Origin of the sequence: Streptosporangium sp. NBC_01755 (assembly GCF_035917995.1) — a bacterium.
Taxonomy (GTDB): domain Bacteria; phylum Actinomycetota; class Actinomycetes; order Streptosporangiales; family Streptosporangiaceae; genus Streptosporangium.
In genome coordinates this window covers 1,485,899-1,542,669 of sequence record NZ_CP109131.1, presented here as the reverse complement: position 1 = coordinate 1,542,669, position 56,771 = coordinate 1,485,899, and the positions used below count along the sequence as shown (strand labels likewise).

At 70.8% G+C, this 56,771-nt stretch carries 50 protein-coding genes, 1 tRNA gene and 2 pseudogenes (2 of these 53 running past the window's edge); 28 read left to right on the top strand and 25 right to left on the bottom strand.

Going from position 1 to position 56,771, the window contains the following annotated elements:
* Positions 1-681, bottom strand: partial view of a quinone oxidoreductase family protein gene (locus tag OG884_RS06890; protein ID WP_326643290.1) — the 5' portion only. Its footprint begins 108 nt before the window's first position; the window shows 681 of its 789 coding nt (coding positions 1-681); its start codon is at positions 679-681; its stop codon lies off the left edge, out of view.
* Between the two features lie 52 nt (positions 682-733).
* Between OG884_RS06890 and OG884_RS06885 the strand changes: the two genes are divergently transcribed.
* Positions 734-1,213: a hypothetical protein gene (locus tag OG884_RS06885; RefSeq protein ID WP_326643288.1), complete on the top strand. Its 480-nt coding sequence runs from the start codon at positions 734-736 to the stop codon at positions 1,211-1,213.
* A gap of 19 nt (positions 1,214-1,232) precedes the next feature.
* Here the strand turns inward: OG884_RS06885 and OG884_RS06880 are convergent, their stop codons facing one another.
* A complete protein-coding gene (locus OG884_RS06880; RefSeq protein WP_326643287.1) occupies positions 1,233-3,197 on the bottom strand; it encodes an HsdM family class I SAM-dependent methyltransferase in 1,965 nt (654 codons plus the stop codon).
* A gap of 155 nt (positions 3,198-3,352) precedes the next feature.
* On the opposite strand from OG884_RS06880, the gene OG884_RS06875 reads away from it, so the two are divergent.
* On the top strand, positions 3,353-3,574 hold the full coding sequence (locus tag OG884_RS06875) for a hypothetical protein (protein ID WP_326643285.1): 222 nt from the start codon (positions 3,353-3,355) through the stop codon (positions 3,572-3,574).
* A 147-nt stretch (positions 3,575-3,721) separates the two neighbouring features.
* Entirely contained in the window at positions 3,722-5,962 is a 2,241-nt protein-coding gene (locus OG884_RS06870) for a family 2 encapsulin nanocompartment cargo protein terpene cyclase (protein WP_326643283.1), read from the top strand.
* On the opposite strand, the gene OG884_RS06865 is transcribed toward OG884_RS06870, so the two are convergent.
* Complete coding sequence (locus OG884_RS06865) at positions 5,857-6,561, bottom strand: CbtA family protein (RefSeq protein ID WP_326643281.1); 705 nt, start codon at positions 6,559-6,561, stop codon at positions 5,857-5,859. The genes OG884_RS06870 and OG884_RS06865 overlap by 106 nt on opposite strands.
* Before the next feature lie 19 nt (positions 6,562-6,580).
* On the bottom strand, positions 6,581-6,706 hold the full coding sequence (locus OG884_RS06860) for a CbtB domain-containing protein (protein WP_326643279.1): 126 nt from the start codon (positions 6,704-6,706) through the stop codon (positions 6,581-6,583).
* On the opposite strand from OG884_RS06860, the gene OG884_RS06855 reads away from it, so the two are divergent.
* Together OG884_RS06855 and OG884_RS06850 are read left to right on the top strand one after the other, a co-directional pair.
* Positions 6,665-7,594 carry a transposase gene (locus OG884_RS06855; RefSeq protein ID WP_326646869.1) on the top strand — a complete coding sequence of 310 codons (930 nt, stop codon included), beginning with the start codon at positions 6,665-6,667 and terminating at the stop codon, positions 7,592-7,594. The two genes, OG884_RS06860 and OG884_RS06855, sit on opposite strands and share 42 nt — an antisense overlap.
* 98 nt (positions 7,595-7,692) lie before the next feature.
* Positions 7,693-8,265 (top strand): histidine phosphatase family protein, encoded by a 573-nt coding sequence (locus tag OG884_RS06850; protein ID WP_326643276.1) that lies wholly within the window; start codon positions 7,693-7,695, stop codon positions 8,263-8,265.
* A gap of 126 nt (positions 8,266-8,391) precedes the next feature.
* Here OG884_RS06850 and OG884_RS06845 read toward each other — a convergent pair whose 3' ends face one another.
* A complete protein-coding gene (locus OG884_RS06845) occupies positions 8,392-8,781 on the bottom strand; it encodes an acyl carrier protein (protein ID WP_326643274.1) in 390 nt (129 codons plus the stop codon).
* 318 nt (positions 8,782-9,099) lie between these two features.
* On the opposite strand from OG884_RS06845, the gene OG884_RS06840 reads away from it, so the two are divergent.
* The gene (locus tag OG884_RS06840; RefSeq protein ID WP_326643272.1) at positions 9,100-9,774 is read left to right on the top strand and encodes a YoaK family protein; all 675 of its coding nucleotides are present in this window, start codon (positions 9,100-9,102) and stop codon (positions 9,772-9,774) included.
* Between the two features lie 80 nt (positions 9,775-9,854).
* Here the strand turns inward: OG884_RS06840 and OG884_RS06835 are convergent, their stop codons facing one another.
* The 6 genes from OG884_RS06835 to OG884_RS06810 all read right to left on the bottom strand — a co-directional run bounded on the left by OG884_RS06835 (position 9,855) and on the right by OG884_RS06810 (position 18,899).
* On the bottom strand, positions 9,855-10,622 hold the full coding sequence (locus OG884_RS06835) for a phytanoyl-CoA dioxygenase (RefSeq protein ID WP_326643270.1): 768 nt from the start codon (positions 10,620-10,622) through the stop codon (positions 9,855-9,857).
* 204 nt (positions 10,623-10,826) lie between these two features.
* On the bottom strand, positions 10,827-13,217 hold the full coding sequence (locus OG884_RS06830) for an excinuclease ABC subunit UvrA (RefSeq protein ID WP_326643269.1): 2,391 nt from the start codon (positions 13,215-13,217) through the stop codon (positions 10,827-10,829).
* Between the two features lie 493 nt (positions 13,218-13,710).
* Positions 13,711-15,879 (bottom strand): RNA polymerase recycling motor ATPase HelR, encoded by a 2,169-nt coding sequence (helR, locus tag OG884_RS06825; protein ID WP_326643266.1) that lies wholly within the window; start codon positions 15,877-15,879, stop codon positions 13,711-13,713.
* A gap of 189 nt (positions 15,880-16,068) precedes the next feature.
* Complete coding sequence (locus OG884_RS06820) at positions 16,069-17,304, bottom strand: glycosyltransferase (protein ID WP_326643265.1); 1,236 nt, start codon at positions 17,302-17,304, stop codon at positions 16,069-16,071.
* 303 nt (positions 17,305-17,607) lie between these two features.
* Positions 17,608-18,195 (bottom strand): hypothetical protein, encoded by a 588-nt coding sequence (locus OG884_RS06815; protein WP_326643264.1) that lies wholly within the window; start codon positions 18,193-18,195, stop codon positions 17,608-17,610.
* A 122-nt stretch (positions 18,196-18,317) separates the two neighbouring features.
* Positions 18,318-18,899 (bottom strand): papain-like cysteine protease family protein, encoded by a 582-nt coding sequence (locus OG884_RS06810; RefSeq protein ID WP_326643262.1) that lies wholly within the window; start codon positions 18,897-18,899, stop codon positions 18,318-18,320.
* Positions 18,900-19,075: 176 nt separating this feature from the next.
* On the opposite strand from OG884_RS06810, the gene OG884_RS06805 reads away from it, so the two are divergent.
* Together OG884_RS06805 and OG884_RS06800 are read left to right on the top strand one after the other, a co-directional pair.
* A complete protein-coding gene (locus tag OG884_RS06805) occupies positions 19,076-19,702 on the top strand; it encodes a hypothetical protein (protein ID WP_326643260.1) in 627 nt (208 codons plus the stop codon).
* Between the two features lie 125 nt (positions 19,703-19,827).
* Positions 19,828-20,067: pseudogene (locus OG884_RS06800) on the top strand (tyrosine-type recombinase/integrase); the annotation flags it as partial.
* Between the two features lie 55 nt (positions 20,068-20,122).
* Here OG884_RS06800 and OG884_RS06795 read toward each other — a convergent pair.
* A tRNA-Arg gene (locus tag OG884_RS06795) sits at positions 20,123-20,196 on the bottom strand.
* A gap of 349 nt (positions 20,197-20,545) precedes the next feature.
* On the opposite strand from OG884_RS06795, the gene OG884_RS06790 reads away from it, so the two are divergent.
* The 4 genes from OG884_RS06790 to OG884_RS06775 all read left to right on the top strand — a co-directional run bounded on the left by OG884_RS06790 (position 20,546) and on the right by OG884_RS06775 (position 24,283).
* Positions 20,546-21,346, top strand: a complete 801-nt coding sequence (locus OG884_RS06790; protein WP_326643258.1) for a phosphotransferase enzyme family protein — start codon at positions 20,546-20,548, stop codon at positions 21,344-21,346.
* 55 nt (positions 21,347-21,401) lie between these two features.
* Positions 21,402-22,319: a cobalamin biosynthesis protein gene (locus OG884_RS06785; protein WP_442811644.1), complete on the top strand. Its 918-nt coding sequence runs from the start codon at positions 21,402-21,404 to the stop codon at positions 22,317-22,319.
* A complete protein-coding gene (locus OG884_RS06780; protein WP_326643254.1) occupies positions 22,316-23,845 on the top strand; it encodes a cobyric acid synthase in 1,530 nt (509 codons plus the stop codon). Before OG884_RS06785 ends, OG884_RS06780 begins: the two co-directional genes overlap by 4 nt.
* A gap of 234 nt (positions 23,846-24,079) precedes the next feature.
* A complete protein-coding gene (locus OG884_RS06775) occupies positions 24,080-24,283 on the top strand; it encodes an SHOCT domain-containing protein (protein WP_326643252.1) in 204 nt (67 codons plus the stop codon).
* Between the two features lie 39 nt (positions 24,284-24,322).
* Here the strand turns inward: OG884_RS06775 and OG884_RS06770 are convergent, their stop codons facing one another.
* Positions 24,323-25,357: a 1-acyl-sn-glycerol-3-phosphate acyltransferase gene (locus OG884_RS06770; protein ID WP_326643250.1), complete on the bottom strand. Its 1,035-nt coding sequence runs from the start codon at positions 25,355-25,357 to the stop codon at positions 24,323-24,325.
* A gap of 21 nt (positions 25,358-25,378) precedes the next feature.
* Positions 25,379-26,212, bottom strand: a complete 834-nt coding sequence (locus tag OG884_RS06765; protein WP_326643248.1) for a patatin-like phospholipase family protein — start codon at positions 26,210-26,212, stop codon at positions 25,379-25,381.
* A gap of 347 nt (positions 26,213-26,559) precedes the next feature.
* Here OG884_RS06765 and OG884_RS06760 point away from each other — a divergent pair, with 347 nt between their 5' ends.
* Genes OG884_RS06760 through OG884_RS06750 form a run of 3 tightly spaced genes read left to right on the top strand, consistent with a single transcriptional unit; the run spans position 26,560 to position 29,277 of the window.
* A complete protein-coding gene (locus OG884_RS06760; protein ID WP_326643246.1) occupies positions 26,560-27,480 on the top strand; it encodes an ABC transporter ATP-binding protein in 921 nt (306 codons plus the stop codon).
* A complete protein-coding gene (locus OG884_RS06755) occupies positions 27,449-28,252 on the top strand; it encodes an ABC transporter permease (RefSeq protein WP_326643244.1) in 804 nt (267 codons plus the stop codon). The genes OG884_RS06760 and OG884_RS06755 overlap by 32 nt, the downstream gene beginning before the upstream one ends.
* Positions 28,252-29,277, top strand: a complete 1,026-nt coding sequence (locus OG884_RS06750; protein ID WP_326643242.1) for a PucR family transcriptional regulator — start codon at positions 28,252-28,254, stop codon at positions 29,275-29,277. The genes OG884_RS06755 and OG884_RS06750 overlap by 1 nt, the downstream gene beginning before the upstream one ends.
* Positions 29,278-29,410: 133 nt before the next feature.
* Here the strand turns inward: OG884_RS06750 and OG884_RS06745 are convergent, their stop codons facing one another.
* The 7 genes from OG884_RS06745 to OG884_RS06715 are packed head-to-tail and all read right to left on the bottom strand — an operon-like array spanning position 29,411 to position 37,127.
* Positions 29,411-30,373 (bottom strand): quinone oxidoreductase family protein, encoded by a 963-nt coding sequence (locus OG884_RS06745; protein WP_326643240.1) that lies wholly within the window; start codon positions 30,371-30,373, stop codon positions 29,411-29,413.
* 59 nt (positions 30,374-30,432) lie between these two features.
* Positions 30,433-32,277 carry a serine/threonine-protein kinase gene (locus OG884_RS06740; protein ID WP_326643238.1) on the bottom strand — a complete coding sequence of 615 codons (1,845 nt, stop codon included), beginning with the start codon at positions 32,275-32,277 and terminating at the stop codon, positions 30,433-30,435.
* Positions 32,278-32,314: 37 nt separating this feature from the next.
* The gene (locus OG884_RS06735) at positions 32,315-33,220 is read right to left on the bottom strand and encodes an HAD family hydrolase (protein ID WP_326643236.1); all 906 of its coding nucleotides are present in this window, start codon (positions 33,218-33,220) and stop codon (positions 32,315-32,317) included.
* Entirely contained in the window at positions 33,210-34,367 is a 1,158-nt protein-coding gene (locus OG884_RS06730) for an ABC transporter ATP-binding protein (protein WP_326643234.1), read from the bottom strand. The genes OG884_RS06735 and OG884_RS06730 overlap by 11 nt, the downstream gene beginning before the upstream one ends.
* Entirely contained in the window at positions 34,364-35,224 is an 861-nt protein-coding gene (locus OG884_RS06725) for an ABC transporter permease (protein ID WP_326643232.1), read from the bottom strand. Before OG884_RS06725 ends, OG884_RS06730 begins: the two co-directional genes overlap by 4 nt.
* The gene (locus tag OG884_RS06720; RefSeq protein WP_326643230.1) at positions 35,212-36,090 is read right to left on the bottom strand and encodes an ABC transporter permease; all 879 of its coding nucleotides are present in this window, start codon (positions 36,088-36,090) and stop codon (positions 35,212-35,214) included. Before OG884_RS06720 ends, OG884_RS06725 begins: the two co-directional genes overlap by 13 nt.
* Positions 36,087-37,127 carry an ABC transporter substrate-binding protein gene (locus OG884_RS06715; RefSeq protein ID WP_326643228.1) on the bottom strand — a complete coding sequence of 347 codons (1,041 nt, stop codon included), beginning with the start codon at positions 37,125-37,127 and terminating at the stop codon, positions 36,087-36,089. Before OG884_RS06715 ends, OG884_RS06720 begins: the two co-directional genes overlap by 4 nt.
* A 594-nt stretch (positions 37,128-37,721) precedes the next feature.
* Between OG884_RS06715 and OG884_RS06710 the strand changes: the two genes are divergently transcribed.
* Positions 37,722-38,477, top strand: coding sequence for a GntR family transcriptional regulator (locus OG884_RS06710; protein WP_326643226.1), 756 nt, complete (start codon positions 37,722-37,724; stop codon positions 38,475-38,477).
* Between the two features lie 6 nt (positions 38,478-38,483).
* Complete coding sequence (locus tag OG884_RS06705; RefSeq protein WP_326646868.1) at positions 38,484-38,816, top strand: DUF6504 family protein; 333 nt, start codon at positions 38,484-38,486, stop codon at positions 38,814-38,816.
* 126 nt (positions 38,817-38,942) lie between these two features.
* Here OG884_RS06705 and OG884_RS06700 read toward each other — a convergent pair.
* Both OG884_RS06700 and OG884_RS06695 read right to left on the bottom strand, forming a co-directional pair.
* Positions 38,943-39,524 (bottom strand): annotated as a pseudogene (locus OG884_RS06700) (DUF4328 domain-containing protein); the annotation flags it as partial.
* Positions 39,525-39,688: 164 nt separating this feature from the next.
* Positions 39,689-40,339 carry a response regulator transcription factor gene (locus tag OG884_RS06695; RefSeq protein WP_326643224.1) on the bottom strand — a complete coding sequence of 217 codons (651 nt, stop codon included), beginning with the start codon at positions 40,337-40,339 and terminating at the stop codon, positions 39,689-39,691.
* 234 nt (positions 40,340-40,573) lie between these two features.
* Here OG884_RS06695 and OG884_RS06690 point away from each other — a divergent pair, with 234 nt between their 5' ends.
* Positions 40,574-41,140, top strand: coding sequence for an RNA polymerase sigma factor (locus OG884_RS06690; RefSeq protein WP_326643222.1), 567 nt, complete (start codon positions 40,574-40,576; stop codon positions 41,138-41,140).
* Positions 41,127-42,245, top strand: coding sequence for a hypothetical protein (locus tag OG884_RS06685; RefSeq protein WP_326643219.1), 1,119 nt, complete (start codon positions 41,127-41,129; stop codon positions 42,243-42,245). Before OG884_RS06690 ends, OG884_RS06685 begins: the two co-directional genes overlap by 14 nt.
* Before the next feature lie 82 nt (positions 42,246-42,327).
* Here OG884_RS06685 and OG884_RS06680 read toward each other — a convergent pair whose 3' ends face one another.
* Complete coding sequence (locus tag OG884_RS06680) at positions 42,328-43,050, bottom strand: LLM class flavin-dependent oxidoreductase (RefSeq protein ID WP_326643217.1); 723 nt, start codon at positions 43,048-43,050, stop codon at positions 42,328-42,330.
* Positions 43,051-43,159: 109 nt separating this feature from the next.
* Between OG884_RS06680 and OG884_RS06675 the strand changes: the two genes are divergently transcribed.
* Positions 43,160-44,650 carry a sulfatase family protein gene (locus OG884_RS06675; protein WP_326643215.1) on the top strand — a complete coding sequence of 497 codons (1,491 nt, stop codon included), beginning with the start codon at positions 43,160-43,162 and terminating at the stop codon, positions 44,648-44,650.
* Here OG884_RS06675 and OG884_RS06670 read toward each other — a convergent pair.
* Positions 44,582-45,334, bottom strand: coding sequence for a FadR/GntR family transcriptional regulator (locus OG884_RS06670; RefSeq protein ID WP_326643213.1), 753 nt, complete (start codon positions 45,332-45,334; stop codon positions 44,582-44,584). The two genes, OG884_RS06675 and OG884_RS06670, sit on opposite strands and share 69 nt — an antisense overlap.
* Before the next feature lie 74 nt (positions 45,335-45,408).
* On the opposite strand from OG884_RS06670, the gene OG884_RS06665 reads away from it, so the two are divergent.
* From OG884_RS06665 to OG884_RS06630, 8 genes are all read left to right on the top strand, one after another.
* Positions 45,409-46,269, top strand: coding sequence for a (Fe-S)-binding protein (locus tag OG884_RS06665; protein WP_326643211.1), 861 nt, complete (start codon positions 45,409-45,411; stop codon positions 46,267-46,269).
* Complete coding sequence (locus tag OG884_RS06660; RefSeq protein ID WP_326643209.1) at positions 46,266-47,678, top strand: lactate utilization protein B; 1,413 nt, start codon at positions 46,266-46,268, stop codon at positions 47,676-47,678. Before OG884_RS06665 ends, OG884_RS06660 begins: the two co-directional genes overlap by 4 nt.
* A complete protein-coding gene (locus OG884_RS06655) occupies positions 47,675-48,295 on the top strand; it encodes a LutC/YkgG family protein (RefSeq protein WP_326643207.1) in 621 nt (206 codons plus the stop codon). Before OG884_RS06660 ends, OG884_RS06655 begins: the two co-directional genes overlap by 4 nt.
* Before the next feature lie 367 nt (positions 48,296-48,662).
* Positions 48,663-49,574: a sirohydrochlorin chelatase gene (locus tag OG884_RS06650; protein ID WP_326643205.1), complete on the top strand. Its 912-nt coding sequence runs from the start codon at positions 48,663-48,665 to the stop codon at positions 49,572-49,574.
* 68 nt (positions 49,575-49,642) lie between these two features.
* Positions 49,643-50,725 carry a nicotinate-nucleotide--dimethylbenzimidazole phosphoribosyltransferase gene (cobT, locus tag OG884_RS06645; protein WP_326643203.1) on the top strand — a complete coding sequence of 361 codons (1,083 nt, stop codon included), beginning with the start codon at positions 49,643-49,645 and terminating at the stop codon, positions 50,723-50,725.
* A gap of 155 nt (positions 50,726-50,880) precedes the next feature.
* The gene (gene cobA / locus OG884_RS06640) at positions 50,881-52,113 is read left to right on the top strand and encodes a uroporphyrinogen-III C-methyltransferase (protein ID WP_326643201.1); all 1,233 of its coding nucleotides are present in this window, start codon (positions 50,881-50,883) and stop codon (positions 52,111-52,113) included.
* A gap of 1,121 nt (positions 52,114-53,234) precedes the next feature.
* The gene (locus OG884_RS06635) at positions 53,235-55,508 is read left to right on the top strand and encodes a dynamin family protein (protein ID WP_326643199.1); all 2,274 of its coding nucleotides are present in this window, start codon (positions 53,235-53,237) and stop codon (positions 55,506-55,508) included.
* On the top strand, positions 55,505-56,771 hold the 5' portion of the coding sequence (locus tag OG884_RS06630) for a GTP-binding protein (protein ID WP_326643197.1). It continues 374 nt past the right edge of the window; only the first 1,267 of its 1,641 coding nucleotides appear in the window; its start codon is at positions 55,505-55,507; the stop codon falls past the right edge of the window. The genes OG884_RS06635 and OG884_RS06630 overlap by 4 nt, the downstream gene beginning before the upstream one ends.

The window sequence follows — 56,771 nt, the reverse complement described above, 5'->3', positions numbered from 1 at the left end:
CCCCTCGACCGCGTGCCGGGTGACCTGGTCCATGTCCTCGCGCGCTTGTTTCGGCGCGGCGGCGCGCCAGGCGAGCAGCGAGAACGCGGCTGCCGATCTCATTGCGAAAAGGCTGGTCAGCGGGATATCGGTTGCCTCGCCGCCGGCCGCTCCGTAGACGATGGCTCGGCCGAACGGTGTCAGAAGGTCGAGGCTGCGTAGCAGGATGCGGCCGCCGACGGAGTCCAGGACGACGTCGACTCCTCCTGGTGCGGCCTCGCGCACCCGCTCGGGCCAGTCCTCCGCGGAGTAGTCGACGGCCACGTCGGCGCCGAGCGTGCGGGTGAAGTTCAGCTTGGCGGGGGAGCCGGCCGTGGCGATCACGGTGCCGGCGCCAGCGATCTTGGCGAGTTGCACGGCCAGATGGCCGATACCTCCAGCGGCGGCGTGGACGAGCACGGTCTCGCCGGGCGACAGCCGGGCGGCGCGCAACGTGCCCAGCGCCACGGGGGCGCCCATCGGCAGCATGCTCGCGGTGGCGTCGCCGACTCCCTCCGGTACGGGCGCGAGCCACCCGGCGTCGGCGAGGACGTGGTCGGCGAAGGCGTCCTCGGCCAGCGTGGCGACCCGCCGGCCGGTAAGGGCGGGGTCGACGCCCGGCCCCACCGCGTCGACCGTGCCGACCACGTCGCCGGTGAGCACGGCGGGCAGATCTCCATGGAACAGGTCGCCGCCGCGGCCGGAGTCGGTAACGGTGTTCCACCGTTTCGGCAGCCGGATGGGGCTGATGGTCGCGCTGATGCAGGAGCGGGCGTACGCCCTGGAGGAGGCCGTGGCGAGTGGACCTCCGCCGCTGGGGCCCGGCGCCCCGCCCGAGGAGCGGCTGATGGCCTTTCTGGACGCGATCGTCGACGTCGTCGGCCGCAACAAGGGGCTCCTCGCGGCGCTCGGCCACGCCGCCACGGCGGCGCCCAGGCCGGAGTGGAAGGAGCACGGCGAGCACCGGGACGAAGCCGGCGACCACCCCGTCTACCGGTTCTGGCACGGCCACACCAGCGCACTGATCGCCGCGCGGCGCCCCGACCTGGACGGAGAGCTACTGGCGCACATCCTGCTGGGCAGCCTCCAGAGCGAACCGGTCCTGCGACTGCTGGAGCGCGGAGAGACGATGCGGCTGGCCGCGTCGCTGCGTGTCATGGCCTCTGGGATGCTCACGGTCCCTGCCCCCTCCTGAGGCGGGGTGGGAGAACACCTCAGGCCGGCGGCGCGAGCGTTCCGGTGGCGAGGGCGTGGGTCAGGGCGGTGGCGGCGGTCTGGCCCGAGGTGGTCAGCTCCCGGAGTTCGGCCTCGAAGGTGAAGATCTCGCGGAAGGTGTCGCCGTACCTTCGCTGCTCCTCGACCGAGAGGCGCGGCACCTGGGCGCGGCGCGGGTCGAAGCGGGTGGAGCCGGACTGGGTGCCGGTCGTCGCGCCCGGGGAGAGAGCCCGGACGAAGCCCGCGAGGAAGAACGGGTCCAGCCGGTCGGGGTCGGGGCGCAGCAGGACGAGCCGGGGGCCGAGCAGCAGGCCGGGCTCCTCGATCACCCGGGTGGCCAGGCCGCCGCTTCCGATGGCGGCGACCACGTCTCCCGGCTCGATCCTGATCCGGCCCTCGGGGTGTGTGCGCGTCTCCACCGTGCCCCCGTCCAGGACGTGCTGGTCGATCAGCACCGGATCGCCCGAGCCGTCGATCTCGAAGCGCCCCGCCTGCCAGACGGCCAGCGCCCCGATCCGCTCCAACTCCGCCAGTGTGACGGAGGGCAACTCCTGGCCGGTGCCGGGGACGGCCTCGGGGACAAGGGTGGCGAGCCGCCCGAGCCGCTCGGCCAGGCGCTCGCGGAGCAGGAGGTAACCCTCCGCCGAGACCTGCTCCTCGGTGCCGAGATACCGGGAGGGGGTGACGTCGACGTCCTCGTCGACCAGCTCGATGATCGGGACCGTCCGGCTCTCGCCCGGCCTGTCGATGTCGAGGTCGGGATCCGCGCGGAACTCGCGCCACCGCTCGGCCACCGCGTCGAGGCTTCCCAGGTCGGCCTCGGCCATCAGGACACGGGAGGGGGTGCGGTCGTCGGCGGTGGGCTTGCGCAGCACCCAGATGTGCACGGGCAGCGCGGTGCCACCCGATGCGACCTTCGGGGGGAGGCCGATGACGGCCCGCAGGGTCCCGCGCCGCAGCAGGTTGCTGCGAATGCGGCGGCCCGAGCGGCGGTTGGCGGCGATCGCGGGCATCAGCAGCACCGCGACGCCGCCCGGCGCCAGGTGGGCGAGCGCGTGCTGGACCCAGGCCAGCTCGGACTCCATCTTGGGCGGCAGCCCGTACTCCCAGCGCGGGTCGCTCGTCAGCTCGTCGTATCCCCAGTGGCGCTCGTTGAACGGGGGATGGCACACGACGGCGTCGACGGTCAGGTCAGGCCAGGCGTCCTGGCGCAGCGAGTCGCCCGCCCTGACCTCGCCGGCGGCCTCCGGTGCACCGCCCGCCTTCGCCTTGCCGCCCGCCTTCGCCTTGCCGCCCGTCCGCTTCCCGACGCCCGCCGGAGCCTCGGCGCCCGCTCCGGCCAGTGCCAGGCGTGACTGCGCCAGCCGGGCCAGGGAGTCGTCGTACTCCTGCCCGTACGCGCGCCGCCCCGAGGCCGCCGCGGCGAGGAGGACGCCGAGACCGCAGGCGGGGTCGAGGACGGACCGGGCCTCGGGCCCCGACAGGTGGGCCATGAAGCCCGCGATCTCGGCGGGTGTCTCGGCCAGACGGCGTGAGTGGACGTCGGCGTAGCGGTCCAGCAGGAAGCGGATGGCCTGGGGGCTCCCCTCCTCCTCGGCATATCGCCTGATGAGCTCCCACGCGGGGGCCGGGACGGTGCGGGGCCTGCCCTGGCCGCGCAGGAGCTCGGTGGCCTCGGCGACGACCTCGCCGAGCCTGAGGTCGTCGCCGGCGGCGCGGACCTGCTGCCAGACGCGCTCGCGTAGCGGGAGCTCGGCCACCTTGCCCTGCTGGAGCAGCCACGCCTCGACGGCACCGAGTGAGAAGGTCGGGCTGGTCGCCGTCCCGCCCACGGGCTCGGGGAAGTCCTCGTGCCGTCGCCGCCAGTTGCTCACGGCCGCGCGGCCGACGCCGGCCATCCGCGCGATGTCGGCGGCGGTGACGCTCGCCTCGTCCCCTGCCATCGCCAGCCTCCGTTTTCCCACGTCAGCTCATTTGACATGTGGACGACAACTTATCTCACAGCGTTGACGGGCGTCGATCGGCGGCATCGAGTACGTGTATTTGGTTCACGTGACGGGGGTGCCGGGCGTAAAAGGACCTGCGAATTGTCGGTGGGGCAGGCAAAGATGACCCCATCATGGTTATCCACCAGTCTCTCCCGTTCACCGCCACGACGTCCCCGAGCGGCGACATCGTGATCTTCTACGTCGGCACCGAGCCCCGGATGACACCGGAGCAGGCACTCGCGTTCGCCGACCAACTCCGTGACCTCGCGGCCGGCGCGTCGCGCTCCGGCCGCCGGGAACCCCGGCCGGCGGACACCGGATGTCCTGACCGTGCCATGGCGTATTCACGATAATCCCTTTCACTCTACGTGGTCATTGCGTAACGTTCTGCCTGTCGTGGCTTCCGGAAAGGGGTGCCACCTCATCGATTCGCCGTGCTCCCGACGCCCGATGCCCAGGGTGCTCCCAGACGCGTCGAAGTCAGACATGGAAGGACGAACATGCAACCCTTCGAGCTCCCTGACTTCTACCTGCCGTATCCGGCCAGGCTGAACCCCCACGTGGAGACCGCGCGCGAGCACACCAGGGCCTGGGCGCACGACATGGGCATCCTCGATCCCGACCTCGGCATCTGGGACGAGGGCAAGCTCGACGCCATGGACTACGGCCTGCTCTGCGCCTACACCCACCCCGACGCGCCCGCCCCCGAACTCGACCTCATCACCGACTGGTACGTGTGGGTGTTCTTCTTCGACGACCACTTCCTGGAGACCTTCAAACGCAGTGGTGACCTGGCCGGGGCCAGGAAATACCTCGACCGGCTGGCGGCCTTCATGCCGGTGCACCCCACCGGGCCCGCTCCCGAGCCGGAGAACCCGGTGGAGCGCGGCCTGGCCGACCTGTGGGCCCGCACCATCCCGGCCATGTCCGCCGACTGGCGGGCCCGGTTCGTCGAGAGCACCAGGAACCTCCTCGACGAGTCCATGTGGGAGCTCGCCAACATCAACGCCGGACGCGTCGCCAACCCGATCGAATACATCGAGATGCGGCGTAAGGTCGGCGGCGCCCCCTGGTCGGCCAACCTGGTCGAGCACGCCGCGGGCGCGGAGGTCCCGGCCGTCGTCGCCGCCAGCCGGCCGATGCGCGTGCTGAGGGACACCTTCTCCGACGGGGTGCACCTGCGCAACGACCTCTTCTCCTACGAGCGGGAGGTCGGCGACGAGGGCGAGCTCAGCAACGGGGTGCTGGTCTTCGAGCGCTTCCTGGGCTACGACACCCAGCAGGCGGCCGACGCGATCAACGATCTGATCACCTCCAGGCTGCATCAGTTCGAGAACACCGCCCTCACCGAGCTGCCCTCCCTCTTCGAGGAGCACGGCCTGGACCTGAAGTCCCGCATCGACGTCCTCGCGTACGTCAAGGGGCTCCAGGACTGGCAGTCGGGTGGCCACGAGTGGCACATGCGCTCCAGTCGCTACATGAACGGTGCCTCGCAGGCGTCCCCGGCCGCCCCGGCCCTCCTCGGTGGTCCCACGGGCCTGGGCACCGCGGCGGCGCGCGTCAGGCTGGCGCCCGGCATCACGGGTCCGGGCGGGATCAGGAGCCACACCCACGTCCCTCTGCGGAAGGTGGGGCCGGTGCCGCTGCCCGAGATCTACATGCCGTACACGGCCAGGATGAACCCCAACCTGGACAGCTCCCGCCGCCACACGGTGGAGTGGGCGCGCGAGATGGGGATGTTCGAGCAGCTGCCCGGCTTCCCCGGTCTGGCCATCTGGACCGAGCACAAGCTCGACGGCTACGACTTCGCCATCTGCGCCGGGGCGATCAACCCGGACGCGCCCGGCCCCGAGCTGGACATCTCGACGTTCTGGCTCACCTGGGGGACCTACGCCGACGACTACTTCCCGGTGGTGTTCGGGCCGCGACGCGACATGATCGGCGCGAAGGCGTTCAACAAGCGGCTGTCGGCGTTCATGCCGCTCGACCTCTCCGCCACCCCGCCGCCGGCCAACCCGATCGAGCGCGGGCTGGCCGACCTGTGGTTCCGTACGGCGGCCCCCATGTCGGAGAACGCGCGCGCCAGGTTCCGCCAGGCTGTCGAGGACATGACGGAGAGCTGGCTGTGGGAGCTGGCCAACCACATCCAGAACCGGGTTCCCGACCCGGTCGACTACATCGAGATGCGCCGCAGGACCTTCGGCTCCGACCTCACGATGAGCCTGTCCCGGCTGGCCCACGGCCAGTCGGTGCCGCCCGAGGTCTACAGCACTCGGACGATGCGCGGGCTGGACGATTCGGCCGCCGACTACGCCTGCCTGGTCAACGACCTGTGCTCCTACCAGAAGGAGATCCAGTTCGAAGGCGAGCTGCACAACTGCGTGCTGGTCGTTCAGGACTTCCTCGACTGCGACCTGCGACAGGCGGTCGACATCGTCAACGACCTGATGACGTCCCGGATGCATCAGTTCGAGCACATCGTCGCCACCGAACTCCCCGCCCTGTACGACGACTTCGACCTCGACGAGGAGGCCAGGAAGACGCTCGACGGATACGTGACGGAGCTGCAGGACTGGATGGCGGGCGTCCTGCTCTGGCACATGAAGACCCGCCGCTACGACGAGTCCGAGCTGCACTATCCGCCGGCGACGACGCGGCCGGTCGGCGCCCCCACCGGGCTCGGCACCGCGGCCGCTCGCCTCGGGGCGGCCGCGCACGGATACCTCGCGGCGAGCCTTTGAACCCCGATTGAACCCCGACGCGGCCGAGAGCGTGCCCTGGTCTCCCGCCTGGCCGCCTTCGAACCTTCCTTCCGCTGCCGGTGGATCCCGGTGAGAACACGCGGCACGAGTATGCCCGTGTCCGAGGCCGGACACGGGCATGGGTACGGATCAATCGCCGCCGAGATGGCGATCACCGCGAAGTACAGGCCGGTGCGGGCGCCGATGGTGTCACCCACGCCCACCGCGGGCGGATTGGCGGGGTAGAACAGGAACGGCACCAGCACGACGGTGACGAACCCGCCGCCGGCCACCAACGCCGAGGCGGCGCGGATGCCGAACCCGCCGATCCGTCCATAGGCGAGGGCGAACGCCACGGCGAACAACCTGCCGATCGCCACTCCGAACAGGCCGATCGCGACGGCCAGACCTGAGGTCTGCTGAACGATACGTGAGACTATTTCCGGCTCGGCGGCCGCTGCCTCGTGCGCGTGCTGCCCCTTGAACGCGATGGCCAGGCTCACCTGGGGCTCGCCGAAGATCCAGGCGAACACCAGGGCAAGCGCGGCCGATACGAGCCCGACGAGCATTCCGCGCAGCAGCAGTGCGCGCATCGTCATAGCACGTCCCGTCTGCTGGTCAGTGACAGGGGAAGCCGAGGAGATGCCGGCCGTCGTGGACGAACTCATGGACGAACTGACCGCCGAACACGGAGAACACACCCTGCTCGGCTCCGACGAAGTAGAGGAGAAGGAGCGACAGCACCGCACCGAAGATCGCCCAAGGGAGGATTTCGCGGAGGGGGATCTGGAGGGGCCGGGGGAGTTGTCAGCGCAGATGGCCGTCCGCTCCATCGCCAAGGCATGCGAGGCCTACAAACGCGACAAGACCATCAAGCCGGCCTTTCGGGAGCTGGGGGCGGTCGCCTACGACCAGCGCATCCTGACGTGGAAGGGTCCTGAGGCGGTCAGTCTCCTCACCCTGAGCGGCCGGGTCGTCGTGCCCCTTCTCTACCGGGGCCGGTGGCTGAACAGCGAGGGAGCGACCCTGCGGGGTCAGGCGGATCTCGTCTACCGCGACGGGGTGTTCTTCCTCGCCGTGGTCGTCGACGTCCCCGCACCACCCCCAGGGGAGGAGCCGAAGGAGTGGTTGGGGGTGGATCTGGGCATCGTCAACCTCGCCACCGACTCCACCGGTGAGCCCTACAGCGGCAAGGGGGTACGGGCGGTGCGGCGGCGCAACGCCCGGCTGCGGGCCCGGCTCCAGGCCAAGGGCACCAAGTCCGCCAAGCGGCTGCTGAAGAGGCGCCGCAGTAAGGAGTCGCGGTTCGCCCGTGACGTCAACCATGTCATCTCCAAGAAACTGGTCGGCAAGGCCAAGGACACCCGCGCCGGGATCGCCCTCGAAGACCTCGAAGGCATCCGGGAGCGGGTCACGGTTCGCAAGGCTCAGCGTGCCGACCTGCACTCGTGGGGTTTCCATCAGCTACGGACGTTCGTGGCGTACAAGGCCGCCCTGGCCGGGGTGGCCGTACGGCTGGTGGATCCGCGCAACACCTCCCGCACCTGCCCCGGGTGCGGCCACCTCGACAAGTTGACAGTGGCATGCCGGCTCAGATCCGACCGATTCCGCTCGCCGTCGCAGTCAGGTTAATGACAATGTACGGTTCGAGTCCGGTTCCGCCTATGGGCCATAAGAAAACCAAAGGCATCTGCAGACGCCATCCCCTGCTCACCATTCGGAGCCGCCGCGTGACGATCCGTTTGATCTTGGTCTGTCATGGTCCCACCGTCGCGCTCTCCCGGGCGTCCTTCTCGGCCGACGAACCGCTCACCGAACGAGGCGGACACGCGGCCGGGAACGGGTGGGAGTCCGCGGCGACGGCCTGGTGCAGCCCCGCCGCCGCGGCCAGGGAGACCGCGGCGGCGCTCGGACTGGACCCGTCGATCGAGCCCGCGTTGCGCGACTGCGACTACGGGCGCTGGCGCGGCCGCGGGCTCGCCGAGGTCCAGGCCGCCGAACCCGAGGCGATCCAGGACTGGCTCACCGATCCCGCCGCCAGGCCGCACGGCGGGGAGTCGATCGTGGATCTGATCGAGCGGACCGGCGACTGGCTGGCGGGCCTGTGGCGGGATTCCTTCCACGGTCGCGCGGTCGCGGTGACGCACGCCGCGGTCATCCGGGCCGCGCTGGTGAACGTACTCGCCGCACCTCCCGCCTCGTTCTGGCGCATCGACGTCCCGCCGCTGGCCCGGGTTCAGCTCACCGCGCACCACGGCCGCTGGCAGCTGCGCGCGACCGAGCCTGACCGGCCGCCGGCCTGACGAAGAGCCACGACCTCAGGCACACCGGGCAGCGCGGTGGTGAGAGAACCCGCCGTGCGGCCCGACGTCCAGCACGGCGGTTGCGATACCGGGCTCGACCGGCGGCCTGGCGAGCGGGGCAGCGGCCTACCTGGCCGGGTCGGATCCGGCCCGGTCGGATCCGGCCGGGTCTGATGCGGCTGGGTCTGATTCGGCGGGTTCGCCGGGTTCACACAGGTGCGCGAGGAGATCGTGGTACCTCGGGGCGCGCAGCAGGTCGGTCACGCTCAACGCGCGGCCGAGGCGGGCCCCGACGCGGGACGTCAGGCGCACGCTGCCCAGCGAGGATCCTCTCTCCGCGTAGAAGTCGCTGTCCGGGGCCGGTGACCTGCCGGTGATCCGCTGCCATTCCTGGGCCACCACCGCATCGAGCTCGGCAGGAGCGGCCGCTACGGACGCGACCGCGTCGCGTGCGGCGGTAGAGGCGGGGACGGAGGTGGAGACGGCGTCGAGGACGCGCGTGGCGAAGTCGCCCACGTCCGTGGCCGTGATGGATCCGATCGGCTAATCGCACAGGCTCCTCTCGCCGTCGGTATTAAAGATTTCATGAAAAAAATCCATACAGCCGGATAGCGCTGTTCAGGGGCATCCGAAAATGCTGGCCAAAATCCGACGAGCCCGGGTTTTGGTACGGCCTTCTCCTTCCACCTCTGGTGGAGAGTGTCCGCTCAGAGGCAGCCGACGTGGGTACCGGGCAACGAGAGGTTCGACTATGCCGTCCAGGGGAGTTCACGCCCGGCCGCGGGGGAGCGCCGTGACAGGGGGCGCCGGCGCCCACGGATTCCCCCGGTCGCGATGCCGGAGGTGAAGGACGACCGGCCGTCCGACGCGTCGCTGGCCGGTCTGACCGTCATCAGCGGGCTCGTGGACGCGATCAGCTACGTGGGCATCGGCCAGGTGTTCATGGCGAACATGACAGGGAACCTGCTCATCCTCGGCTTCGCCGCGGGCGACCCGTCCCAGTTCCCGCTCGTCGCGACGGCCATCGCCGTGGTGGGCTTCTTCCTCGGGGCAGGGCTGGCCGGGCGGCTCACCGACAGGGTGTCGAACGTCCGCCGCAGGATGGTCCTCGCCATGGTCATAGAGACCAGCCTGTTCGCCGTCACCACGGTGGGCTCGTTCCTCCTGCCCACCACCCAGGCAGGCCGCTACCCGCTGATCGTCGCCCTGGGACTCGCCATGGGAGGACGGAACACCGTCGTGCGCCGCCTCAAGATCCCCGACATCAGTACGACGGTGGTGACCGGCACGTTGACCAACCTGGCGGCCGATTCGGTGCTCGGCACCGGAAAGCGCACGCGGGCCCGCCGGCGCGCGGGGGAGATCGTCGCGCTCGTCCTCGGCGCCTGGGTGGGGGTCCTGCTGCTGCGACACTTCGGGTTCAACGCCACACTGGTGGTGCTGACCGTCCTGATGGCCCTGATAACCGCCCTCTACACCTGGCGTACCTCACCGGCGCGTGCCCGCTGACCCGCTACAGGTCTTACCGGTCTCTTACTGGTCGCGGAAACAGGCTAGGTGGAAGGCAAGTGATCTGCTGGAACCCGCCCCTAGCGGAGCGCTCTGGCCAGCGGTGTGTCCGCCGTCGGGTCCAGCGGCGCCGTCAGCATGAACGGCATCTGCGCCATGAACCTGGGCCTCTCGCCCAGGTGCTCCTGCGCGGCGTGCACGGTCAGCGGATGCACCAGGTAGGCGTCCCCCGGCAGGCCGGTCGCCGGCGCCACCGGCCGGTCCTGGCTGGCCGCATCCACCAGCGCGCCCGCGCTCACGTAGTCGTACACCTGCTCGCCCGGCGCGCCCGCGCTCACGTGGCCGTGCACCTGCTCGCTCAGCGCTGCGAGGCTGTCGCGCTGTGACCCCGCCCTGACTCGGGTCGGTGCGTCCAGCTCGCCGACCTCCGAGAACAGCATCAGCACCAGGAAGGTATGCGAGCGGGCGGTCACCCCCCAGCTGCCGTCGGGGCGCGGCACATTGGCGTCCAAGTGCCAGCCGCGGTCGTTGGCCGGTGGCCGCCGCGGGAACCGGATCGGGATGTTGCCCGCCGCCCCGCGCGGCTGCCAGCCACCCTTCCCGCACACCGCGTCCAGCCCGGCCGCCAGCGCGGGCGACCTGACCAGCTCGCCGAACGGCCCCTGCCCGGTCAGGTCCGCGGCCCACACCACCGGCTCGCGCCAGCCCTCGGGCTCATTCGGTGACAGGCCGATCTGCTTCCACAGCAACGCCTGCGCCGCCTCACCCTGTTCGCGCGAGCCGATCGTCAGCTTCACGAAGCCGTCGCGCACGAACGACTCGACCTGCTCCTCGGTGAAGATCTCCATACCGGCCACGCTACTTCGGGCCGCAACTGCTTTTCGCGGTCGATCACCGGCATTACGACTTCCGATCGTCCGCCTGCGGGGGCCCGCAGCCCAAGTACGGCTCGAAGGGGCAGCGGATTGACATGAACCCAGATACCGAGCAGTGAGTGGGACGAGTCGCAACAGATGAGAGAACTCATCTCACGGTGTCCGCGAGGGCCTCGGTCAGGTGCCGACATAGGCCGCGAGGTGCTCGCCGGTGAGGGTGGAGCGAGCGGCGACGAGGTCGGCGGGTGTGCCCTCGAAGACGATCCGGCCGCCGTCGTGGCCGGCGCCGGGACCGAGATCGATGATCCAGTCGGCGTGCGCCATGACCGCCTGATGGTGCTCGATGACGATGACCGACTTGCCGGAGTCGACGAGCCGGTCGAGCAGGCCGAGCAGTTGCTCGACGTCGGCGAGGTGCAGGCCGGTGGTCGGTTCGTCGAGGACGTAGACGCCGCCCTTGTCGGCCATGTGGGTGGCCAGCTTGAGCCGCTGCCGCTCGCCGCCGGACAGCGTGGTGAGCGGCTGGCCGAGGCTGAGGTAGCCGAGTCCCACGTCGGCGAGCCGGTCGAGGATGGCGTGCGCGGCCGGCGTGCGCGCCTGGCCGGCGCCGAAGAACTCCCCGGCCTCGGTCACCGACATCGCGAGCACCTCGCTGATGTCGCGGCCGCCGAGGTGGTACTCCAGCACCGATGCTTGAAACCGCTTGCCCTCGCACTCCTCGCAGGTGGTGGCGACGCCGGCCATCATCGCCAGGTCGGTGTAGATGACGCCGGCGCCGTTGCAGTTGGGGCAGGCGCCCTCGGAGTTGGCGCTGAACAGCGCCGGCTTCACGCCGTTGGCCTTCGCGAACGCCTTGCGGATCGGGTCGAGCAGTCCGGTGTAGGTCGCCGGGCTGCTCCGCCGCGAGCCGCGGATCGCGCCCTGGCCGATCGAGACGACACCCGCGCCGACGGGGATCGATCCGTGGATCAGCGAGCTCTTGCCGGAGCCGGCGACGCCGGTGACGACGCAAAGGACGCCGAGCGGGATGTCGACGTCGACGTCGCGCAGGTTGTGGCGGGTGGCGCCGCGGATCTCCAGCGTGCCGGTGAGGGTGCGCACCGTCTCCTTGAGGGTGGCCCGGTCGTCGAGGTGGCGGCCGGTGATGGTGCCACTGGCCCGCAGTCCCTCGATGGTGCCCTCGTAGCAGATGGTGCCGCCTGCCGTACCGGCGCCGGGGCCGAGGTCGACGACATGGTCGGCGATCGCGATGGCCTCCGGCTTGTGCTCGACGACGAGCACCGTGTTGCCCTTGTCCCGCAGCCGCAGCAGCAGGTCGTTCATCCGCTGGATGTCATGGGGGTGCATGCCGATGGTGGGCTCGTCGAAGACGTAGGTGGTGTCGGTGAGCGAGGAGCCGAGGTGGCGGATCATCTTGACGCGCTGCGCCTCACCACCCGACAGTGTGCCCGAGGGCCGGCCGAGCGAGAGGTATCCCAGTCCGATCTCCACGAACGAGTCGAGGGCGTGCCGCAGCTTGACGAGCAGCGGTGCGACCGACGGCTCGTCGAGGCCGCGGACCCATTCGGCGAGGTCGCTGATCTGCATCGCGCAGGCGTCGGCGATGTTGATGCCCTTGATCCGCGAGGAGCGGGCCGCCTCGCTGAGCCGGGTGCCGTCGCACTCGGTACAGGTGGTGAAGGTGACCGCCCGGTCCACGAACGCCCGGATGTGCGGTTGCATCCCCTCCCGGTCCTTGGAGAGGAAGGACTTCTGGATCTTCGGAATCAGCCCCTCGTAGGTGAGGTTGACGCCGTCGACCTTCACCTTCACCGGTCCCTTGTAAAGGAAGTCGTGGAGTTCCTTCTTGGTGTACCGGCGGATCGGTTTGTTCGGGTCGACGAAACCCGACTCGGCGTAGACCCGCACCGTCCAGAAGCTGTCGGACTTCCAGCCGGGGATGGTGAACGCACCTTCGGCGAGCGACTTGGAGTCGTCGTAGAGCTGGGTGAGGTCGAGATCGGAGACCGTGCCCCGGCCTTCGCAACGCGTACACATGCCGCCAATGCGGGTGAAGGCTACTCTCTCGGCTTTGCTGGCGCCGCGCTCGACCGTGATCGCACCGCTCGCCCGGACCGTGGGGACGTTGAAGGAGAACGCGTTGGGCGAGCCGATGTGCGGCTGCCCGAGCCGGCTGAAGAGGATGCGCAGCATCGCGTTGGCGTCGGTGGCGGTGCCGACGGTGGAGCGGGGGTCGACGCCCATCGGCTGCTGGTCGACGATGATCGCGGTCGTCAGCCCGTCGAGTACGTCGACCTCGGGCCGCGCCAGCGTCGGCATGAAGCCCTGCACGAAGGTGCTGTAGGTCTCGTTGATCATCCGCTGCGACTCCGCGGCGATCGTGCCGAACACCAGCGAGCTCTTGCCCGATCCGGAGACGCCGGTGAACACCGTCAGCCGGCGCTTCGGGATCTCGACGCTGACGTCCTTGAGGTTGTTCACGCGCGCGCCGTGTACGCGGATCAGATCGTGGCTGTCGGCAACGTGCGGCGCAGGCGACTGCGTGTCCGTCCTCGTGGCCATGCTCATCGTGTCTCCATCTGTTGGGCGGGGCCGCCTTCGCGGTCTCCGTCGGTGTGGCTTGGTTCGATCTGAGCAGCTTCGAGCAGTATGTCTGGTTCTCCTTCGCCGGTGCGGTCGCGGCGACTGTCCGCTGTCCACCTGATCGGCGCTGCCGGCTCAACTCTGGGCGACATCCGGACAGCCGTTGGAGTTCGGGACACTCCCGCAGCTGTCCGGCCTGATCCGCGAAGGGAAGGGGCTTCCTCTATGTATCGAACACGCGTCCCCGTTCGTGTCACCTCTCCGGGGAGAAACCGGCCCGACAGGGGAGGGTGCGGGTGGTCCGGCCGGCGGTGCCGTTAGCCGCCCATCTCGTCCCACCGGTCAGAAGACCTGGAGGCCCAACTTTGTACACCGGTGGTGTGCCGGCGTCCAGGAACGCCTCCAAGTACACCGGTGGTGTGCCGGCGTCCAGGAACACCTCCGACTCGGCCGGGAGGAGGCGTTCGTCCGGCCGACGTCAGGAGCTCGTGAGAATGACGAGTTGCCGGGTCGCTCGGCTCATCGCGACATAGCGGTCGACCGCTCCTTCGATGCCCTTGCCGAACGCCTCGGGGTCGACGAGGACGACCAGGTCGAACTCGAGCCCCTTCGACAGCTCCGGGGTCAGCGACCGGACGCGGGGCGTCGCCCGGAACGTGGGATCACCGATGACGCAGGCGATCCCGTCGGTATGCGCGGCGAGCCAGGTGTCGAGGATCGAGCTCAGATCCGAAGCAGATCCGTGTACGACGGGGACGTCGCCGCTGCGGATGGAGGTCGGCACGTTGGCGTCCGGGAGCACGGCCCGGATGACCGGCTCGGCTTCCGCCATGATTTCCTCCGGCGTCCGGTAGTTGATGCTCAGGGAGGCCAGGTTGATCCGGTCGAGCCCGATCCGCTCGAGCCGTTCCTGCCACGACTCCGTGAACCCGTGCCTGGCCTGGGCACGATCGCCGACGATGGTGAAGCTCCGGGACGGGCACCGCAGCAGCAACATCTGCCACTCCGCGTCGGTCAGTTCCTGAGCCTCGTCCACGACGATGTGCGCGAACGGGCCGGCGAGCAGGTCCGGGTCGAGGGTGGGCAGCTCGGACTCGTCAACCAGATTTCGCTGGAGGTCCTCTCGGCGCAGTTGCGTCACGAGGCCTTCGCCGTCGTCATCGGCCTCGATCAGGGCGTCGACGACCTGGGCCATACGCTCGCGTTGGGCGGCGAGAGCGGCTTCCTGCCGGCGCTTGCGTCGTGACGCCTCCGGGTCGCCGAGCCGCTGCCGTGCCGCGTCCAGGAGCGGCAGGTCGGACACCGTCCAGGCCTGGGCGTCCCCGCGCTGCAGCGTCCGAATGTCATCGGGGCTGAGCCAGGGAGCGCACATCCGCAGGTAGGCGGGTACCGACCACAGGTCTCCGACGAGGTCGGCCGCTTCGAGCAGCGGCCACGCGCGGTTGAAGGTCGTGAGCAGCTCCCTGTTCTGCAGCAGCGACTTGCGGAGCAGGCCGGCCGAGGCGTCGCCGTCGTCAGCCGAGGCGTCGTCGTCGTGCTTGTCCATCAGGATCGTGAGCAGTTCCTCCCAGATCTGGTCGCGCGCCTCGTTGTGCGGAGTGCCGGGTTCCGGTGCTTCGAACGCCTCGGCCCAATCGTCGGCGCTCAGCCAGATGTCGGACCAGTGGGTCGTGACCGTCATCCCCTTGGTGGGCGGGTTCTCGTAGAACCTGACGGCCGGCTCGATCGCCTTCACCAGGTTCGCGGACGACTTCAGGAGGGCCACGTCCGGGTCGGCCTCGATCGCTGCTGCGGCTCCCTCGGCGACGAGGTCCCGCAGGGTGCAGGTCTGCACGCCCTCCTCTCCGAGGCTGGGGAGGACGTCGGCGACGTAGGCCAGGTAGGGCTGGTGCGGACCGACGAACAGCACGCCACCCCGGCGGTGACCGAGGCGAGGGTCGGAGTAGAGGAGGTAGGCGGAGCGGTGCAGAGCGACGACGGTCTTCCCCGTGCCCGGACCGCCGTCGACGACGAGAGCGCCGCGGGATCCCGCGCGGATGATGGCGTCCTGGTCGGCCTGGATGGTGCCGAGTACGTCTCGCATCCGGGCCGACCGGTTGCTGCCCAGGCTGGCGATGAAGGCGGACTGGTCGTCGAGTGCGGCGTGCCCGACAAACCCATCCAAGGCGAACACCTCGTCCCAGTAGTCGCTGATCCGGCCACGGGTCCAGCGATACCTGCGGCGGATTGCCAGCCCCATCGGGTTGGCGTGGGTGGCTCCGAAGAACGGCTCAGCCGCGGGGGAGCGCCAGTCGAGCAGCAGCCGACGACCCGCGCTGTCGGTAAGGCCAAGTCGTCCGACGTACACGGGCTCGGGGTCGTCTGCGCTGACCATGTGTCCGAGGCACAGGTCCAAACCGAAGCGACGCAGGGCGCGCAGGCGAGCGGTCAGCCGGTGGACCTCCAGGTCCCGGTCCATCGCCTGCCGGCCTTTGCCGCCGGGCGCCTTACGCTCGGCAGCGAGGCGGTCGGACAGGTCGGCGATCGACTGCTCGAGGCTCTCCGCGATGGCCGCGAAGTGCTGCTCATCGCCGGCGATCAGCGTCGGGTCGGCCTTGGGCGCGAGGTGGTCGGGAAGGTCAAACGCGCTGGTGGTCAGGGGATTCATGTCATTGGCTCCGATCTGAGGTCGCTTGCGACATTGCGCGCAGCAAGGCGTCTGGACCGGCGTGACGAACCTGGCGGCCATGACGGGCAACGCTCCGTCTGACGTGGACCCCGTGGCCGTTGTCGGTCCAGGTCGCCAGGGTTTGCAGGGTCTCGTCTTCTGGGTCCTGGCTCGACGATCCCGCGTGGTTCACGCGGGCACCGGCGGCCTTTCCCGGCTGACCGCGTCGAGCAGCAGCTTCGCGGCCACCGTCGCCCCGTCGGTGCGGATCGTGCCGGCCACTGCCCTTGCTCGTGCGCGGGTCTCGGGGGTCAGGGCCGTTCTGAGCGCGGCCGACAGGGACTCGGCGGTCGGAGTCGGACCGTCGTGTGCCGCGCCGATGCCCAGGTCGGCCACCCGGCCGGCCCAGTACGGCTGGTCCACCGCCTGGGGTACCACCACCTGAGGCGCGCCGGCCCGGGTGGCCGTCGTCGTGGTGCCCGCGCCGCCGTGGTGCACGACGGCGGCCACCCGGCCGAACAGTGCCTGCTGGTTGACCTCGCCGACGACGAAGCAGTCGTCCCGGTCGTCGATCAGGGCCAGGTCGGCCCAGCCGCGGGCCACGACCGTGCGGCGGCCCTGCGCTCGGATCGCCTCGATGGCCACCCGGGCGACATCCGTCGATGTGCGCATGGGCATGCTGCCGAAGCCCACGTACACCGGTGGTGTGCCGGCGTCCAGGAACGCCACCAACTCGGCAGGGAGTGGGTGAACGTCGGGCAGGATCCACGCGCCGGTCTGGACGACGTCGAGGTCCGGCGTCTCCTGCCACGGGTCCAGGATCGGGTCCGTCGCCAGCCACGGCCGGTCGCCGATGACGTAGTCGCGGACGTTGTCCACCGGTGGCAGGCCGATCGACGCCCGGTTCGTGTTGAGCGCCGCACCGAACAGCGCGTTGATGCTCTGGGCGTCCAGGTCCCACAGCACCCGGTTGTCGGTCACCTCCGGTGGGAACGGCCGGCCCGGATACGCCAGCGGCGGGTGGTGCGGCGACGGCAGGGTGAGCTGCTGGAAGGTCACGGACACGGAGTGGATGCCCAGTTTCTCGGCCACCGACCGCGCGCCGGCCGCGGCCGGCATCACGCCGGTCGCCACCAACGCATCGCATCCCTCGGCCGCCGCGGGGACCGCGTCGAACTGGCCGGCGATCAACTCGGCCGCGCGCTGGGGCAGGGATGACGGCGGCGACGCCCCGGTCGTCAGCGCGCGCGCCGACTGGCCGACCGGCACCAGCGGCACGCCGACACCGGCCAACCGCTGCGCGAAGTCCTCGTCCGGCGGCGCGCACACCCGCACCTCCGCGCCGAGTTCCCGCAACCGCACCGCGAGTCCCACCAGCGGTTCGACGTCCCCGCGCGACCCGTACGTCGACAACAACACACGCATTTCGCGTCCCCCGTTTCCGTAGATTCTGGCCTCGGCCGACGATTCTGCGGCACGACCCGGGTCTTGTGGCAAGCCCCCCGGTGCGCTATACGTTGAGAGTGGAAAGGAGTGGGTACTCCCCTTTCCCTCCCGGATGGATCAGGGCTGACCATTGGCGAAGGCGGCCATCAATCGCCGCCGAGGTCGGCCAGGCCGATGTCGCTGTCGGGTAGTTGCTGGATGTCCGGGTGGGCGCGCAGGCCGTCGAGCATGAGCGCCAGGTAGCGGTCATCGCCGCGCAGTCAGGGGTCAGCGAGGCCACGGTCACAGCGGGCACATCGAGCTGATGTTCCAGCCCGAGCTGGTCGTACGCCGCTCCACGGGCTCGGGCCCGCTGGTCAACCGCTGGAACGGCACGGAACGCCCAGCCTCGCGGGCCGGGCGTCCGGTGACGAGCGTGCCGCTCAGATCCGGGAGGTGCGGCGGCGGAGCGGGTGTCCGCCCAACCGGCCTGCCAACCGGCCCGTGACCCAGGCGGCGAACCCTCCGGCGAGCAGCACTCCCGCGCTCGTCGTTGCCGCTGGCGATGTTGCTGACCTGCCAGCCGCCGGTCCGCGAGCGGGTCGTCCAGATCGAGGCGGTCTGGCCGTCGGCCGCGTCGGCCTGGGTGGCGAAGAACGCGAACCGGGAGACCTCCGCCGACTGGCCGGCGACGAAGGCGGGATTGAGGTGGTTGACGGCCACGGTCTGCTCGGTCACCTTCGCGGTGATCGGCGCCACCGCTCTGGTGTCGGCCCCGGGCGGGGCTCCCTTGGTGGCGAAGAACCTGCCGAGCGTTCGCTGGACGTCCGGGGCCGAGGCGGCGGCGCGGGCGGCCGCCCCGTCGCCGGCCCCGGGTGGTGCGGCCTGCACGGCCGCGGCCTCGGCCGGGCTCTGGGGGGTGGGGTCGCCGGCGGCCGCGTGGGCGACGGCGGGGGCGAGCAGGAGGGATCCGGCCAGGGCGAACCGTTGTGATGCGCTTCATAGGAGCCTCCTCACGCGCCGATGTAGTTGAGGGAGTGGGTCCAGGAGAAGGACCCGTTGCCGACGTAGTAGTTGTAGCTCGCCCAGTTGTAGCGGGAACTCGACTGCCAGGGATCACCCCAGTAGACCCATGATCCGCTCTGGTCGTAGCCGTAGATGGTGTGCATGTGCCCGCCGCCGGAGGACCACTGGATCCGGGTCAGCACCGGCCGGTTGGCGTTCATCTCCCTGATCACCGCGCTGTAGGTCAGGTAGTCGTAGACATAGTTGCCGGGCGAGATGCCGATCTGGCGGAAGGCGTTCTGGTCGTTGGCCAGGGTGGCCTGGTTGTTGGGGCAGCTGGAGTTCATCGAGCGGTTGAAGGCCAGGTTGCAGAACTGGTTCTGGCTGTAGTTGTAGCCGTAGTAGGCGGCCACGGTGTTGCCGGCGGCCGCCCAGCACCAGTTGGTGTACTGCTGGGCCTGCATGGTGATGTTGAGGCGGTAGGCGGCCGCGGCATGGGCGCCGAGGGTGGGCGGCGCCAGCCAGGCCACGGTCGTCAGCACGAGCGCGAGGGCCGTGCGCCGGAACCTGCCGGGCGAGAGGTAGGGCATGTCGAGCTCCTGAGGGGGAGAAGCCGATGCTGTTGAAGGGATGGTCGGCCCGATACAGCGGCCGGGCAAGACACGGCCGATCACCCGGCAGGGGTGGTGTGAACGTGGACGTGAAGCACGCCACAAGAGCGCCGCCCCGCGGTGACAGCATGGTGAAAATCTGTGAACATTCACACATGTCAGATGATCGTGAACTCCGGGCCGCGCTACGTGACGGACCTTTTCACGTCGCGCTGCGCGTCGCGGTCCAGGCGCGCGGCCTGACCCTGAACCGGCTCCGGCACCGCCTGGGAGAGCGCGGCCTGCGGGTCGGGACGACGAGCCTGAGCTACTGGCAGCAGGGCCTGCGCCGGCCCGAGCGGCCCGAGTCGCTGCGTGCCGTACGCGCGCTGGAGGAGATCCTCATCCTGCCGCCGCGTCGGCCGGGTCCGCCGCGACGGGCCGGCCGCCCTGGTGGTGGCCGAGCTGCTGTTCGACCGGGCGCTGCGGACCGGGGAGACCCAGATGATCCGCTACGAGATGCCGGGGAGACCCAGATGATCCGCTACGAGATGGCCGATCCCAGCGGCGCGGAGGCCGGGGAGTACGAGCGGGGTTTCCGCTTTCCCACCGGCCAGTACATGCTGCGGGTCGGCTTCGACCCCGCGGCGCTACCGGTCCGCATCCACCGCTTCGCCCGCCGCGGCCTGGGCGCCGACGAGCACGATCGCGGCGAACTCACCCTCAACGCCCAGCACGCCGTCCATCTCGTCGCCGGCCCCCTCCAGGCCGGCCTGGTCGGCGTCCAGTGGGACTGGGGCTGACCCGTACCTTCTGGTGCCGGGGCTCTCGCTTCCCCTCGTAGGGGCGATGAGGACGCCATACCGGCTCAAGCAAGGCGAGGAAAAGCTCACGTTGCGACCCCTCGTAGGAGGGCTATGAGAACCGGTTCGAGAACCTCGTGCGCCGATCCGGTCTGCCGCCGATCCGGTTCCACGACCTTCGGCACTCGGCGGCGTCGCTGATGCTGGCGGCGGGCGTGGCGATGAAGGTCGTGTCGGAGACGCTCGGTCACAGCAAGTTCTCGTTCACCGCGGATGTCTACACGTCGGTGATCCCGGAGGTCGCGGAGGCGGCGGCGGCGACGGTGGCCATGATTCCGCGCCGTCCCCGGCAGACCGGCAGTTGACTCGATGGTCTGGCAATGGTCTGCCAGGCCACTTGTGGATCATTGTCGTACCTAGCGCACCCTGCAGGATTCGAACCTGCGACCGTCGGATTAGAAGTCCGGTGCTCTATCCAGCTGAGCTAAGGGTGCTCCCGCTTAATTGTGCATGATCCTGGGAGTGCCCATGTATCGGTTTTGGGGCTGTGTCGCGAGGATCACTCTGTGGCGTCTCGCCCTCCCCGGAGAGAACGGCCTCCGGGCCGCCTCGGCTCGGGCGGCCGAAGCGGGATTCCGGCTGTTCGGGGTGGGGGAACCGCGCTGGACGAGGGGGCCTTCTCCCCGATGACCTGCCGCTCTCCTGCCGCTCTCCTGCTGCTCTCCTGCCGGGCGTGGCAGCGGGTGTCCGGTAGGTGGAAGGCTTCCGGGTGTTCCATCTGATGGGGAACGGTCTGCCCGAATCGTCCCCGCGAGAGGGCGGAGCGGTCTACGCTCGGGTGGCATGTTCGCCGTCACGACCCAACAGGAGATTCCCCTTCTGGGCGGTGATGTCACCGACGGGGTGGTGCGGGTCGGGGACACCGTCCGCCGGCCCAGCCGGGCCTCCACGGCTTCGGTGCACGCGCTCCTGCGGCACCTGGAGCGTTACGGGTTCGAGGGTGCGCCCCGGGCGCTGGGCGTGGACGAGCGGGGCCGGGAGGTGCTGAGCTATGTCGAGGGCGGCTCCGCGGCCAGGCCGCTGCCCGGGTACGCGCTCAGTGGGGAGTCGCTGGCCGCGCTGGCGCGGCTGCTGCGCGGTTTCCACGACGCCGCCGAGGGGTTCGTCCCGCCGAGGGAAGCCGTCTGGGAGACCGGGTCCAACGACGACGAGGCCCCGAGGCTGATCGGGCACTGCGACGTCAATCTGGACAACGTGATCTTCCGTGACGGGCTGCCGGTCGCGCTGATCGACTTCGACATGGCCCGGCCGACGACCCGGCTCTTCGACGTGGTGACCACGCTGCGGCACTGGGCGCCGATCGCCGACCCCATCGATCTGGAGCCGCTCCAGCGTCGCCTTGAGGTCGGGCCCCGGCTCCGCCTGTTCTGCGACGCGTACGGGCTGGCGCCTCGCGATCGGCGCCGGCTGCTGGATCTGGCCCGGCTCCGCTTCGACCGCTCGTACCAGGTGATGCGTGCCAGGGCCGAGGGCGGGAGCGGTGGGTGGGTCCGGATGTGGGCCGGTGGGGTGGGGGTGCGCATCCGGCGGGCCCGGGTGTGGCTGGAGACCCACCAAGATGAACTCCATGAACATCTCATTTAGTCGACTAATTGCCAAAGTGGGACTAAGGGGACCTGGGGTAGCCGAAGGGGTGGGGATGCTCGCCGGGGTCCTGATCGACGCCGTGCTCGCCGATCCCCGGCGCGGGCACCCGGTCGCGCTGTTCGGCACCGCCGCCGCCGAGGTGGAGAGACGGGTGTACGGCGACGGCCGGGCCAGGGGCGTTCTGCACGTCGCCCTGTGCGTCGTCCCGGTGGCGTTGCTCGGCCATGCCGCGACCAGGCCGCGCGACCCGATGGTGCGGGCCGCGCTGACCGCGGCGGCGACCTGGGCGGTCCTCGGCGGCACCACGCTGGGCCGCGAGGGTGCGGCGATGGCCGCACTCCTGGAGGACGGCGACCTGGACGGGGCCCGGGAGAGGCTGTCTCATCTGTGCGGGCGGGATCCTGCCGTGCTGGAGGCACCCGGGCTCGCGAGGGCCACCGTCGAGTCGATCGCGGAGAACACCTCCGACGCGGTCGTGGCACCGCTGTTCTGGGGGGCGGTGGCCGGGGTACCAGGCCTGCTCGCCTACCGGGCGGTCAACACGCTGGACGCAATGGTCGGCCACCGCAACGCGCGTTACGAGCGCTTCGGCTGGGCCGCGGCCCGGCTCGACGACGTCGCCAACTTCGTACCGGCCAGGATCACCGGGCTGCTCGCCGTGCTCGGCGCCCCTGTGGCGGGTGGTTCGACGCGGCGGGCGGCGAGGGTGCTGCGCAGGGACGGCCACCGCCACCCCAGCCCCAACGCGGGCCGCTGCGAGGCGGCCTTCGCGGGCGCGCTGGACCGTACGCTCGGCGGGGTGAACCTGTACGGCACCAGGGTGGAGCACCGGCCCGAGATGGGCGACGGGCCCGAGCCCTCGGTCGCCGACATCCGCAGGGCCGTACGGCTGGCGCGGGCGGTCGGCCTGGCCGCGGCGGGGCTCGCCGTGCTGGCCGCCGTGCGCGGATCGTGCGGGAGGAAAGGGTGAAGGGGGCGCTGCTGGTCGCCGGGACCACCTCCGACGCGGGCAAGAGCGTCGTCACCGCCGGGATCTGCCGCTGGCTGGCCCGCCAGGGGGTACGGGTCGCGCCGTACAAGGCGCAGAACATGTCGCTGAACTCCTTCGTCACCGCCGACGGCGCCGAGATCGGCCGGGCACAGGCGATGCAGGCCGCCGCATGCGGGCTGGAACCCAGTGCGGACATGAACCCGATCCTCCTCAAGCCGGGCAGTGACCGGCGCAGCCAGGTCGTGGTGATGGGCAGGCCGATGGCCGAGGTCGACGCCATGGAGTACTGGGACGTCAAGGAGCGGCTCCGCCAGGTCGCGGTGGACGCGCTGGAGCGGCTGCGGGCCTCCTACGACGTGGTGGTCTGCGAGGGCGCGGGCAGCCCGGCGGAGATCAACCTGCGCGCGGGCGACATCGCCAACATGGGCCTGGCCCGTGCCGCGAACCTGCCGGTCGTCGTGGTCGGCGACATCGACAGGGGCGGGGTCTTCGCCTCGCTGTACGGGACCGTGGCGCTGCTGGAGCCCGCCGACCAGGCGTTGATCGCCGGGTTCGTGATCAACAAGTTCCGGGGGGCGCCCGAGCTCCTCGAACCGGGTCTGGACATGATCAGGGAGCTGACCGGCCGCGAGGTGTACGGGGTGCTGCCCTGGCTGGACGGCCTCTGGCTGGACGTCGAGGACTCCCTGGCCCTGGACAACCGGCCCGCGCTCGGCGCGCGCGCCCCCTATGGCAGGCAGACCCTGCGGGTGGCGGTGGTACGGCTGCCGAGGATCTCCAACTTCACGGACGTGGACGCGCTGGCCTCCGAGCCCGGGGTGACGGTCCGCTACGTGACCTCGCCGGGCGAGCTGGACGATGCCGATCTGGTGGTGCTGCCCGGCTCCCGGGCCACGGTCTCCGACCTCGCCTGGCTCCGCGCCACCGGCCTGGCCGAGGCCCTGCCGGGACGGGCCGTGCTGGGCGTCTGCGGCGGCTACCAGATGCTCGCCAGGACCATCCGCGACGACGTCGAGTCGGGGGCGGGCCTGGTCGAGGGGCTGGGACTGCTGCCCGCCTCCGTGGAGTTCGCCGAGGACAAGACGCTGGGCCGCCCGGTGGGTTCCGCCTACGGTTGCCGGGTCGAGGCGTACGAGATCCACCACGGCGTCGTGACGGCCGACGGCGGCGAGCCCTTCCTGGACGGCTGCCGGGACGGCTCGGTGTGGGGCACCACCTGGCACGGCGCCCTGGAGAACGACGACTTCCGCCGGGCGTTCCTCGCCGACGTGGCCGCCGTCTCCGGTCGCGACTTCATCCCGGCCCCTGAAGTGTCGTTCGCCGCCCTGCGTGAGGAGCGGCTGGACGCGCTCGGCGACCTGATCGAGCGGAACGTCGACACCGGCGCCCTGCTCCGGCTGATGGAGGACGGGGCACCTTCGGGCCTGCCTTCGCTGCCGCCGGGCGCCACCCGGCACGAGACCCCGTACCTCTCACGGGGCGGATCCGCCATCGGCTACAGATGATCTTCGTGTGGTGGTCGGCCTTCACCGGGATCGTCAGCCGGTGGCGGAGGGGGCTTCTCGCCTTCCCATGCGAGGCGATCGCGGGCGGCGGCCCGGCGAGGCGGTGATGTTCCCGCCCTTTTCCCGCGGGGAATCCAGCGGGGAATCCAGCGGGGAAGGGGAGATGCCTCCCTCGCCGGGTAAAATTGACATTTCCCCCGCAAGATCCGATGGGGGAGGTCTGAGAGGTCGACGATGGTCCGCATCATCGTGCTGTTCTTCGTCATCGCCGTGGTGGTGCTCTGCGTGCTCGCGATGGTCCGCGCCTCCTCGGCTTCCAAGGCTTCCAAGCCTGCGCCTGAGAACCCCCGCGAGATTCTCAGGCGTCGTTACGCGGCCGGTGAGATCGACGAGGACGAGTACCTCCGCCGGATGTCGGGTCTCTCCCAGGAGTGGTAGGCCCGTTTCCTAGGGGTTCCGGACTCAGACCGACATGGGTCAGGCCGTGGGCGTGGGGGTTGGCTGGTTTGCGGTGATCCAGGTGTCGATCTCCTCCCACTGGTCGAAGAGCCACCGGATCTGGCTCTCGCGGTCGCGCGGTACGTCGGCGGCCTGGATCCGCCACCACTTGGCCTTGACCTTGGCGCTGACCGGGAGGCGGCGCCAGACGTCCTTGAGGGTGACCAGGTCGTCGAGGCCGGTGTGCGCGACGAAGACCACGTCCGCCTCGGGGCAGGCCTCGATGGCGGCGATGGCCCCGTTGGGCCGGGGCGCCATCAGGTGCTCCAGCCGGCGGGCCCGCGCGGCCTCCTCGGACAGGCCCTTGCGCTCCAGCCGGAGAATGGCCCGCCAGCGGCGCCTGGGGGTGAAGTTGCCGCCCTCCGGGAAGATCACCAGGGCGTCGTCGGCGTCCATGCCGGAGGCCAGGCGGCGGATCTCGCCGAGAACGCCGCTCTCGGTCGCCTTGCGGGGGACGAAGGCGTTGGGGAGGCGGTTGATCACCACGTCCAGTGAGGGGTCGAGTTGCAGGGCGGCCTTCATCACGATCCTCGGGCGCCTGCCGTATCGGGTGAGAAGGTGGTGGACGAGCAGGAACGAGTCGCCGGGGCCCGCGTGGCGCGAGAGCACGACGACGGGGCGGGTGAGGCGCCGGGAGAGCTCGTCGGAGGTCGGTGCCGGCTCGTCGATCTCGACGCTCAGGCGGAAGATCCGCACGGCTGCCCCGTACACCTTGGACAGGAGCCACCGGATCAGCGCGTAGTGCCGCTCCTGGTGCTCGTCGCGGTGGAGCCATCCACCGAACCCGCTCGCCACCCAGAGGCCCAGGCAGGCGACCAGGGCCATCGACTCCAGCGCCAGCCACGCCACCGCGAACCAGACCAGCCGGGTGCCGCGCCGCTGCGGGGGCGGCAGGCGCAGCGAGGCCGCGGCCACCACCAGCAGCCAGATCGGAAGCGTGATCACCGCGACCACGGTGAGCACGATGACGAGCGGGGCCAGGATCAGACGGCGGATGATGCGAGGAGGCAGCACGAGCGGCTCCTGCTGTGTGGCTCAGGTGGACGCGTGCCGGGCCAGATAGTCGGACGAGGCCCGGTACGCCCGTTCTATGTATCCAGATATATGCGATATATCCCGATAACGCAGCTGGGCGAGATCCATTCCCGGGCGGGCCTCGCCACCCGACGGCATGACGTGGACCTCGATGTCACCCGGCAGGGTGGCCATCTCCTCGGCGAAGCGGTGCCGCCTGGCGATCTCGAAGGCGGTCATCCCAACCTCCCAGGGGCGTCTCGGCGCCACCAGTGGACGCTCGATCCTGCCCACGTGCAGGACGTAGACCCGGCGGGCGCCCAGCGCGACCGCGCGGCCGACGGGGATGCTGTGCACCAGCCCGCCGTCGAGGAAGTGTTCATTGCCGATGCGGACCGGAGGCAGCAGTCCGGGGACGGCGCAGGAGGCGAGCACCGCCTCGACCAGGGGCCCCTCGGTGAACCAGTGCGCGGTGGCGCGCTCGACCGAGGCGGCCACGCACTGGAACGGCACCTCCAGCTCCTCGATCCGGGAGACGGGGAGCGTCCTGGTCAGCAGGTCGCGCAGCGGCTGGCCGGAGTGCAGGTGGGTGCCGGTCCTGGCAAGGGTGGACAGCCGGGTCATCCACGACCCCGCGAACGCGGTACGGACCACGTTCGAGCCCCACAGCGTGGTCAGGCGCGCGACCGCGTCACCGGAGGAGGCGGCGAGCACGACACCGTTCAGCGCGCCCACGGACGTGCCGACGATCACGTCGGGCTTGATACCCGCCTCGTCGAGCGCCCGCAGCATGCCCACCTCGTGAGCGCCGAGGACGCCCCCGCCACCGAGGACGAAGGCGGTGTCCACGCTCATCGACTCTCCTTGGACGGGCAGGGAACGCGGCACGGTGCCGCGCGATTCGTCATCAACGACCTCACGATAGACCGCGCCGGGGACCGGTACGGCCCGCGCGGCGCGAGTTCCGGGCTCGCGTACCGGAAGGGGAGGGCGCGCGGCCCGGTCACGATGGGGGAGTGGGGTGCTCCCGGGGTCCGGATCCGTACGACGGTGGGGAGAGGACGCGGTCCGGTGCCGGGTGAGTCGTCAACGGTGTCACGACGGATCGGCGGAGCGGGTTCCGGATCCGGGCAAGGAAAGGGCGGCCAACTGTCGGGATCCGGCCATGGCCTCCGCACCGGCGGGCGGGCACGATCGAGTGCATGACAGCGGTGGTGGAGACCGAGGGGCTCACCAAGTTCTACGGCGTGCGCCGGGGGCTTGAGGATCTCGACCTGGAGATCCGGCCCGGGGAGGTGTTCGGGTACCTCGGCCCGAACGGCGCGGGAAAGACGACCACGATCAGGCTGCTCCTGGATGTCATCCGCCCCACCAGGGGCCGGATGACGGTCCTCGGCCACGATCCCCGAGACGCGGGCGTGCGGAGCCGGATCGGCTACCTGCCCGGCGAGCTGGCCCTGGAGGGCAGGGAGAAGGCGAGAGACTACCTCGCCTTCCTCGGCACGGTCCGTGGCGGCCTGCCCAGGGGACGGATCGAGGAGTTGGCCGAGCGGCTGGAGGCCGACCTGGCGGTGCCCATGGGCAAGCTCTCCAAGGGCAACAAACAGAAGGTCGGGCTCATTCAGGCGTTCATGCACGAGCCGGAGTTCCTGATCCTCGACGAGCCGACCAGCGGGCTGGACCCGCTGGTGCAGCAGGAGTTCCTGGCGATGGTCCGCGAGGTCCGCGCCTCGGGCCGTACCGTGCTGATGTCCTCCCACGTGCTGGCCGAGGTCGAGCACGTCTCCGACCGGGTCGGCATCGTGCGGGCCGGCAGGCTGGTCACGGTGGAGGACATCTCCGCGCTCCGGGAGAAGGCGGTGCGCCGGGTGGAGTTCCACTTCGACGCGCCGGTGCCCCGGGAGGCGTTCGAGAACCTGCCCGGCGTGCGGGACCTGCGGGTGGAGGGGGCCGGGGTGCGCTGCACCATCGACGGCCGCCCGGACGCGCTGGTCAAGGCGGCGGCGAAATTCACCGTGGTGCACATGGTCAGCGCCGAGCCCGACCTCGAAGAGATCTTCCTGACCTACTACAGCGAAGAGGAGGCGCCTCATGCCCGCGCTGGTGTCGAAGAGCCTGCGTGACTACCGTCGTCCGTTGCTCGGCTGGACGATCGGGATCAGCGCGTTCTTCGGGCTCTATCTGGCGTACTACCCGACCATCGTGAGCAGCCCCGAGCTCTACGGGCAGGTGGCGCTGACCAAGTTTCCCGGGGCGATGCGCGACCTCATGGGCGGTCTGGAGGACGGCTTCACCAGTGGCCCCGGTTACCTGCAGACGCTGGTCTACCAGCTGTTCGGGCCGCTGCTGTTCATCATGTGCGCCGCGGTGATCGGCAACCGGGCGATCGCCCAGCCCGAGGAGTCGGGCACGCTGGAGCTGACCCTCACCCTCCCGATCACCCGCAGGCGGCTGGTCCTGGAGCGCTTCGCCGCCCTCGCCCTCGCCCTGTTCGGCGTGGCGGCGGTCACCTTCCTCGTCGTGCTCGGCCTGGCCACGGCCGTCGGCATGGACGTTCCGGCCGACCGGATCCTGGCCGGTCACACCGGCGTCTTCCTGCTCGCCCTCTTCTTCGGCACGCTCTGTCTGACGGTCGGCGCGGTGACGGGCCGCAGGGGGATCGCCCTGGCGGTGGTCGGGGTGGTCGCGGTGGCCGGCTACGTGGTCGAGACCATGGGCAGGGACGTGGGCGGGGTGTCCTGGCTGCGCTGGATCTCGCCGTTCCACTACTACCTCGACGGACGGCCGATCCAGCAGGGATTTCCCGCGTGGGAGTATCTCGTGCTGGTAGGCGCGATCGTCGCGCTGGTCCTGACCGCGATACCGGCCTTCGACAGGCGTGACGTGGGAGTCTGATGGACGATCTGCTCGGCGGCCATCTCCGGATGTTGAGGGAGGCGGCCGCCACCGGCAGGCCGCCCGGCCGGGCCGAGCTGGACGACTGCCGTGCCGCCGGTGCGCTGGCCGCCGAGCGGGGCGTGTCCGTCCGGGCCCTGGTCGAGGCCGCGCTGGCCATGGCCGAGTCCGTGAGTCCCGCCCCGCTCCCGGCCCTGCGGCGTACGGTCTCCGCCCTGATGGAGGGGTACGAGAGCGCTCAGCGGTCCGCGTTGCGCCAGGAGGAGGCCGCGCGCCGGGAGTTCGTCGACGACCTGCTCCAGGGGCGTGTCCACCGGCTCGCCGAGCGGGCCGAGCACTTCGGCCTCCGCCTGGCCGAGACCTACCTGGTCGCCGTCGCCCGTCCCGCCGCCGACGCGGGTGGCGGGTTGGGCGAGGGGACGGCCCGGCGGATCGAGGACGCGCTGGTCGCCCGGTTCGGCTCGCACAACGTGCTGGTCGCGGTCCGGGACGGGACGCTCGTCTGCGTGGCGCCGGGCGGCCTGGCCGCCGCGACCGGCGAGTTCACCCACCACGTCCGCCAGACGTTCGCGCCCGGCTGGCGGGTCGGCCTTGGCAGGGCGCACCGAGGTCCAGGCGGGGTGGTCGCCTCCTACCGCGAGGGAGCCAACGCCATCGAGCTCGGCGACCGGCTGGGGCTGCGCGCCCCCGTGCTGAAAGCCGCCGACCTGCTGGTCTTCCCGGTGCTGCTGCGGGACCGGGCGGCCATCGAGGACCTGGTGACGACGGTGCTCAGCCCGCTGCTTGAGGCGCGGGGCGGTCCCGAGCCGCTGCTCGGCACGCTGGAGGCGGTCTTCGCCGCCCAGGGCAACCAGACCGCAGCCGCGCGCAGGCTCGGCGTCAGTACCCGGGCGGTGACCTACCGGCTGGAGCGGATCCGCCGCCTCACCGGGTTCTCACCCGACGACCCCACCCAGCGCTTCACCCTGGAGACGGCGGTATTGGGCGCCCGGCTGCTGGACTGGCCCGCCCAGCCGCTGCGCTGACCGCTCCCGCCGTACGCGGAGCCCCGGCGGCCCTTCACCGAGGAGGGCGGCGATCCCGGTCGACGCCGGATGCGGGGCCAGCGGCCAGGGCCACCGGCCGGATGCGGGGCCACCGGCCGGATGCCGAGGGCGCTCAGGGGATCAGCAGCACCTTGCCGGTCGTACGGCGGGATTCGAGGTCCTCATGGGCGCGGGCGGCCTCCGCCAGCGGGTAGCGGTGGGAGACGTGCACCCGGAGCCGCCCGTCGGCCACCCAGCCGTAGATGTCGGAGGCCCGCCAGACGAGCTCGTCGCGGGTGGCGATGTAGGCGTTCAGGGTGGGGCGGGTCAGGAAGAGGGAGCCGTGCCGGGCGAGGATCTGCGGGTCGACGGGTGGGACAGGGCCGCTGGCCTGGCCGTACAGCGCCATCATGCCGCGTGGGCGCAGCGAGGCGATGCTCTCGTCGAAGGTGGCCGCGCCCACGCCGTCGTAGACGACGTGCACGCCGGAGCCGGTCAGCTCGCGGACCGCGTCGGCGAAGCCCCGGTAGCGGAGCACCTCGTCGGCGCCCGCCTGGCGGGCCAGGACCTCCTTCTCCTCCGTGGAGACCGTGCCGATCACCCGGGCGCCGCGCAGCTTGGCGATCTGGGTGAGCAGCAGGCCCATGCCTCCGGCGGCGGCGTGCACCAGCACATCGTCACCGGCCTTCACCTCGTAGGCGGAGTGGGTCAGGTAGTGCGCCGTCAGCCCCTGGAGCGTGACGGCCGCCGCGGCCTCGGGCGTGACCCCCTCGGGTACGGAGAGCAGTTTGGAAGCGGGCACCGTGACCCTGGAGGCATAGCTGCGCGGTACGGACGCCCAGGCGACGGTGTCGCCGACGGCGACGTCGTGCACGTCCTCGCCGACCGCGGCGACGGTGCCCGCGCCCTCCTCACCGGGAACGAAGGGCAGGGAGAGCGGGTAACGGCCCATCCGGTGGTAGACGTCTATGAAGTTCACGCCGGAGGCGGCGACGTCGATCAGGACGTCCCCGGGGTTCACCTCGGGGTCCGGGTAGTCGTCGACGTAGGCGAGAACCTCGGGGCCGCCGGTGGCGGAGACGACTATGGCGCGCATCGTGCTGAACTCCTTTGATCGGTCGGTGTCCTGATCGTCCCCGCCCTTGGGCGGGTCACTCAGGGTTGCCCGGTGGCGGCGGGGCCGCGCAGTGTGAAGTTGTCGAACGCGGTCCTGAGCACGGCGTCGCTGTTCTCGCCCACCCGGACGATCACGCCGACCAGCCCGTTGGGCAGCGGATCGGGGTCGAGGAAGGACTGCGTCCGCTCGCCGTTGACCCACATGATGAGCTGCACGCCCCCGTCGGCCCCGGTGCACTCGGCCTCGACCCTGGCGGCCTTCCCCTTGGGCAGGTCGACCTTGACGGGTTTGGTGAGCTCGCCCCCGGAGCTCTTGACGGTCTTGCGGATGCGGGCGTTCCCAGCGGTGTCGAGCAGGAACTCGTACCGGGTCGCCTTGTTGTCGTCCTCGCCCCGGCAGAACAGTCCGTACTCGCCCATGCCGATGCTGCCGGAGCGGATCGTGATGTCGGTGCCGAGCAGGATCCGGCCCGGCGTGACCGGGGTGGGGCTGGCTGTCGGGTCGGGGGTGGCGGGAGGTGCGGGCACGAAGGGGATCGGGGCCTGCTCCCGCTTGACGGGGGAGTAACCGCTGACGTCGATGGCGTAGTAGCCGTCGGGGGCGTAGCCGTAGGTGCCGGTGAGCGGGTTGTAGGCGCCGCCGCTCCAGCCGGTTCCGCTCTGGGTGAAGTCGTCCTGGTAGAGCAGGGCGAGGTTCTCCGGGGGGCCGCTCGGGGAGAGCAGGAGACTCAGGCCGAGCGCGCCGCCCACCAGCAGGGCCGCCGCGGCCGCCCCGATGACCAGCTTGCGCCGCCTGGCCGAGCGTTCGCGCGAAGCGGCCCCGAGGTCGCCCTGCGGCTCCAGGAGGGTGTGGCCGGGACCGTAGTGGAAGGCGCCGGGCGCGGTGTGGCCGGGACCTGCCTGCGGGGCGCCGGAGATCGTGCGGCCGTCCTGGGCGGATATCGCGGGGTGGTCCCGGCCGGGGTCGGGGGAGGGCCCGCCGGGTACGCCCGCGGGTCCGGCCCAGGGGGCGCTCTCGTACGTTCCCGGCGTTCCCTGCCAGGAGGTCTGAACCGAGTGGGCGGCCTGCTCGGGTGCGGCGGAGCGGCCCACCAGATGGTCGAGGAGCTGCTGGGAGGTGGGCCGGTTCCGCGGGTCCTTGGCCAGGGCGTAGGTGACCAGCTCGTGCAGCGTGGGCTCCATGCCCTCCAGAGTGGGCTCGGTGTTGAGCACCTGGTACAGCACCGCGGGCAGTGCCTCGCCGCCGAACGGCGCTCGCCCACTCGCGGCGAAGGCCATCAGGCAGCCCCACGAGAACACGTCGCAGGCGGCCGAGACCGGCTCGCCGCGCAACACCTCGGGCGCCATGTAGCGGGGGGTGCCGAGGATCTCACCGGTCCCGGTCATCCCGCTGAGCGTGTCCAGCGCGCGGGCGATGCCGAAGTCGATCACGCGGGGGCCGACGGGGGAGAGCAGCACGTTGGAGGGCTTGAGGTCGCGGTGCACCACCCCGGCGGCGTGAATGGCGGTCAGCGCGGTCGCCACACCGACGGCCAGCGCGTCGAGGCTGGAGCCGCGGAGCGGCCCGCCGGACTCCACGGCCTCCTCCAGGTTGGGGCCGGTGACGTACTCGGTGACGACGTAGAGCTGGTCACCGTCGAGCGCAGCCTCGATGACCGCGGCCGTGCAGAACCTGCGGACCCGCTGTGCCGAGTCGGCCTCCCGGCGGAAGCGCATTCGGAACCGCTCGTGCTGGCTGTACTCCGAGTTGATGACCTTGATGGCGACCTGTTGCCCGTCGGGGGACTCGCCGAGATAGACCGTGCCCATCCCGCCTCGGCCCAGCCTGCTGAGCAAGCGGTACCGGCCTATCTGCAGGGGTTCGTCGGGACTGAGGTCGCTCACCTTTGTACCTAACCGCATAAGCCATCACAGGAGTGATTCAGCCTATCGATCTCTTGCCACTCGCCAGCAGTCGCAACAGCGGCAGGTCCACTTTTTCCAGGCCGTCCACGGCCAGTACGCCCTCCCGGCCGTCCACGGCCAGTACGCCCTCCAGGCCGTCCACGGCCAGTACGCCCTCCCGGCCGTCCACGGCCAGTACGCCTTCCCGCGCCACGCCGCCCGCGACCGACACCACCTGGCATCCGGCCGCGCGGGCCGCCGCGAGCCCGGTCGGACTGTCCTCCACCGCCACGCACTCGCCGGGGTCGACGCCCAGCCCGGCGGCCGCCCGCAGGTAGGGGTCCGGCAGCGGTTTGCCGCGCGCGGTGTCCTCGGCGGCCACGACCAGGGCGAACCGCTCGGCCCCGACGGTCTGGAGCACCATGTCCACGATGCGCCGGGGGGAGGCGCTGACCAGCGCCGTGGGTACGCCGCCCGCACCCAGGTCGTCCAGTAGCCGGATCGCGCCGGGCAGCGGCGTCACCCCGCCCGCGATCCGCTCGGCGAAGGCGTCGGTGAGCCGTGCCCCTACCCGTTCGACGGTGTCCGCTTCGGCGGTGTCCGCTCCGCCCGGATACGTGCCGTCGCCCCCGGTGGGCGGGCCGCCGGGGAGCGCGGACGCGTCGCCCCCGGTGGGCGGGCCGCCGGGGAGTGTGGACGGATCGGGTGCGATGGGCGGGCCGTCGGGGAGTGTGGACGCGTCGGGTGCGGTGGACGAAGCGCGTCGTACGAGGTGGGCGGCCACGTACTCGACCGGGCGGCCGAGCAGGTGGCCGACGTCGGTCTCGGCCAGTTCCAGACCCAACTCCGCGGCGACCGCCGCGCACGCCTGCCACCACATTCCCTCGGTGTCCACGAGGGTGCCGTCCATGTCGAACAGGACGGCGCGGAGCTTATCCGACACCCGCGGGATCCTCCGACCCCTCGGATGCCTCCGGCTCCGACGGCTCCGACGACTTCGGGGACTCCGACGACTTCGGGAGCTCCGACGGCTCTGAGGAATCCGGGAGAGTGGGAGCGGGGGCGGTGCGCGCCGCGACGAGGACGGGCCGCTGCACGAGGGTGACGTCCACCCGGGTGCCCGGCGCCAGCCGTACCGCGTCGTGTCCCGGTACGTCGCTGAGCACCTCCAGCTCGCCCAGTCGCACCCGCAGCCGCGCGACCGAGCCGCGGAAGGAGGAGGCCACGATCGTGGCACTTCCCTCGGGGGAGGGCGTGACCAGCACCGCCTCGGGGCGGACCAGCACATCGACGTCGGAGGCGGAGGGCAGCGGGCCGTCCACGGGCATGAGCCGCCCCAGGACCGTGACCTCCTGGCCGGAGAGCCGGCCGGGCACGTGGTTCATCGCGCCGACGAACTCCGCCACGAACGGGGTGGCGGGCCGGTCGTAGACCTCGGACGGGGGGCCGCACTGCTCCAGCCGCCCGGCGCGCAGCACCGCGACCCGGTCGGCGACCGACAGGGCCTCCTCCTGGTCGTGGGTGACGAAGATGGTGGTGATGCCCAGTTCGAGCTGGAGTCGGCGGATCTCCTCGCGGAGCGTGACGCGGACCTTGGCGTCCAGCGCCGACAGCGGCTCGTCGAGCAGCAGCACGCGCGGCTCCAGGGCCAGCGCCCTGGCCAGGGCGACGCGCTGCTGCTGGCCGCCGGAGAGCTCGTGCGGGTAGCGCTGGGCGTGCGCCGGCAGGCCGACCAGCTCCAGCAGTTCGGCCGCCCGCGCGTGCCGTCTGGCGGTGGGCACCTTGCGGACCCGGAGCCCGAAGGCCACGTTGTCCCTGGCGTTGAGGTTGGGGAACAGGCTGTAGGACTGGAAGACCATGCCCGCGTCCCGCCGGTTGGCGGGGACCCCGGTGATGTCCTTGCCGTCCACCAGCACCGCCCCGGCGTCGGGGTGCTCGAAACCGGCGACGCAGCGCAGCGCCGTGGTCTTCCCGCAGCCGGAGGGGCCGAGCAGGGCCATCAGCTCGCCCTGCTCCACGGTGAGGTCCAGGCCGTCCAGTGCGACAGTACGGCCGAACGCGCGGCGCAGTCCCCGGAACTCGACGGTCATCGGCGTTTCCTTCCCGCACCCGAGAGGGTGAGCAGCAGCAGCCAGATGAGGAGCAGGCTGATGATCGACAGTGCCACGGAGAGCTGCCCGTCGTTCCCCGAGATGGTGACGATCCAGACCGGGAAGGTCTGGTAACCGAGCAGGGCGGCGACCGTGTACTCGCCGAGCACCAGCGCGAGGGTGAGGAACGAGGCGCTGGCGATGGCGGAGCGGATGTTCGGGATGATCACCCGGAACAGCACGTACGGCCACGAGGCACCCAGGTTGCGGGCCGCCTCCACCAGGGTCCGCACGTCGATCGCGCGCAGCCCGGCGTCCAGCGACCGGTAGGCGAACGGCAGCGTCAGCACCACGTACGCCAGCACCAGGACGATCGGGAACCTCTCGTCCTGGATGGTGATCAGCGTCGCCCAGAGCGGGGTGGCGGCCAGCGCGTCGATGCCGCCGCGTAGCGCCGTGCTGATGCCGACCACGTAGGTGATCGGCGGCACGACCAGCGGGAGCGTGGCGATCAGCTCCAGCACCGGCCCCAGCCTCGGCGAGCCGAGCCGAACGGCCAGCATCGCCGGCAGGGTCAGTAGCAGCACCGCGACGATGGTGGCGGCGGCCAGCCCGAGGGAGAGCAGCAGGCTGGGAAGGAAGCCGGGCGCGGACAGGATCCGCCCGTAGGCGGCGAGCGAGAAGCCCTGCCCCTCGGAGTGGACGGTGAACCAGAACGACACGGCCATCGGCACGACGAAGTAGAGCGCCGCGACGACCAGCACGATCCCCCGCCAGGCCCGCCGCTGCCCGGGGCGGGCGCCGGCGGGCCGAGGGGTGCCGGGAGTGACGTCTGGCAGGGCGGCTACCGCAACCATCGGGAGCTCCTCTTCTGCAGCGGCAGGTAGACCGCCATCACCAGCAGCGCGATGACGATCATGTCGAGGCTCAGGGCGAGCGCGATGTTCTCGTAGCCGATGAGGACGTCCCCGGTGAGCGCGTCGGCGATCTGCAGGGTGACCAGCGGGACCGTGCTGCCGACCATGGCGGCGGCGGTGGCGTAGGCGGCGAACGCGCCGCCGAACAGCAGGACGACACCGCCGAGCAGCGCGGGTGCCAGCACCGGAACGCCGACGTAGCGCCAGAACTGCCAGGTGGTGGCGCCGTTGTTCTGCGCCGCCTCCCGCCACTGCGGGCGCAGGCCGTCCAGTGCCGGGGTCACGACGAGCACCATCAGCGGCACCGAGAAGTACAGGTAGACGAGGGCCAGGCCCCAGAAGTTGTACAGCGTGCCGGGGGCGATGCCCAGCACGGTGGTGAGCACTCCCGAGTTGCCCAGGGTGGCGATCCAGATGAAGGCCAGTGGCACGCCGCCGAAGTTGGCCAGCACGCCGGAGAAGGTCAGCACCGCATCGCGCAGCGCCGTGAAGCGGGAGGTGATCACGGCCTGGGCCAGGAACGTCCCGAGGACCGCGGCGACCACCGCCACCACCGCTGACAGTTGCACGCTGCTGAGCAGGGCGTTGAGGTAGGCGCCCTGCAGGCTCCGGGACAGGTTGGCGGTGCCGATGGACGACACCTTGGTCGCCGGGTCCTTGACGGTGAACGCCCCGACGAGCAGCGTGACCGCCGGGATGCCGAACGCCACGGTCACCACGACCAGCAGCGGCAGGGCGCCCAGCCAGTTCCTGGATCGGTCGCGGCCGCCGCGCGGGGCGGCGGCCGTGACCGTTGGGACCGTCATCCCGAGACCGCGGCGCCCCAGCCGTTCGCCAGGACCTCCTTGGCCTTGTTGACCTGTGCCTCCGTCGGGAAGGCGGGCTCACCCTCGACCGGCGGCAGGTTGGCCTCGGCGGCCTTGTCGACCGAGCCGTCGGCCTGCATGGCGGGCAGCAGGACCGGGCGGGCGAAGCCCCCGAGATAGAGGTTCTGGCCCTCGGTGCTGTAGAGGAACTCCTGCCACAGGCGCGCGGCGGCCGGGTGCGGGGCGTCCTTGTTGATGGCCTGGGCGTACAGCTGGAAGTACTTGCCGTCGGTGGGGATGACGGTCTTCCAGTCGAGGCCCTTCTCGGCCATCTTGGGGGCGTATGCGGAGTTGTTGTAGTCCCAGTCGATGCTGATCTGGGTCTCGCCCTTCTCGATGGTGGCCGGGGTGGTCTCCACCGGGTTGAAGTTCCCGACGTCCTTGAGCTTCTTGAAGAAGTCCAGGCCGGGCTGGATGTCGTCGAAGGAGCCGCCGTTGGCGAGGGCCGCCGCGTACACGCCCGCGAACGCCGAGCCGGACTTGGTCGGGTTGCCGTTCAGGGCGACCTTGCCCTTGTACTCGGGCTTGAGCAGGTCCGCGTAGGTCTCCGGGCACTTGGCGATCTTTTTGGCGTCGCAGCCGATGGAGATGTAGCCGCCGTAGTCGTTGAACCAGAGGCCGGAGGGCTCTTTCTGGTTCTCGGGGATCTTGTCCCACGTCTGGACCTTGTACGGCGCGAACAGGCCCTCGGCGGCGCCGCTGATCGCGAAGGACTGGCCGATGTCGAGAACGTCGGGGGCGCGGTCCTGGCCCTTGCGGGTCTTCACCGCGTTGATCTCGTCGGCGCTGGAGGCGTCGGGAGTCTCGCTCTCGATCTCGATGCCGTACTTCGCCTTGAACGCCTCGATGATCTTTCCGTAGTTGGCCCAGTCGGGCGGGAGGGCGATGACGTGGAGCTTGCCCTCCTTCTTGGCGGCCTCGACGAGCTTGTCCAGCCCGCCGAAGTCGGCGGCGGAGGTGGCGGTTCTGGCGTCCACGCCGGCTGCGGAGCCTGTGTCGGAGGCGGCTCCTGACGGGGCGGACGTGCCGGGGGCGGCCCCGCACGCGGTGGCTCCCACCAGGAGGATAGCGGCCAGGCCTGCAAGGCGAACTCGGGATGCGATCACTGTGTCTCCCAAGGGGGTGTCGCGCAATATTTCACGAAAGTAGATGAACTTGTACAAACAAGCTAGACCTCGTATGCCGTGAATAAGTTGCTGTTTGATGAACGCGCGGAGTACGTGGGTGAAATGCGAGAACCGCAGCTGTGTGGGTGATTCAGGGGTGTTTAGGGTGGAGGTTGGTCCCGTCGGTCGGTGCGCGCAGCGAAGGAGTGCGCCATCGCGCCCGGTACCGGGAACGGGGCCGGATGCCAGGTCGGGTGCAAGGCCGGATGCCAGGTCGGGTGCCGGGCCGGGAACGGGGCCGGGTGCCGGGTCGGATGTCGGGTTGGACACGAGGGCGGTTTTGAGGAGCGAGGCGAGATTGCGCGGTCACCGGACGTTCGCGGGTGTCCTGGAAGGAGCGCGAGTGTTGGAAGGCGTGTGGGCAGGGCTCCTGCCGTTCGGGGGCGCACGGGAAAGGGCACGGGCGTGACCCCCCGTTACCTGGGCATCGCGGAGAGGCTGCGCGACGCGATCATGCGAGGCGAGTACGCCGTGGGTGCCCAGCTGCCCTCCGAGGCCGAGCTGGCCACCTGCTTCGCGGCCTCCCGGGGCACGATCCGCCAGGCCGTCGCGGTGCTCGCCACCGAGGGCCTGGTCGGCTCCCGGCAGGGGGCCAGGCGCATCGTGCTTGGCCGCGAGCGCAGTCAGAGCTTCGCCGAGCTGCACAGCTTCGCCCAGTGGGCGCGGACGCTGGGCTACCGGGTCAGCGGGCAGGTGCTGCAACAGTGTCACAGGGGTGCCGACGCCACCGAGGCGGCACGGCTGGCGCTCCAACCGGGCGAGCCGGTGCTGTCGGTGCTGCGGCTGCGCTCTTTGGAGGGGGAGCCGGTGATGCTGGAGCGCACGATCTACGCCGGTTGGATCGCCTCGGCCGTCGAGCGGATCGAACCCGACTGCGAGTCGATCACCCAGGCCCTCTACGACAGCGTCGGTCTTGTCTTCGCCTACGGCGAGCACCTCATCGACGCGGTGGCCGCCGGTGCGCAGGACTCCAGGCTGCTGGTCGTGCGCAGGGGCAGCCCGCTGCTGCGCCAGCGCCGGGTCACCACCACCCACGAGGGCCGGCCCGTCGAGTGGTCCGACGACCGTTACCGTGCGGGCAGTGTGACCTTCAGTATCCGCAACTCGGTGGACGCCAACCCGCTCGTACGGCAGATGGGCGACTTGCGCCCCACTCGATAGGAACGTATGTTCGATATAGCGGGCCCGTCTTCCCCCGGGCACTCATCCGAAGCCCCGGGGAGAAGAGGCGTCTTGAACCGACTCTATGGTGATCCTGTCGAGGTGTGGACCCGCGATGGACACCCCGTCCAGTTCGTCTGGCGCGACCGCCTCTACACGGTCCACCGGGTCCTCGATCACTGGGTTGTCGCGCGAGAGTGGTGGAAGGTCTCCGACAGCGATCCGGGCGAGCGCCGGTTCTGGCGGACCGAGGCCGCCACCGGCGGTCAGGTCGGCACCTACGAGCTCCGGTTCGACACCGCGGGCGAGGGCTGGCTGCTGATCAGGGCGTGGGACTGACTTCCAGTTCCAGGTCTCGGCCATGCCCCAGGGCCACGCCCCGCCTCGACCTCCGGCACGCTCCGGACGATTCACCGGAATCCGGCGCCGGTGCCTGGCGCCCGCGCTCTGGAACCTGGTGATCTGCCGGACCGTCGCCGCGCACAGTAGTGCGGCGATCGCGACGGCGGTCAGCTCGGTCAGGCCGAAATCGGTCAGGCCCGTGCTCGCCTGGGACGCGCCCGGCCAGAGCCGCACCAGCACCAGCGTGAGCGCGGCCAGCCAGCTCAGCCACCAGGCGGCGAGCAGCACTCTCCAACGCGGGCGGCGGTCGGCCGGTGGGCGGGAGGCCCGCCACAGCCGGTCGACCAGCACGGCGGGCGCGACGAGGTTGACCACCGGCACGAACCAGCTCGCCAGGACGGGGACCACCGTGGGTCGGTCGGCGTACTGCCGGGCGCGAAGCAGCCAGTTCAGGTACGCGACGACGGCGGCGATCGCGGCCGCGACGAAGAACATGATCAGGATGGCGAAGACCGTCACCGCGCCGAAGACCGCGTCGGCGCCGGGGGCGTGGGGGTCGCCGCCGAGTTTCGAGATCTCCAGGACGAGGCGCCGGCCACGGGCCTGTTCGAACACCGCCAGGGCGGCGGTCGCGATCACCAGTGTGGTGAGGGTGAAGTAGACGGCCGAAGCCGACCTTTTCTGTAGAGATGGGATAGAGCGCATGTATATCTCCCCCCGCCATGCGCTGAGGACCTGCCCTTTTTCTATCCCGTCAGCTCTTTCGCTAATCAGCCAACTCGGCCCACTCTGTCCCCCTGGCCAACTCGGCTCACTCAGCCCACTCTGTCCACTCGGCTCGCCCTGTCCCCCTGGCCAACTCGGCTCACTCAGCTCACGATGCCCGACTCCCACGCCCACGCGGCGATCTCCACCCGGTTCCTGACACCGAGCTTCGTCTGGATGCTCCCCAGGTGCGTCTTCACCGTCGACAGCGAGACGAACAGCTCGGCGGCGACCTCCTGGTTGGTCCGCCCCCTGGCCACCAGGCGTACGACGTCCAGCTCGCGCTCGGTGAGGGGCTCGCGGGGCGACCGGAGGGCGGCGGCCCGCGGGTGGGCCAGGTGTTCGAGCAGGCGCACGGTCACCGAGGGCGACACCAGCGCGTCCCCTGCCGCCGCGGCCCGGATCGCCTCGATGAGCAGGGTCGGTCCGCTGTCCTTGAGCAGGAAACCGGTCGCTCCGGCGCGCAGCGCTCCGTAGACGTACTCGTCCAGGTCGAAGGTCGTGACGATGACCACCCTCATCGGGTTGGGCACCCCCGGTCCCGCCAGGATGCGGGTGGCCTCCAGGCCGTCCAGCCTGGGCATCCGGATGTCCAGCAGGCAGACGTCGGGCCGTAGTCTCCGCGCCAGCTCGACGGCCTCGGCCCCGTTGGCGGCCGTCGCCAGGACCTCCATGTCCTGTTGGGCGTCCAGAATCATCTGGAACCCGGTCCGCACCAGTTCCTGGTCGTCAGCGATGAGCACCCGAATCGTCACCCGATGGATTCTGCCAGCTCGGCGCCGGGTCACGGTCGGGCATTCACTGACAAAACCAGCCGGTGGCGGACGGGTCCGGATCTCAGAACAGGGCGCCAGGTGAAGGGGACGGTCCGTGGACGAGCCCGCGTGAGCACCATGGGGGAACGCGTCAAGGGAACGGGTCGGGGGAACGCGTCGGATGGTTTTTTCTCCCTGCCGGTGATCGGGGGCCGGGGAAAGGCACTACTGGGTGTGGATGATCCAGAAGCGCGATTCACCGCGTTGTACGACCGGCACTATCGCAGCGTGCTCGGCTACGCGCTGCTGCGTGCCGAGAGACAGGCGGCCGAGGACATCGCGAGCGAGACGTTCCTGATCGCCTGGCGGCAGCTGGAACGCCTGCCCGAGTCTCCGCTGCCGTGGTTGCTCGGCATCGCCCGTAACCTGCTGCGCGCGCAGCGGCGTTCCGGGCTGCGGAAGCGGGCACTGGCCGACCGGCTGGCCGAACTGGCCCCGGCGGGCGATGTGGCCGAGCAGATCGCCGAGCGCGAGGCCGCGCTGGCGGCGCTCGCCGGTCTGTCCGAGCAGGACGTCGAGGCCGTGGTCCTGGCCAGCTGGTACGGCCTCGCCCCGGCCGATGCCGCCAGGCTCGCCGGATGCTCGGCCCGCGCCTTCACGGTCCGCCTGTACCGCGCACGCCGCCGCCTGTCCCAGGCGCTCGACCTCACCTCACCGACCCCGTGCGGCACCGCGCCGCGTCCCACCCCGGGTTCCCGGCCCGGGGTCCCCGAACTGGAGGTATCCGATGAACGACGTTGACGAGCGCGTCCGCGCGCTACGCCCGGACGCCCTCACCGAGGACGCCCACCGGCGCCGCCGTGAGGCCGACCTCGCCCGCGCCTTCGCGGAGGCCGGGCCTCGGTCCCGCACCACGTCCCGCCACCTGTTCCGTCCGGGGTTCCGTCCGGGGTTCCGTCTCACGCCGAGGGTCGCACTGGTCGGCGCTCTCGTCGGGCTGGCCGCGGCCGTGACGGTGCCGGCCGTCGTGACGGTGCCGGCCGTCGTGACGGGGACGATCGGGTTGCGGGGACCGGGAGGCGGCCGGACCGCCGAGCTCGTCTACCCGGACCGGACCTCCACCGGATCTCCCGCCGCGACGCCCGGCACACCGGTGGTCACGCTCGACGCCCGGTCGTTCCTGCTGGCCGGTGCGGAGACGGCGGCGCGTGAGGCCGCCCCGAAGGGCCGGTACTGGTTCGAGCGCACCCGGACCTTCGAGCCGGTCGGGTCCGGTGCGGTCGTCGCCCACACCGACGAGTTCTGGCACGACGGCCGGAGTGGGCGCAGCTCGTCCAACCAGGACGTCCAGGTCACCTTCGAGACCGCATCCGATGAGGCGGCGTGGAAGGCCAAGGGATCCCCGTCCCTGTGGCCCGGCCCGAAGACCGAGGACTTCTCCATGGTCCTGGGAATCGGGATCGGCGCCAAGACGCTGAACCTGGGGGAGGAGCAGAAGCTGCCCGGCGACGTCGAGGGGCTTGAGCGCTGGCTCCGTTCGGCGCACCGCGAGGGACCGTTCGCGGACTTCGCCTTCGAAGGGGCGCGCCACCTGCTGTCCATGCCGACGAGCGCGGCCACGCGCGCCTCGATGCTGCGCATCCTGGCCGCCCAGCCGGGACTCGTCCTGAAGCGGGGCGTCCTCGACCCGATCGGCCGCACGGGCACCGCGGTCACCACGGCCAACGGCCACCGCACCCTGGTCATCGACGAGTCGGGCGCGCGCCTGCTGGCCTTCCGCTACGACGGTCCGGACGAGAAGCCCCGAGCGGGCACTGCCAACTCCGTGTTCATCCCCGCCCGTAAGGGCTTCAAGGTCGCCTACGAGAGCTCCGGCTGGGTCGGGGAACTCGGCATCAGGAAGTGATCTTTCGCCCCGCCGCCCAGGAGGGGGCGGCGGGGCGCCCGTCGGGTCCGTCGGGCACGCCACTCCAGCGGGGGCGGGTGGATCAGCCCAGGACCAGGTCCCGGATCGTCCGCAGGGAGGTCTCGTCGCGGGGGCCCATCACCAGAAGGTTGCTCACCGGGCTCCTGCGCCACGGCTCCAGGCGTTCGCGGATGCGGCCCACCGGGCCGACCAGGGAGATGCCGTCGGCCAGCTCGTCGGGGATCGCGTTGAACGCCTCGTCCCTGCGCCCGGCCGGATAGAGCGCCTGGATCTCCTCGGCGGCCTCGGCGTAGCCCATCCTGCCGATGATGTCGGCGTGGAAGTCACGGCTCTTGGCGCCCATGCCGCCGATGTAGAGGGTCAGCATCATCTTCACCCCGTCCAGCGCCGGCCTGACGTCGTCGGTGATCAGTGTCATGACCATGGCGGCGATGTCGAAGTCAGGCCCGGCGCCGGCGAGCGAGGGGCCGTACATCCGCTCCATCTTCTCGGGGAACACGAAGAGCGGCAGCCGTCCGCCGGTGAGGTGATCGAGGGTCATCGCGGTCATCGCGGTCGCCGCCGGGGTCCTGGCGGAGATCTGCACCACGGATGTGCCCAGTTTGATGCGGGACGTCCGCGCGCCGTACCAGGCCAGAGGGGTGAAGGCGTCGCTACCGTAGGCTTCCGTGGTCCAGACGGACTCGTACCCCAGCCGTTCCGCGGCCTGGACGAGTTCGGTGGCGTCGTCGGCGCCGCGCTGCCAGTAGCCGAGGTTCAGGCCGAGCTTCAGGTCGGTACTCACCGGGTCTCCTCGCAACGCTGGCCGGACACGCCCCGTGATTAGAACACGTTCTATATTGGTCGGTCGAGTGTGAGGTGTCGAAATTCGGTCTCCCGGGAAGCGTCAATCTGTGCTCTATGCAGCTCGCAAGCTCCTCTCCCTGATCTTCCTCCTTGCCCTCGCCGCCGCGGGAGCGATCCCGGCCGTGGCGCACGCGGCGGGGCGGCCCAACATCGTGCTGGTCCTCGTTGACGACCTGGATGCGGGGGATCTCCAGAAATTTCCCAACATCTCAAACCTCCTTGCCCGGGGCGGCACCAGCTTCGACAGGTTCTTCGTGCCGAACTCCTGGTGCTGCCCGTCGCGCGCGTCGATCATGCGTTCCCAGTACGTGCACAGCCACGGCGTGCTGACCAACACCGCCCCCGAGGGCGGCTTCACCAAGTACTACACGACCGGCCTGGAACGTTCCACGCTCGGGACGTGGATGAAGGCGGCCGGATACCGCACCGGCCTGATGGGCAAGTACCTCAACCACTACCCCGGTGGCGCCACCGCCGCCACCTACGTGCCACCCGGCTGGGACGAGTGGGACGTGCCGGTGCGCAGGCTCTACGAGGAGTACGGCTACACGCTCAACGAGAACGGCGCGCTGCGGGCCTACGGCTTCGCACCGGAGGACTACCTGGCCGACGTGCTCAGCGCGAAGGCGGGGGCGTTCGTCTCCCAGCCGGGCGACGACCCGTTCTTCCTCTACCTCGCCCCGATCGCCCCGCACAACCCGGCCAACTACGCCCCCCGGCACGAGGCCGCCTTCGCCGGAGCGACGGCCCCGCGCACCCCGTCCTTCAACCAGCCGGATGTCAGTGCCGAGCCACTCTGGCTCAGGTCGCTCCCGCAGTTCGACGCCAGGAAGGTCCAGAAGATCGACCGGCACTACCGCGACCGGCTCCGGGCGATGCTCGGCGTGGACGACATGGTGGGCGCCCTGGTCGAATCCCTCAGGGTCTCCGGCAAGCTGGAGGAAACGTATATCTTTTTCGCCTCCGATAACGGGTTCCACCAGGGCCAGCACCGGCTCGCCCAGGGCAAGACCGCCCCCTTCGACGAGTCGATCAGGGTGCCGCTCCTGGTCCGCGGCCCCGGTGTGCCGGCGGGCGGCGTCATCGGCGACATGGCCTCCACGGTGGATCTGGCCCCGACGTTCGCCCAGCTGGCCGGTGCCACGCTCCCCGACTTCGTCGAAGGCCGCTCCCTGCTGCCGCTCCTGCGGGGCCGTACGCCGCCCTCATGGCGCCAGAACGTGCTGCTGGAGTTCTACCGCCCGACCGACCCGGGTTCGGCCCGTCAGACTCCGGTCCCGGCCTACCAGGGCATGCGGACCGCCTGGCACACCTTCGTCCGCTACTCCACCGGCGAGTATCAGCTCTACGATCTCGCCGCGGATCCCTACCAGCTCAGAAACCTCGCCGCCGAGACCCCGCTCTCCGTGATCGCCCAGTTCAACCAGCAGCTCGACGCGCTGGTCTCCTGCTCGGGCGCCACCTGCAGGTCAGCCGACTCGGCCAAGCCGCCCGTGCTGCCCGTCAGGCCCCTCTTCCTCGGTCCGTGGGGACCGTGAGATGCCGGGGTAGGCCCGTCGCAGATGGGCCTCGACGGCGGCCGATGCCCCCGCCGCGTCCCCGGCGGCGACGGCCCGGTGGATCTCGCGGTGATCGGCCATGAGTCCCGCCGTGTCGCCGAGGCGCTCGACCGCCTCGATCGAGTAGCGGCGGAGCGAGTCACGCAGGGAGAGCATCATCGCGGTGGTCAGCCTGTTGCCCGACGCCTCGGCGATGGCCAGGTGGAAGGCCGTGTCGTGCTCGACGAACTCCTCGGCGGTCGTCGCGGCGTCCATCCGCTCCAGCGCGCCGATCAGCCCCGACAGGTCGGCCCCTCGGGCGGCGGCGTGCGAGGCGGACCACTGCTCGATCATCAGCCGGGCGTCGAGGATTTCCTCCAGCGACAGGTTCGAGAGCCCGAGGTGGAGTCTGAGCAGGTCGCTCAGGGCGTCCGCGGGCCTGGAAATGAGGAAGGCTCCCGCGTCCGGGCCCCGCCCGACCTGCGAGGACACCACGCCCAGCGTCTCCAGTACCCGCATCGCCTCGCGTACGGACGACCGGCTCACCCGCAGCTGCTCGGCGAGTTGCCGCTCGCCGGGCAGGCGGTCGCCGACCGTGAGCCCGTCGTCCGCGATGCGCCGCTCGATCTGGGCGATCACGTCCTCGAACGCCCGGGTGCGCCGGACCGGCTGCCAACCGCTCAAGAGAGCCTCCTCCTCTTGTGGGGGAATATGGTCAGACCATACTGTGGTCATACCATTGAGTGTAAAGGAGTGCCGTGCGCGTCGCCCTGTTCATCACCTGCGTGAACGACACGCTCTTCCCCGGTACCGGGCGGGCGGTCGTCACGCTGCTGCGCCGTCTCGGATGTGACGTCGACTTCCCGCGGGCGCAGACCTGCTGTGGCCAGATGCACGTCAATACGGGATACCCCGAGGAGGGCAGGCGGCTCGCGCGGCACTTCGTGGACGTCTTCGCCGAGTACGACGCGGTCGTCGCGCCGTCGGGGTCGTGCGCCGCGATGGTCCGCGAGCAGTACCCGCGCCTCGCCCGCACCCCGGCCGTACCCGCCTCGATCACCGCCGGGGCCCCTGCGGATCTGATCACCGGCACCCTCCCCCCCTCCGCCGAGGAGACCGCGGCTCCCGGAGCGAGGGAGCGGCCCCGGCCGGGTTCCTTCGCCGAGGAGGTGGCGGCCACGGTGCCGAAGGTCCACGAACTCTCGGAGTTCCTCGTCGACGTCCTCGGCGTCACCGATGTCGGCGCCTACTTCCCGCACCGGGTGACCTATCACCCGACCTGCCACTCGCTGCGCGCCCTCCGCCTGGGGGATCGGCCCACCCGACTGCTTGAGCAGGTCAGGGGCCTGGAGCTGGTCCCGCTCCCCGGAGCGGACGAGTGCTGCGGCTTCGGCGGCACCTTCGCGGTGAAGAACCCGGCGATCTCCGCCGCCATGTGCGCGGACAAGGTGCACAATGTCGCGACCACCGGCGCCGAGGTGCTGTGCGCCGCCGACAACTCCTGCCTGATGCACATCGGCGGCACCCTCAGCCGCCAGCGCACCGGCGTACGGATCATGCACCTCGCCGAGATCCTCGCCGCCACGGAGACCGGCGATCACGGGGTGGTGCGCGGATGAGCGGGGGCGCCACGTTCCTCGGCATGCCGGCCTTCCCGGTGAACGCCGCGGCCGCCGTGCAGGACTCGCAGCTCAGGTACAACCTTCGCAAGGCCACCCACACGATCCGCGGCAAACGGGCCCTGGCGGTCGGCGAGCTTCCCGACTGGACCGAGCTTCGCCGGGCGGCCAAGGAGATCAAGGACCACACCCTGCGCAACCTGGAGCGCTACCTGGTGCGCATGGAGGAGGCGGTCACCGCGGCGGGCGGTCACGTCCACTGGGCGGCCGACGCCGAGGAGGCCAACAGGATCGTCGCCGACCTGGTCAAGGCCACCGGCGAGACCAGCGTGGTCAAGGTCAAGTCGATGGCGACCCAGGAGATCGGCCTCAACGAGGCGCTCGAACTCGAGGGCATCACCGCGTACGAGACCGACCTGGCCGAGCTGATCGTCCAACTCGGTGACGACTGGCCCTCGCACATCCTGGTCCCGGCGATCCACCGCAACCGCTCGGAGATCCGCGAGATCTTCCGGGAGAAGATGGCCGACTGGGGCCGTGCCGCGCCGGAGGACCTGACAGACGAGCCCCGCGCCCTCGCCGAGGCCGCCCGGCTCCACCTGCGCGAGCGCTTCCTTTCCACCAGGGTCGCGATCTCCGGTGCCAACTTCATGATCGCCGAGACCGGCACGCTGGTGGTGCTGGAGTCCGAGGGCAACGGGCGGATGTGCCTCACCCTGCCCGAGACGCTGATCAGCGTGGTCGGCATCGAGAAGCTGCTGCCGAGCTGGCAGGACCTGGAGGTCTTCCTCCAGTTGCTGCCCAGGAGCTCCACCGGCGAGCGGATGAACCCCTACACCTCCACCTGGACGGGCGCGGCCGAGGGGCAGGAGTTCCACCTGGTGCTGCTCGACAACGGCCGTACGGACGTGCTGGCGGACGAGATCGGCCGCCAGGCGTTGCGCTGCATCCGCTGCTCGGCCTGCCTGAACGTCTGCCCGGTCTACGAGCGGGCCGGAGGTCACGCGTACGGCTCGGTCTATCCGGGACCGATCGGCGCGATCCTCACCCCGCAACTGCGCGGCACCGCCTCGGAGCTGGACGCGTCGCTGCCGTACGCCTCGACTCTCTGCGGCGCCTGTTTCGACGCCTGCCCGGTCGCGATCGACATTCCAGAGGTCCTGGTCCATCTGCGTGGCAGGGTCCGCCACCCGCGCGTCGAGCGCCTGGGCATGCGTGCCGCCGGATGGGTGTTCAACCGCCCCGCGCGGCTGGCACGCACCCAGCGGCTCGGTGGCCGCCTGCGCAGGTTCGTCCCCGGGCGCCTGCCGGGCCCGCTGTCGGCCTGGACCGACACCCGTGACATTCCCGACATTCCTTCTGAGTCATTCCGTGACTGGTGGGACCGTACAGACGGAGGCGTCAAATGAACGCTGCGGGCAGCAGGGAGCGGATCCTGTCGCGGATCCGCTCCGCGGTGGCCGGGGCCGGTGAGGTCGAGATCACCCGCGCCTACCGCACGTCACCGGACCCGGCCGCCGCGGCGGGCCTGGTGGGGTTGCTCGCCGAGCGCGTGGCCGACTACCGGGCCGTCGTGCACGTGGTGGACGAGGGCGAGGCGGCCGCGACGATCGCGGCGGCGCTGGCCCGCCGGGGCGCCACCCGGCTGGTCGCCCCCGACGGGCTGCCGCCCGAGTGGGCCCCCGGCGAACCGGTCACCGACGACCCGCCGCTGAGCGCGGCCGAGCTGGACAGGGTGGACGGGGTCGTCACCGGGTGCGCCGTGGCGATCGCGGAGACGGGCACGATCGTGCTGGACACCGGCCCCGGGCAGGGACGCCGGGCGCTGACCCTCCTGCCGGACTACCACCTGTGCGTGGTGCGCGCGGAGCAGATCGTGGCCGGTGTTCCCGAGGCCGTCGGCAGGCTCGACCCGTCCAGGCCGCTGACCTGGATCAGCGGTCCCTCCGCGACCAGCGACATCGAGCTGAACCGGGTGGAGGGCGTGCACGGCCCGCGCACGCTGGAGGTCGTCGTCATCCGCTGACCCGGAAGGACATCCTCCGGTCGGAGGCCGGGAGGGCGCACCGGGCTCCGAAACACCGGTACGGCCGTGCTGGACGCCTCCCGCGTGTCCGGCTAACGTGCCAGGGCGTGTGATCCACATGGGCCGACCCGCGGGGGAGCGTCGCCCGCCGCGGTCGATCCGATCCTCGTCATCTGTCGGGTCAACGGAAGAAAAGACAGAATTTACCGATCCGTTACCTGTTCATGCGGTGTCAAAATCGGATATCGTCGCGAGTCGCTACTGCGTAGTCCCAGGTCAAGGTCATTGGAGTCCGGTTTCCATGATATTTAGCGAGGGGCCTGCCGGATTTACCCGGCAGGTGAATTGCTTCCCTGCTACGGTTCCGATGTCTGGAGCGGTCAGGGCTTGGCCGTCGCCTGCCTCCCCCGAGGGAAGCGAGAAGCCGCTCTCCTCGGGGAGCGGAGGAGTCACGAAACCGCCGCTGCTGCTTATCGGACAGGGCTCGCACAACGACAGCGGATCCGCTGAATTCGGCAGGTTCATCCATCGGCTCCGCTGCCGCCTGGACCAGACGGCGGCGGACGTCTCCGGTGGCTACATCGGCAAGGCCAGGCCACGCCTCAGCGACTCCGTCGCCTCGCTGGTCGCGCGTGGGCACCACCGGATGGTGGCCCAGCCCATGAGTCTCACCGGCGACGTGTGGCTCGGCACGGACATCCCTGCCGCGATGGCTCGCGAGCAGGAGCGGCATCCCATGCTCACCTGCGACTACGGCCGTCCCCTGGGCTCCGACCCCCGCATCCTCGCGCTGCTCGCCGAGCGTCTGGCCGACGCCGCCGCCGAGGTCGCCAGTCTCCGGCTGGTCCCCGCCGCCGCCGGGCCGCTCGACGAGGAGCCCGAGCACATCGAGATCGGCGAGACCGCCGTCGTCCTGGTCGGTGACGGCTCCACCAGCCCCGAGACGAACGCCGACGTGCACCGGGTCTCCCGGCTCTTCTGGGAGACCCACGCCCACGAGTACATGACCGTGGAGACGGCCTTCGTCTCCCTCACCCCGCCCGGCGTCCCCGGCGGCATCGAGCGCTGCCGACGCCTCGGCGCCAAGCGCGTGATCGTCGTGCCCTACCTGCTGTTCGCCGGCGGTCTGCTCGACCGTGTCTGGGCTCAGGCCATGGCCTACGCCGCCGGCCACTCGAACCTGGACGTCCGCTGCGCCGACGTCATCGGCGACTGCGAGGGCCTGGCCGACGTGGTCATCGAGCGCTACGAGGAGGCGCTCAGCGGCATCGCCTGGTGATCCGGTGACCCCTCGATGGCTCTTTCGTGTTTTTTCGGAAATGCTGTTCTCGGGGGAGACTGGAGCGCATGACCATGCTTGAGGAGACCATCGCGGCGATCCGCCCCGCCGACCCGGCGGCCGTCGCCGAGGCCCGAGCCCACCAGGACCGCCTGACCAAGCCCAGGGGCGCGCTGGGCGTCCTGGAGGACGTGGCGGTACGGCTGGCCGGGGCCGCGGCGGTCAGCCCGCCGCCGCTTCCGGTCCCCGCGGCTTTGGCGATCTTCGCCGCCGATCACGGAGTCCACGCCAGGGGCGTGACCCCGTGGCCGCAGGAGGTCACCCTGCAGATGGTCGGCAACTTCCTCGCGGGCGGCGCCGTGGCCAACGCCTTCGCCGCCCAGGTCGGTGTCTCGGTGACGGTCGTCGACGTCGGTGTGGCCGCCGACCTCGACCCAGCGCCCGGTCTGACGATCAGCAAGATCGCGTACGGTACGGCCGATCTGTCCCGAGGGCCGGCGATGACCCCCGAGCAGACGGTCGCGGCCCTGGAGGCCGGGATCGCGCACGCTCGCGACCTCGTCGACGGAGGTGCCCGCTGCCTGATCACCGGAGACATGGGCATCGCCAACACGACCGCCTCGGCCGCGTTGATCTGTGCGTTCACCGGGCACGAGGCGGCGGCCGTGACCGGCAGGGGCACCGGTATCGACGGCGAGACCCTGGAACGCAAGATCGAGGTGGTCCGCGAGGCACTCCGGGTGAACGGCCTGGAGCGCGAGCCGGGTGCCGTCTCCCCGGTGTCCGCCCTGGAGACGCTGGCCGCGGTCGGCGGCCTGGAGCACGCGGCGATCGCCGGGTTCGTCCTCGCCGGGGCCGCTCTGCGGGTGCCGGTCATCCTGGACGGTGTCATCGCGGGGGCGGCGGCACTGGCGGCGGCGGCACTGGCCCCCGATGTCGTCGACCACTGCGTGGCCGGGCACCGCTCGGCCGAGCCCGGTCACGCCGCGGCCCTGGAACACCTGGGCCTGCGCCCCCTGGTGGAGCTGGAACTCCGACTCGGCGAGGGCACCGGCGGCCTGCTCGCCCACCCGCTCGTCTGTGCCGCAGCCAGGGTGATGCACGAGGTCGCGACCTTCGATTCCGCCGGTGTGACGGACAAGGAAGCCTGACCTGCGGAAGGCTTGAACCCGACCGGTTGACAACAGTCAGCCCTCTCTTGACACCTGTTAACACAGGCGCAGCAAAGAGAGCGCCATTAGCCGGTAGGTTTACCTCTTAAGCACGCCATGATTCACAATTCCTCGTGAACGGGAGATCGGTCGCAATGTCGCCCTACCTGCTCGGCTTGCGTCTCTCCGGGCGGCGGGTGCTCGTCGTGGGCGGCGGGCGCGTCGCCCAGCGGCGGGTGCCGGCGCTGCTCGACGCGGGCGCCCTGGTCACCATCGTCTCGACGAGCGTCACGCACGCCCTCGACGATCTCATCGCGACAGGCCGCGTGACCTGGGAGACCAGGCGCTACCAGGCCGGCGACGTCGACGGGGCCTGGCTGGTGCAGGCCTGCACGGACGACCACGAGGTGAACGCCGCCGTGGCCGAGGAGGCCGAGGCGAAGCGGATCTGGTGCGTGCGCGCCGACGACAAGGACGCCTCCGCGGCCTGGACCCCCGCCAGCGGCAAGGTGGACGAGATCAGTGTGGCCATCACCGCCGGAGGCGATCCCCGGCGCGCCGCCGGGATCAGGGACGCCGTCGTGGGAGCCCTCAGGGACGGTACGGTCGACGCCCGGCGCAATCGCACCAAGCCCGTGGGCGTCGCCCTGGTCGGCGGCGGACCCGGCGACCCCGGCCTGATCACGGTCCGTGGGCGGCAGTTGCTGGCCCAGGCCGACGTGGTCGTCGCCGACCGTCTCGCTCCGCAGGCCCTGCTCGACGAGCTCTCCCCGGACGTCGAGCTGATCGACGCCGCGAAGATCCCCTACGGCCGCTACATGGCCCAGGAGAGGATCAACGAGCTGCTGATCGAGCACGCCAAGCAGGGCAAGTTCGTGGTCCGGCTCAAGGGAGGCGACCCGTTCGTCTTCGGCCGAGGCGGCGAGGAACTGCTCGCCTGCGCCCGCGAGGGCATCCCGGTGGTCGTGGTCCCCGGCATCACCAGCCCGGTCGCGGTCCCGGCCGCCGCCAACGTGCCCGTGACGCATCGCGGTGTCAGCCAGGAATTCCACGTGATCTCCGTACACGTCCCGCCGGGCGACGAGAGATCCACGGTCGACTGGCCCAATTTGGCCAGATCCGGCGGCACGCTGGTGCTTATGATGGCGGTCGAGCGGATCGGGGTGATCGCCGAAACGCTGATTCATGATGGACGTTTGCCGGAAACTCCCGTATTGGTGGTACAGGACGGTACCCTTCCGACCCAGCGCGCTCTTTACGCCACGCTGTCCACCGTGGCGGAGCGCGTAAGCGCGGCTGAGATTCGGCCACCTGCGATCGTGATCGTCGGCGATGTCGTGAAGGTCGGCCAGGAGATCGAGATGGTTCGAGCGGAGCAAGTACCGTGAAATCGGCTTCCAGCAGGCCCCCCCATTCAGGTGGCGGCCGTGACCCTCGCCTCGCCGGCACCCCCCCGGAGCCACTCGACGACACCCCGTCGGATGACCAGGAATCCCCCGGCGAGCAGACGGTGACCTTCGGCGCCATCCGTCCGGACGACGACGCCGCCTCCATCCGCGCCCGCACCCGGCCCTCCGCCGGTGCGGCCGGTCCCGCCGCGCCCTCCGGCGGAACAGCGGGTCCCGCCACGCCTCCGGGCAGGAAGGCCGGTCCAGCCGCCCCGGGTGGGGCGGTCGGTCCAGCCGCCCCGGGTGGGGCGGTCGGTCCAGCCGCCCCGCCTGCTTCCGCGGAGGCGATGGCGGCCTTCCACGCCGCCGCGGCTGCCGCCCAGGCCACGATCGCCGCCATCACCACCTCCCGGGAAACGGTCAACCCCACCTCCGCCGGCGCCCCGGGCGGCCGTCCCTCCGGTGCCTCCCGCAGCGGTCCCGGTACGGCCTCGTCGGGCACTGGTACGGCCTCGTCCGGCCCTGGTACGGCCTTGCCCGGTGCGGCCCCCGGTCCGAGCGCCTCCCCGGCAGCCTCCCGCGGCGGTGCCCCCGCCCCCCAGAAGGCTCCCCGTGGCGGTGCTCCCGCCCCGCCGGGTGCTCCCCGTGGAAGCGCTCCCGCCCCGCCGGGGGCGGCCCCGGGGCAAGGCGCCCATCCTTCCCCCGATGCTTCGCGTGGCGGTGGCCCTGCCACCGCTCCTCCCGGTGTCCCTCCGAGGCCGGGTGCTCCCGCCTTCCAGGGGGGTTTTGCGAGCGCTTCTCACGGGGACGATCCCGCCATCGGTTCTCGCGGTGCGATTTTCCGTCCGGGCCCCGCTTTCCAGAGCGTTCCCCGTGCCGGTGGTGGCCCCGTCGCACCTTCTCCCGGTGCTCCTGTTCCCCAGGCCGGTCCCGGTGCGCTCTTTCGCCCAGGTGCCCCCGTTCCCCCGAGCGCTCCCCGTGCCGGTGATCTCGGGGGTGGTGCTTCGAGTTCCGCCCCCGGGGAAGGTGCCGGGATCTCCTCCCGTACGGCGAATGACGGCTTTTCCCCCCGGTCCGAGGACGGGCGGCCACGCGCCGAGGCCACCGCTCCGCCCCTTCGGGTGAGCAGACCCCAGGAAAAGCAGAAGGAGCCCGAGAAGGACGCCGAGTCCGACGAGGTCGTCGTCCTCCTCACGGATGACGGTGAGACCGGGGACGCGCCCCGTGAGGGGCATCGCGACGGGTCGGAGAACGGAGCGAAGAGCAACGCCGGGATGCCGGGCGCCGGCGGAGCCGAGGATGGCGGCGAGGTCGGAGAGCGGGCCCTGACCGGCGACGGGGCTCAGCGCGACGCCGAGCCCGCTGAGATCGATGAGCGGACTCCGCGGGAGAGCGAGACCGGTGGGACCGGTGGCGCGGCCCGAAGTGATGGCGAGCCCGCCGAGACCGGCGACGAGACTCATGGCGACGAGACTCATGTCGATGAGGCTCACGGTGAAGAGACTCATGGCGACGAGGCTCACGGTGAAGAGACTCATGGCGACGAGGCTCACGGTGAAGAGACTCATGGCGATGGCGATGGCGAGGCCGGAGCCGAGGTCCTGGACGGGGCCGGCGACGCGGACGAGAACGACGAGAACGACGAGGACGGCGGGAGCGGGAAGGCCGGAGGCGGGAAGGACGCGGGGTCGCCGGGCGACCGGACGCGGGAGACGCCGCTTCCCGACGCCGTCTCCGAGGCCCTGAGCAGCGCGCTCACCGCCGTACGTGCCGGTGTCACCGATCTCGGCTTCGGCCTGGACATCCCCGGCGCCGAGGAGGCCAGGCGGGTCCAGAGTGAGATCCTGGCCCAGCTCGACGACTACGTGATCCCCCGCGTCCACACGAGCACCGCGCCCGCCCTCGTCGTGGTCGCGGGCTCCACCGGCGCGGGCAAGTCCACGCTCCTCAACACACTGGCCAACGCCAGGGTCAGCGCGACCGGCGTGCGCCGTCCGACGACCGGAACGCCTGTCCTGGCCTGCCACCCCGACGACCACGAGTGGTTCGCCAAGGGCGACATGCTCGGTAGTCTCCGGCGGCTGAGCGAGCCCGACCCCGAGGCGGCCTCCGGCGGCCTCGTGCTCGTCTCCACCGAGCGCCTCCCTCCCGGCGTGGCACTGCTCGACACCCCCGACATCGACTCGGTGGTCGAGGAGCACCACGAGATCGCCCACCGCATGCTCGACGTGGCCGATCTGTGGATCTTCGTCACCACCGCCGCCCGCTACGCCGACGCCCCGGCCTGGCGGCTGCTCCGCCTGGCCAAGGAACGCGGGGCCAAGCTGGCCATCGTGCTCTCCAGGGTGCCGTCCAAGTCCAGAGAGGTGATCACCAAGCACTTCGTCAGGATGCTCACCGAGTACGGTCTCGGAGAGGTCGACCGGTTCGTCGTCAACGAGGGCAAGGTCACCGACGGCATGCTCCCCGACCACGAGGTGAGCGAGCTGCGCCTCTGGCTGACCGAGTTGTCGGTTGACGAGCGGCGTCGAGAGCAGGCCGTACGGGCCACCCTGGACGGGGTGCTGAACAGCTTCCGCACTCGTGTCCCCGCCCTGGCCAAGCAACTGGAGATCCAGGTCGCCTTCCGCAGGGATCTCCGCGCCGACGTGGAGAGCGCCTATGCCCAGGCGCTGGTCGAGATCGACGAGAGCACCGGCGACGGCTCGCTGCTCCGGGGTGAGGTTCTCGCCCGCTGGCAGGACTTCGCCGGTTCTGGCGATCTCATGCGTACCCTCCACCTGCGCAAGCCCGGCCGCTTCGCGGGCAAGGCGAGCCATCAGGCACCCGAGCGGCTCAGCGCGCTGAAATCCGCGCTGCGGACGGGATTGGAGTCGGTGGTCGTCTCCGCGGCGCAACGGGCCGCGGAGGAGGCCGCCTCGCGTTGGTCGAACCGTCCGGGCTCGCAGGGGGTCCTGGCGGTGGCCTCCGATCTCGGTCGCGCGTCCGACAATCTTCCACGCAGGGCCGGCAGGACCGTCGCGGCCTGGCAGGAGCACATCATCGAGCTGATCCGCACCGAGGGTGTGACCAAGCGATCGGTGGCCAGGGTGATCTCGTTCGACGTCGAGTCCCTGGCACTGATCCTGACCATCGGGCTGCTCGGTTACGGCTCCTCGGAGGTACGGAACGGCGCCGGCGCGCTGCCGCAACGGCTGGTACACGCACTGCTCGGCGCTGAGTCGCTGCGCAACATCGGGGTGAAGGCCCGGAGCGATCTCCGCGCCCGGATCGGCATGCTCTTCGACGACGAGACGGCGCGTTACATCCAGGCTCTCGACAGTGCCGGCATACCGGATGAATCCGCCGCTACTCGCCTTTACCAGGCAACGTACAACCTTGAGGTCGCCCGATGAGTGTTGGCACCACCCAGTCAGGCCAAGGCCTCGGCAGCCGGCTCGCCGCGCTGGCTCGGATCGTGGAGCTGGGGGCGGGCAGGGTCGAGCCCAAGCTCCTCACCGAGTCGGGGCAGCTGCTGCTGCGCGCAGGTGACAGGCTCAAACTCTCCTCGGACCACACGGTGGTAGCGCTCGCGGGGGGTACGGGCAGCGGCAAGTCGACACTGTTCAACTCGATCTCCGGCCTGGAGCTGTCGCCGACGGGAGTGCGCCGCCCGACCACGGCCCGTACCCACGCCTGCGTCTGGGGCCTGGACGGCGCCGGACCACTGCTCGACTGGCTGCAGATCCAGTGGCGCCACCGCTTCGCGCGGGCCAGCGCCCTGGACCGCGGGGAGAGCCGGCTGCACGGGCTGATCCTGCTCGACCTGCCCGACCACGACTCCATCCGGGCGCTGACCGACACCGAGGCCGACCGGCTGATCCAGATCGCCGACCTCGTCGTGTGGGTGCTCGACCCGCAGAAGTACGCCGACGCCTCCACGCACCGGCGCTACGTGACCGATCTGGCCGGGCATGAGGCGGTGACGATCTTCGCGCTCAACCAGTCCGACCGGCTGGAGGAGGAGGAGCTGACCGAGTGCGTCGCGGACCTGGAGGACCTTCTTTACCGCGAGGGGGTCGAGCATCCCGTGGTCGTCACCACCTCGGCGATCACGGGCACGGGCGTGGACGACCTCAAGGCCGTCCTCGCCGAGACCGTGTCCAGGCGCAGGGCCGCGACCCAGCGCCTGGAGGCCGACCTCGACCGGCTGACACTCCGCCTGGCGAAGGTCATGCCCGCCGACGGTACCTTGGCGCCGCCCTCCTCCATTGACGACGCCCGCCGGATCGGCCTCACCGATGCCCTCTGCGACGCGGCCGGAGTCCCCGCCGTCGGCGAGGCGATGGAGAACGTGTACGCCGCGAGGTCCGGTGAGTGGATCGGCTGGCCCTACACCCGCTGGGCGGCGAAGCTCCGCCCTGATCCGCTGAACAGCCTGCGCCTGGGCGACCTGCGAGACGAGATCCGCGGCCTGACCGGTGGTTCGGTCAGCGCGCAGCCGGCCGAGGTGGACACCGCCGTCCACGCCCTCGCCGACGGCCTGACCTCCGGCATGCACGAGGCGTGGCAGAACGGGGTCAGGGACGCCGCGCGCTCCCGCTCGGCGCAGCTGCCCCAGGTGCTGTCGGAGGAGCTCTCGGAGGTCGCACCACGCCTGGACAGGGTTCCTGGCTGGT

Bases quoted from the DNA above. Each gene is read 5' to 3' on its own strand.
- OG884_RS06790 (WP_326643258.1), top strand. From the start codon at position 20,546: ATGTTCGCCGTCACGACCCAACAGGAGATTCCCCTTCTGGGCGGTGAT.
- OG884_RS06730 (WP_326643234.1), bottom strand. From the start codon at position 34,367: ATGACCGTCGAGTTCCGGGGACTGCGCCGCGCGTTCGGCCGTACTGTC.
- OG884_RS06745 (WP_326643240.1), bottom strand. From the start codon at position 30,373: ATGCGCGCCATAGTCGTCTCCGCCACCGGCGGCCCCGAGGTTCTCGCC.
- OG884_RS06870 (WP_326643283.1), top strand. From the start codon at position 3,722: ATGCAACCCTTCGAGCTCCCTGACTTCTACCTGCCGTATCCGGCCAGG.
- OG884_RS06835 (WP_326643270.1), bottom strand. From the start codon at position 10,622: ATGGAGATCTTCACCGAGGAGCAGGTCGAGTCGTTCGTGCGCGACGGC.
- OG884_RS06840 (WP_326643272.1), top strand. From the start codon at position 9,100: ATGCCGGAGGTGAAGGACGACCGGCCGTCCGACGCGTCGCTGGCCGGT.
- OG884_RS06705 (WP_326646868.1), top strand. From the start codon at position 38,484: ATGTTCGATATAGCGGGCCCGTCTTCCCCCGGGCACTCATCCGAAGCC.
- OG884_RS06765 (WP_326643248.1), bottom strand. From the start codon at position 26,212: ATGAGCGTGGACACCGCCTTCGTCCTCGGTGGCGGGGGCGTCCTCGGC.
- OG884_RS06750 (WP_326643242.1), top strand. From the start codon at position 28,252: ATGGACGATCTGCTCGGCGGCCATCTCCGGATGTTGAGGGAGGCGGCC.
- OG884_RS06760 (WP_326643246.1), top strand. From the start codon at position 26,560: ATGACAGCGGTGGTGGAGACCGAGGGGCTCACCAAGTTCTACGGCGTG.
- OG884_RS06785 (WP_442811644.1), top strand. From the start codon at position 21,402: ATGCTCGCCGGGGTCCTGATCGACGCCGTGCTCGCCGATCCCCGGCGC.
- OG884_RS06820 (WP_326643265.1), bottom strand. From the start codon at position 17,304: ATGCGTGTGTTGTTGTCGACGTACGGGTCGCGCGGGGACGTCGAACCG.
- OG884_RS06720 (WP_326643230.1), bottom strand. From the start codon at position 36,090: ATGACGGTCCCAACGGTCACGGCCGCCGCCCCGCGCGGCGGCCGCGAC.
- OG884_RS06655 (WP_326643207.1), top strand. From the start codon at position 47,675: ATGAACGCTGCGGGCAGCAGGGAGCGGATCCTGTCGCGGATCCGCTCC.
- OG884_RS06775 (WP_326643252.1), top strand. From the start codon at position 24,080: ATGGTCCGCATCATCGTGCTGTTCTTCGTCATCGCCGTGGTGGTGCTC.
- OG884_RS06660 (WP_326643209.1), top strand. From the start codon at position 46,266: ATGAGCGGGGGCGCCACGTTCCTCGGCATGCCGGCCTTCCCGGTGAAC.
- OG884_RS06875 (WP_326643285.1), top strand. From the start codon at position 3,353: ATGGTTATCCACCAGTCTCTCCCGTTCACCGCCACGACGTCCCCGAGC.
- OG884_RS06725 (WP_326643232.1), bottom strand. From the start codon at position 35,224: ATGGTTGCGGTAGCCGCCCTGCCAGACGTCACTCCCGGCACCCCTCGG.
- OG884_RS06830 (WP_326643269.1), bottom strand. From the start codon at position 13,217: ATGAGCATGGCCACGAGGACGGACACGCAGTCGCCTGCGCCGCACGTT.
- helR (WP_326643266.1), bottom strand. From the start codon at position 15,879: ATGAATCCCCTGACCACCAGCGCGTTTGACCTTCCCGACCACCTCGCG.
- cobA (WP_326643201.1), top strand. From the start codon at position 50,881: ATGTCGCCCTACCTGCTCGGCTTGCGTCTCTCCGGGCGGCGGGTGCTC.
- OG884_RS06805 (WP_326643260.1), top strand. From the start codon at position 19,076: ATGTCAGATGATCGTGAACTCCGGGCCGCGCTACGTGACGGACCTTTT.
- OG884_RS06810 (WP_326643262.1), bottom strand. From the start codon at position 18,899: ATGCCCTACCTCTCGCCCGGCAGGTTCCGGCGCACGGCCCTCGCGCTC.
- OG884_RS06865 (WP_326643281.1), bottom strand. From the start codon at position 6,561: ATGACGATGCGCGCACTGCTGCTGCGCGGAATGCTCGTCGGGCTCGTA.
- cobT (WP_326643203.1), top strand. From the start codon at position 49,643: ATGACCATGCTTGAGGAGACCATCGCGGCGATCCGCCCCGCCGACCCG.
- OG884_RS06755 (WP_326643244.1), top strand. From the start codon at position 27,449: ATGCCCGCGCTGGTGTCGAAGAGCCTGCGTGACTACCGTCGTCCGTTG.
- OG884_RS06685 (WP_326643219.1), top strand. From the start codon at position 41,127: ATGAACGACGTTGACGAGCGCGTCCGCGCGCTACGCCCGGACGCCCTC.
- OG884_RS06650 (WP_326643205.1), top strand. From the start codon at position 48,663: ATGTCTGGAGCGGTCAGGGCTTGGCCGTCGCCTGCCTCCCCCGAGGGA.